The sequence below is a fragment of the Streptomyces sp. NPDC021080 genome (assembly GCF_044333225.1).
Lineage (GTDB): Bacteria > Actinomycetota > Actinomycetes > Streptomycetales > Streptomycetaceae > Streptomyces.
Genome location: NZ_JBIRQM010000003.1, coordinates 522736 through 579540 on the forward strand (window position 1 = coordinate 522736; position 56805 = coordinate 579540).

General features: G+C 69.8%; 51 protein-coding genes and 2 pseudogenes (2 of these 53 cut by a window edge). 30 read left to right on the forward strand and 23 right to left on the reverse strand.

Annotated features, from left to right (window positions below):
- Positions 1–675, forward strand: the 3' portion of a protein-coding gene (locus ACH4S8_RS09585) for an acyl-CoA thioesterase (RefSeq protein WP_398392134.1). It extends 192 nt beyond the left edge of the window; only the last 675 of its 867 coding nucleotides appear in the window; its start codon lies off the left edge, out of view; it ends in the stop codon at positions 673–675.
- Here ACH4S8_RS09585 and ACH4S8_RS09590 read toward each other — a convergent pair.
- From ACH4S8_RS09590 to ACH4S8_RS09620, 7 genes are all read right to left on the reverse strand, one after another.
- Positions 612–1661: a DUF6397 family protein gene (locus ACH4S8_RS09590; protein WP_398392135.1), complete on the reverse strand. Its 1050-nt coding sequence runs from the start codon at positions 1659–1661 to the stop codon at positions 612–614. The two genes, ACH4S8_RS09585 and ACH4S8_RS09590, sit on opposite strands and share 64 nt — an antisense overlap.
- Before the next feature lie 127 nt (positions 1662–1788).
- Positions 1789–2202 (reverse strand): roadblock/LC7 domain-containing protein, encoded by a 414-nt coding sequence (locus ACH4S8_RS09595; RefSeq protein ID WP_398392136.1) that lies wholly within the window; start codon positions 2200–2202, stop codon positions 1789–1791.
- Positions 2203–2415: 213 nt separating this feature from the next.
- Entirely contained in the window at positions 2416–3021 is a 606-nt protein-coding gene (locus ACH4S8_RS09600; RefSeq protein ID WP_398392137.1) for a GTP-binding protein, read from the reverse strand.
- A gap of 193 nt (positions 3022–3214) precedes the next feature.
- Positions 3215–3628 carry a DUF742 domain-containing protein gene (locus ACH4S8_RS09605; RefSeq protein ID WP_398392138.1) on the reverse strand — a complete coding sequence of 138 codons (414 nt, stop codon included), beginning with the start codon at positions 3626–3628 and terminating at the stop codon, positions 3215–3217.
- Positions 3629–3648: 20 nt separating this feature from the next.
- A complete protein-coding gene (locus tag ACH4S8_RS09610; RefSeq protein ID WP_398392139.1) occupies positions 3649–4086 on the reverse strand; it encodes a roadblock/LC7 domain-containing protein in 438 nt (145 codons plus the stop codon).
- Entirely contained in the window at positions 4083–6644 is a 2562-nt protein-coding gene (locus ACH4S8_RS09615; RefSeq protein ID WP_398392140.1) for a nitrate- and nitrite sensing domain-containing protein, read from the reverse strand. Before ACH4S8_RS09615 ends, ACH4S8_RS09610 begins: the two co-directional genes overlap by 4 nt.
- Before the next feature lie 61 nt (positions 6645–6705).
- A complete protein-coding gene (locus ACH4S8_RS09620; RefSeq protein ID WP_398392141.1) occupies positions 6706–7479 on the reverse strand; it encodes an MHYT domain-containing protein in 774 nt (257 codons plus the stop codon).
- A 152-nt stretch (positions 7480–7631) separates the two neighbouring features.
- Here ACH4S8_RS09620 and ACH4S8_RS09625 point away from each other — a divergent pair, with 152 nt between their 5' ends.
- Positions 7632–8231: a class I SAM-dependent methyltransferase gene (locus ACH4S8_RS09625; protein ID WP_398392142.1), complete on the forward strand. Its 600-nt coding sequence runs from the start codon at positions 7632–7634 to the stop codon at positions 8229–8231.
- A gap of 27 nt (positions 8232–8258) precedes the next feature.
- Here the strand turns inward: ACH4S8_RS09625 and ACH4S8_RS09630 are convergent, their stop codons facing one another.
- A complete protein-coding gene (locus tag ACH4S8_RS09630; RefSeq protein WP_398392143.1) occupies positions 8259–9017 on the reverse strand; it encodes an alpha/beta fold hydrolase in 759 nt (252 codons plus the stop codon).
- 110 nt (positions 9018–9127) lie between these two features.
- Between ACH4S8_RS09630 and ACH4S8_RS09635 the strand changes: the two genes are divergently transcribed.
- The 3 genes from ACH4S8_RS09635 (at position 9128) to ACH4S8_RS09645 (ending at position 11107) form a co-directional block, all read left to right on the forward strand.
- Positions 9128–9661: a PadR family transcriptional regulator gene (locus tag ACH4S8_RS09635; protein ID WP_398392144.1), complete on the forward strand. Its 534-nt coding sequence runs from the start codon at positions 9128–9130 to the stop codon at positions 9659–9661.
- Positions 9662–9771: 110 nt separating this feature from the next.
- Positions 9772–10089, forward strand: coding sequence for a hypothetical protein (locus tag ACH4S8_RS09640; protein ID WP_398392369.1), 318 nt, complete (start codon positions 9772–9774; stop codon positions 10087–10089).
- A gap of 151 nt (positions 10090–10240) precedes the next feature.
- Complete coding sequence (locus ACH4S8_RS09645; RefSeq protein WP_398392145.1) at positions 10241–11107, forward strand: hypothetical protein; 867 nt, start codon at positions 10241–10243, stop codon at positions 11105–11107.
- A gap of 156 nt (positions 11108–11263) precedes the next feature.
- On the opposite strand, the gene ACH4S8_RS09650 is transcribed toward ACH4S8_RS09645, so the two are convergent.
- Positions 11264–11446: a hypothetical protein gene (locus tag ACH4S8_RS09650; protein WP_103553378.1), complete on the reverse strand. Its 183-nt coding sequence runs from the start codon at positions 11444–11446 to the stop codon at positions 11264–11266.
- A gap of 365 nt (positions 11447–11811) precedes the next feature.
- Here ACH4S8_RS09650 and ACH4S8_RS09655 point away from each other — a divergent pair, with 365 nt between their 5' ends.
- Entirely contained in the window at positions 11812–13155 is a 1344-nt protein-coding gene (locus tag ACH4S8_RS09655; protein WP_398392146.1) for an esterase-like activity of phytase family protein, read from the forward strand.
- A gap of 72 nt (positions 13156–13227) precedes the next feature.
- Here ACH4S8_RS09655 and ACH4S8_RS09660 read toward each other — a convergent pair whose 3' ends face one another.
- Both ACH4S8_RS09660 and xylA read right to left on the reverse strand, forming a co-directional pair.
- Positions 13228–13659, reverse strand: a complete 432-nt coding sequence (locus ACH4S8_RS09660; RefSeq protein ID WP_398392147.1) for a hypothetical protein — start codon at positions 13657–13659, stop codon at positions 13228–13230.
- Between the two features lie 759 nt (positions 13660–14418).
- Entirely contained in the window at positions 14419–15585 is a 1167-nt protein-coding gene (gene xylA / locus ACH4S8_RS09665; protein ID WP_398392148.1) for a xylose isomerase, read from the reverse strand.
- Between the two features lie 198 nt (positions 15586–15783).
- On the opposite strand from xylA, the gene xylB reads away from it, so the two are divergent.
- From xylB to adh, 7 genes are all read left to right on the forward strand, one after another.
- Complete coding sequence (gene xylB / locus ACH4S8_RS09670; RefSeq protein ID WP_398392149.1) at positions 15784–17229, forward strand: xylulokinase; 1446 nt, start codon at positions 15784–15786, stop codon at positions 17227–17229.
- Positions 17230–17393: 164 nt separating this feature from the next.
- The gene (locus ACH4S8_RS09675; RefSeq protein ID WP_398392150.1) at positions 17394–18602 is read left to right on the forward strand and encodes an ROK family protein; all 1209 of its coding nucleotides are present in this window, start codon (positions 17394–17396) and stop codon (positions 18600–18602) included.
- A 220-nt stretch (positions 18603–18822) separates the two neighbouring features.
- Positions 18823–20307 (forward strand): APC family permease, encoded by a 1485-nt coding sequence (locus tag ACH4S8_RS09680; protein ID WP_398392151.1) that lies wholly within the window; start codon positions 18823–18825, stop codon positions 20305–20307.
- Positions 20304–21317: an acetamidase/formamidase family protein gene (locus ACH4S8_RS09685; protein ID WP_398392152.1), complete on the forward strand. Its 1014-nt coding sequence runs from the start codon at positions 20304–20306 to the stop codon at positions 21315–21317. The genes ACH4S8_RS09680 and ACH4S8_RS09685 overlap by 4 nt, the downstream gene beginning before the upstream one ends.
- Positions 21318–21439: 122 nt before the next feature.
- Positions 21440–22039, forward strand: a complete 600-nt coding sequence (locus tag ACH4S8_RS09690) for an N-acetylmuramoyl-L-alanine amidase (protein WP_398392153.1) — start codon at positions 21440–21442, stop codon at positions 22037–22039.
- Positions 22040–22173: 134 nt separating this feature from the next.
- A complete protein-coding gene (locus ACH4S8_RS09695; protein WP_398392154.1) occupies positions 22174–23469 on the forward strand; it encodes a GAF domain-containing protein in 1296 nt (431 codons plus the stop codon).
- A gap of 258 nt (positions 23470–23727) precedes the next feature.
- The gene (gene adh / locus ACH4S8_RS09700) at positions 23728–25251 is read left to right on the forward strand and encodes an aldehyde dehydrogenase (protein WP_398392155.1); all 1524 of its coding nucleotides are present in this window, start codon (positions 23728–23730) and stop codon (positions 25249–25251) included.
- A 674-nt stretch (positions 25252–25925) separates the two neighbouring features.
- On the opposite strand, the gene ACH4S8_RS09705 is transcribed toward adh, so the two are convergent.
- A complete protein-coding gene (locus tag ACH4S8_RS09705; protein WP_398392156.1) occupies positions 25926–26372 on the reverse strand; it encodes a transposase in 447 nt (148 codons plus the stop codon).
- Positions 26373–26486: 114 nt separating this feature from the next.
- Between ACH4S8_RS09705 and ACH4S8_RS09710 the strand changes: the two genes are divergently transcribed.
- Positions 26487–26810, forward strand: a complete 324-nt coding sequence (locus ACH4S8_RS09710; protein ID WP_398392157.1) for a DUF2750 domain-containing protein — start codon at positions 26487–26489, stop codon at positions 26808–26810.
- Here ACH4S8_RS09710 and ACH4S8_RS09715 read toward each other — a convergent pair.
- Both ACH4S8_RS09715 and ACH4S8_RS09720 read right to left on the reverse strand, forming a co-directional pair.
- Positions 26807–27636, reverse strand: a protein-coding gene (locus ACH4S8_RS09715; RefSeq protein WP_398392158.1) for an IS5 family transposase whose coding sequence is annotated in 2 segments (ribosomal slippage) — positions 26807–27294 and positions 27294–27636 — 831 coding nt in all. Because the reading frame shifts where the segments join, the coding sequence is not laid out codon by codon here. The genes ACH4S8_RS09710 and ACH4S8_RS09715 overlap by 4 nt on opposite strands.
- 194 nt (positions 27637–27830) lie before the next feature.
- On the reverse strand, positions 27831–29324 hold the full coding sequence (locus tag ACH4S8_RS09720) for a peptidoglycan-binding protein (RefSeq protein ID WP_398392159.1): 1494 nt from the start codon (positions 29322–29324) through the stop codon (positions 27831–27833).
- 238 nt (positions 29325–29562) lie between these two features.
- Between ACH4S8_RS09720 and ACH4S8_RS09725 the strand changes: the two genes are divergently transcribed.
- Positions 29563–29919 carry a hypothetical protein gene (locus ACH4S8_RS09725; protein ID WP_398392160.1) on the forward strand — a complete coding sequence of 119 codons (357 nt, stop codon included), beginning with the start codon at positions 29563–29565 and terminating at the stop codon, positions 29917–29919.
- A gap of 269 nt (positions 29920–30188) precedes the next feature.
- On the opposite strand, the pseudogene ACH4S8_RS09730 reads toward ACH4S8_RS09725, so the two are convergent.
- Positions 30189–30413, reverse strand: a pseudogene (locus ACH4S8_RS09730) (transposase); the annotation flags it as partial.
- Between the two features lie 97 nt (positions 30414–30510).
- Positions 30511–30960, reverse strand: coding sequence for a peptidoglycan-binding domain-containing protein (locus tag ACH4S8_RS09735; RefSeq protein ID WP_398392161.1), 450 nt, complete (start codon positions 30958–30960; stop codon positions 30511–30513).
- 241 nt (positions 30961–31201) lie between these two features.
- Between ACH4S8_RS09735 and ACH4S8_RS09740 the strand changes: the two genes are divergently transcribed.
- The 3 genes and pseudogenes from ACH4S8_RS09740 to ACH4S8_RS09750 form a co-directional block, all read left to right on the forward strand.
- Positions 31202–32029 carry a peptidoglycan-binding protein gene (locus ACH4S8_RS09740; RefSeq protein ID WP_398392162.1) on the forward strand — a complete coding sequence of 276 codons (828 nt, stop codon included), beginning with the start codon at positions 31202–31204 and terminating at the stop codon, positions 32027–32029.
- Complete coding sequence (locus ACH4S8_RS09745) at positions 32026–33030, forward strand: helix-turn-helix domain-containing protein (RefSeq protein ID WP_398392163.1); 1005 nt, start codon at positions 32026–32028, stop codon at positions 33028–33030. Before ACH4S8_RS09740 ends, ACH4S8_RS09745 begins: the two co-directional genes overlap by 4 nt.
- Before the next feature lie 258 nt (positions 33031–33288).
- Positions 33289–33888: pseudogene (locus ACH4S8_RS09750) on the forward strand (metallophosphoesterase); the annotation flags it as partial.
- 343 nt (positions 33889–34231) lie between these two features.
- Here the strand turns inward: ACH4S8_RS09750 and ACH4S8_RS09755 are convergent.
- The 5 genes from ACH4S8_RS09755 to ACH4S8_RS09775 form a co-directional block, all read right to left on the reverse strand.
- Complete coding sequence (locus tag ACH4S8_RS09755; RefSeq protein ID WP_398392164.1) at positions 34232–36508, reverse strand: DUF262 domain-containing protein; 2277 nt, start codon at positions 36506–36508, stop codon at positions 34232–34234.
- Positions 36509–36953: 445 nt separating this feature from the next.
- Positions 36954–37721, reverse strand: coding sequence for an IS5 family transposase (locus ACH4S8_RS09760; protein ID WP_398392165.1), 768 nt, complete (start codon positions 37719–37721; stop codon positions 36954–36956).
- A 40-nt stretch (positions 37722–37761) separates the two neighbouring features.
- Complete coding sequence (locus ACH4S8_RS09765) at positions 37762–39381, reverse strand: endonuclease NucS domain-containing protein (RefSeq protein WP_398392166.1); 1620 nt, start codon at positions 39379–39381, stop codon at positions 37762–37764.
- Between the two features lie 106 nt (positions 39382–39487).
- Positions 39488–39619: a hypothetical protein gene (locus ACH4S8_RS09770; protein ID WP_398392167.1), complete on the reverse strand. Its 132-nt coding sequence runs from the start codon at positions 39617–39619 to the stop codon at positions 39488–39490.
- A gap of 1079 nt (positions 39620–40698) precedes the next feature.
- Entirely contained in the window at positions 40699–40995 is a 297-nt protein-coding gene (locus tag ACH4S8_RS09775) for a hypothetical protein (RefSeq protein ID WP_398392168.1), read from the reverse strand.
- A gap of 252 nt (positions 40996–41247) precedes the next feature.
- On the opposite strand from ACH4S8_RS09775, the gene ACH4S8_RS09780 reads away from it, so the two are divergent.
- The 6 genes from ACH4S8_RS09780 (at position 41248) to ACH4S8_RS09805 (ending at position 46674) form a co-directional block, all read left to right on the forward strand.
- Complete coding sequence (locus ACH4S8_RS09780) at positions 41248–41796, forward strand: transposase family protein (protein ID WP_398392169.1); 549 nt, start codon at positions 41248–41250, stop codon at positions 41794–41796.
- A 270-nt stretch (positions 41797–42066) separates the two neighbouring features.
- On the forward strand, positions 42067–42405 hold the full coding sequence (locus ACH4S8_RS09785; protein WP_398392170.1) for a hypothetical protein: 339 nt from the start codon (positions 42067–42069) through the stop codon (positions 42403–42405).
- Positions 42406–43074: 669 nt separating this feature from the next.
- Entirely contained in the window at positions 43075–44157 is a 1083-nt protein-coding gene (locus tag ACH4S8_RS09790; protein WP_398392370.1) for an IS630 family transposase, read from the forward strand.
- Positions 44158–44640: 483 nt separating this feature from the next.
- Positions 44641–44970 (forward strand): hypothetical protein, encoded by a 330-nt coding sequence (locus tag ACH4S8_RS09795; RefSeq protein ID WP_398392171.1) that lies wholly within the window; start codon positions 44641–44643, stop codon positions 44968–44970.
- On the forward strand, positions 44967–45488 hold the full coding sequence (locus ACH4S8_RS09800; RefSeq protein WP_398392172.1) for a regulator component: 522 nt from the start codon (positions 44967–44969) through the stop codon (positions 45486–45488). Before ACH4S8_RS09795 ends, ACH4S8_RS09800 begins: the two co-directional genes overlap by 4 nt.
- Entirely contained in the window at positions 45475–46674 is a 1200-nt protein-coding gene (locus tag ACH4S8_RS09805; protein WP_398392173.1) for an MAB_1171c family putative transporter, read from the forward strand. Before ACH4S8_RS09800 ends, ACH4S8_RS09805 begins: the two co-directional genes overlap by 14 nt.
- A 21-nt stretch (positions 46675–46695) precedes the next feature.
- Here ACH4S8_RS09805 and ACH4S8_RS09810 read toward each other — a convergent pair whose 3' ends face one another.
- Entirely contained in the window at positions 46696–47517 is an 822-nt protein-coding gene (locus tag ACH4S8_RS09810; RefSeq protein WP_398392174.1) for an SDR family NAD(P)-dependent oxidoreductase, read from the reverse strand.
- A gap of 158 nt (positions 47518–47675) precedes the next feature.
- Between ACH4S8_RS09810 and ACH4S8_RS09815 the strand changes: the two genes are divergently transcribed.
- The gene (locus tag ACH4S8_RS09815; RefSeq protein ID WP_398392175.1) at positions 47676–49706 is read left to right on the forward strand and encodes an SMI1/KNR4 family protein; all 2031 of its coding nucleotides are present in this window, start codon (positions 47676–47678) and stop codon (positions 49704–49706) included.
- A gap of 197 nt (positions 49707–49903) precedes the next feature.
- Here the strand turns inward: ACH4S8_RS09815 and ACH4S8_RS09820 are convergent, their stop codons facing one another.
- Positions 49904–51610, reverse strand: a complete 1707-nt coding sequence (locus ACH4S8_RS09820; RefSeq protein ID WP_398392176.1) for a subtype B tannase — start codon at positions 51608–51610, stop codon at positions 49904–49906.
- A 340-nt stretch (positions 51611–51950) separates the two neighbouring features.
- On the opposite strand from ACH4S8_RS09820, the gene ACH4S8_RS09825 reads away from it, so the two are divergent.
- From ACH4S8_RS09825 to ACH4S8_RS09845, 5 genes are all read left to right on the forward strand, one after another.
- Positions 51951–53033, forward strand: a complete 1083-nt coding sequence (locus ACH4S8_RS09825; protein ID WP_398392177.1) for a hydrogenase expression protein HypE — start codon at positions 51951–51953, stop codon at positions 53031–53033.
- 49 nt (positions 53034–53082) lie between these two features.
- Positions 53083–54864, forward strand: a complete 1782-nt coding sequence (locus tag ACH4S8_RS09830) for a nickel-dependent hydrogenase large subunit (RefSeq protein ID WP_398392178.1) — start codon at positions 53083–53085, stop codon at positions 54862–54864.
- Between the two features lie 84 nt (positions 54865–54948).
- The gene (locus tag ACH4S8_RS09835) at positions 54949–55860 is read left to right on the forward strand and encodes a NifU family protein (protein WP_398392180.1); all 912 of its coding nucleotides are present in this window, start codon (positions 54949–54951) and stop codon (positions 55858–55860) included.
- Positions 55857–56504 carry a DUF5947 family protein gene (locus ACH4S8_RS09840; RefSeq protein WP_398392181.1) on the forward strand — a complete coding sequence of 216 codons (648 nt, stop codon included), beginning with the start codon at positions 55857–55859 and terminating at the stop codon, positions 56502–56504. Before ACH4S8_RS09835 ends, ACH4S8_RS09840 begins: the two co-directional genes overlap by 4 nt.
- Positions 56501–56805 carry the 5' portion of a DUF6084 family protein gene (locus ACH4S8_RS09845; RefSeq protein WP_398392182.1) on the forward strand. The gene runs 349 nt beyond the window's last position, so only the first 305 of its 654 coding nucleotides appear in the window; it begins with the start codon at positions 56501–56503; the stop codon falls past the right edge of the window. The genes ACH4S8_RS09840 and ACH4S8_RS09845 overlap by 4 nt, the downstream gene beginning before the upstream one ends.

A 56805-nucleotide genomic window follows, 5' to 3' on the forward strand; every position in this document is an offset into this window, starting at 1 on the left:
CTGCGTCCGGGGCGGCCGGGCGTCCCGATCGTGTACCAGGTCGAACGGGTTCGGGACGGGCGGTCGTTCACCACGCGCCGGGTCACCGCGGTGCAGCAGGGCCGCACGATCTTCAACCTGACCGCCTCCTTTCACAAGCCCGAGGAAGGGAGCTTCGAGCATCAACTGCCGCCGGCCCGCGAGGTGCCGGACCCCGAGTCCCTGCCGACGGTGACGCAGGAGATCAAGGAGCATCTGGGCGCTCTGCCCGAAGCGCTGGAGCGTATGGCGCGGCGCCAGCCGTTCGACATCCGCTATGTGGACCGGCTGCGCTGGACTCCCGAGGAGACCAAGGGCGCCGAGCCGCGCAGCGCTGTGTGGATGCGTGCCGTCGGTCCGCTGGGCGACGACCCGCTGGTGCACACGTGCGCTCTCACCTACGCGAGCGACATGACGCTCCTGGACGCCGTCCGCATTCCGGTGGAGCCGCTGTGGGGACCGCGCGGTTTCGACATGGCCTCACTGGACCACGCCATGTGGTTCCACCGGCCGTTCCGCGCGGACGAGTGGTTCCTGTACGACCAGGAGTCGCCGATCGCGACGGGCGGCCGCGGTCTGGCCCGCGGGCGTATCTACGATCTCGAAGGACGCCTGCTCGTCTCGGTCGTGCAGGAGGGACTGTTCAGAGCGCTGTAGGCGGACTCGTCAGGGCTCCTTCGGCGCAGCCAGGTGAGCAGCCTTCGTGACCGCGCGGCCCCCTGTGGGGTGAGCGGGACATCCGCACCGGCAGGTCGTTCTCGCGTGGCGCACGAAGTGCCGACCGGTGTCTTCCGGGCCGCCGGTCGTACAGCCCTCGTCGGCCGGACGGCCGACGAGGCGGACGTGAGGGCCGGGGCGGTTGAGGGGGCCGGGCGGGGTGCGGGGCGGCTCTCCCTGGCTTCCAGAACGCTCTGGCCCAGGTCGGACCTGAGCCAGCCGATCTCGTCCGGGTCGTCCGCCGTGGTGATGCGTTCGGCGATCCGGGCACCGGGCGAGTCCGGCGCGGCCTGTGAAACAGGCGCGGGCCGAAGGCGGTTGAGATGGGCGCGTTCGTACGGGTCCTCGACGATCTCGGCCACGTGGACGGGGTCGAGCAGGGACGCGACCACCGCGGCACGGGCCCAGGGATCCTCGGTCTGCCTCAGCAGGAACCCCATGTGGCGGCCACGCCAGTTGCGCGGACGAAGGTCGAGGCCTTCGTGCAGCTGATCCCGGAGGCCCTCGGGTGTCCGGCCGCTCAGCAGCGGCGCGTTCTGCTCGTCGGTCGCGAACTGCCGTAGTTCCTCGGCGAGGTAGAGCCAGACGACGACCCTGTACCGGTTGAGATAGAACTTGACCGGCGCCACCAGTCCCAGGCGTGCGAGGCGGGTGAACCGGGTGGTCGTGACGCCCATGAGAGCGGCGCCCTCCGTGGTGCCGACGGCCTTCACCCGCTCACGCAACACCTCCGGGAAACCGGGCTCGGCTCGCACCCGGTCGATCTCCTCACGGGTGATCCGGCGTCCTCCGCCTCCCTCGTCGGGAACCGAGCGCACACAGCCGAGGTGCAGGGCCAGGCCGAACTCGCCTCGCCTGAGTTCCAGTTCCCGTGCGGCCCGGCTGAGCGAGAGGGCGGCGGACTGCGTGATGGTCGTCCCGGACATGACGGTCTCCCCTGTGGTGTGGAAGGCTCGCGCCGGTGTGCGCTCGCCCCGGGAAAAACCGTATCCGGCTTGTCCGACATCGTGGCGAGCCTGTGGAAAACCTCGGCCACGGCGACGTATCAGCAGGTCACAGGTCCGAAACGGGCTTGCCTTCCGGTTGCCGCGCGTCCACGCGAAGGTGTTCGCCGACACGGTTCACCAACAGCGTCATCTCGTAGGCGACCTGCCCGATGTCCGCCTCCGCCCCGCTGAGAACGGACAGACAGCTCCCCGAGCCGGCCGCGGTGACGAACAGCACCGCGTCGTCGAACTCGACCATCGTCTGCCGTACCTGCCCGGCGCCGAAATGACGGCCGGAGCCCTTGGCCAGACTGTGGAGTCCCGACGACACCGCGGCGAGGTGTTCCGCGTCCTCGCGTCGCAGTCCCGTGCTCGCGCCCGTCACCAGCCCGTCGTTGGACAGCACCAGTGCGTGCCGTACGTGCTCGACGCGCTCGGTGAGGTCGTCCAGCAGCCAGCCGAGTCCCGTGTTCTGTCCCATGATCCGCTCTCCCCGTGTGCCGTTCCCCCTGGCCGGAGGATTCGACCAGCAAGCCTTCCCCACAGCTGGCGTCCGGGCAAGGCGGACGGGTGGCATGGCAGAGAAGATGGCCGACGAGCAGGTGCGAGGGCCGCCTCGCGGGGAAGCCCTGCGACGGTGCCGGAGCTCCGGACGGTGCGGACGCGGACATCCGGCCGGAGACAGCGGACAGCGTCAGCCGACGGATTCGAGCAGCCGGGCCGTGTACACCCTCCCGGCGTACTCCACGAGCCGGATCAGCACCTCCTTCCCGGAGTCGCGGTCGCGGGCGTCGCAGAGGACGACCGGCGTACCCCGGTCGAGGTCGAGGGCGCGGGAGACGTCCTGGACCCCGTACGTGCGAGCGCCCGGGAAGCAGTTGACAGCCACCACGAAGGGAATCCGGCGGTGCTCGAAGTAGTCCACCGCCGGGAAGCAGTCCTCGAGCCGCCGGGTGTCGGCGAGGACGACAGCGCCCAGAGCACCCGTCGACAACTCGTCCCACAGGAACCAGAAGCGGTCCTGGCCGGGAGTCCCGAAGAGATAGAGCGAGAGGCCGGAACGAATGGTGATCCGTCCGAAGTCCATGGCCACGGTCGTGGTGATCTTCTGGCCCACGCCGTCGGTGTCGTCGACCGGCCGGCCGGCCTCGCTCAGCAGCTCTTCGGTGCGCAGCGGCCGGATCTCGCTGACCGCGCCCACCAGCGTGGTCTTCCCCACGCCGAACCCGCCGGCTACCAGTATCTTCAGCGCCAGGGCGGTCGGGTCGCCACCCGTGACGTCGGAGTTCTCGGAGACCATCGATCACTTCCCTCGAAAGTGCCGGCGCCTGCCGGCATCGGTGCGTCGGTACGGGTGTGCGAAGCCAGCATCATGACAACCACGGCTCCGCCGGGCGGGGTCGGACCGCACATTGCCCCTTTGCACCGGAACGCGCCCGTTCCATGCCCAGGAGTGAGCGCGAAAGGCTGTGACGCCGATCGGTGTGGATCACCTAGAGCGCCCTCAGTCCCTCGATCACCTCGCGAAGAATCCGCTCGTCCGGAAGGTGCGCGGGCGGCACCGGGCGGCTGACGACGACGCGGCCGCGTTCCAGGAGGTCGCCCAGGAGCACTCTGACGACACCCACGGGAAGGCCGGTGCCCGCGGCCAGTTCGGCGACCGACAGGGTCTCGGCACGGCACAGTTCAATCAGGTTCCGGTGCTCCGGGCCGAGCGAGCCGTCCTCGTCGGCTTCCGGCGCCGCCCTGTCGAGCGCGACCAGGGCGATCAGATCGAAATGTGTCCCGGCCGGACCGGCCTTGGTGCGGCCGCCCGTCACGGCGTAGGGGCGGACGAGCGGTCCCGCCTCCTGGTCGTACCACTGGCTGCCCGGCCGCGACGGGTTGCCCGGTGTGTCCTCGGTCATCTGTCCAGGCCGTCCTCGGGTCATCCTGCCGCGGGCGGCTGTGCGGAGGTCCGGGGCGGGGCGTGAAGGTGCTCGCCGACACGCCTGACCAGAAGCGCCATCTCGTACGCCACGAGGCCGATGTCGGCGGTGACGGCGGTCAGGAGGGCAAGGCACGAACCGTCCCCCGCCGCGGCCACGAACAGGAAGCCCTCGTCCATCTCCACCATCGTCTGGCGGACCCCGCCCGCACCGAAGTGGCGTCCCGCTCCCTTGGCCAGGCTGTGGAATCCGGAGGCCACGGCCGCGAGGTGTTCGGCGTCCTCGCGGCGCAGACCGGTGGACGCACCGACCGCCAGTCCGTCGTTCGACAGCACCACGGCGTGCCGTACCTCGGTCACGCGCAGCACCATGTCGTCCAGCAGCCAGTCGAGTTCGCCGGAGCGCTGGGCTCTGCCCGTACTCGGGTCCTGGATCATGAGGGGTCTCCTTCGCTGCTGTCACTGCCCGCGTCGGGGTCAGGGGGTGAGCCGATACCGGGTGGCCGGCCGCCGCGTGCCCAGCCGGCCCGGTACGCGGTCATGCGCGTCCGGACGAGTTCCGGTGTGCGCTCGTCGTCCGCCGGGGGCGTCCGGGGTTCCGCCGGTTCCTCGGTGCGCTGCTCCCGCAGTTGGGGGGCGAGGCTCGCCTGGCGGACCCGGCGGGGAAGTTCACCGGAGCCCGCCGAGTCCTCCTGGGGACGCTGCGGACGAAGCGGCACGGCTCCCACGGGCGCGTTCTCCCGCGGACCGCCCGCCGATGGCAGTGTCGCCCGTGGCCCGTTCACCCGTTCCTCGGCAGCCCTCGGCCGTGGCGGGACCAGTGCGGGCCGCCGGTCGACGGCTTGGATGGCTTGGACGGCTTCGCGCTCCGGAGTAACCGGCACGCGCGCGTACTCCCGATCCAGCAGCCCGTCCCCGTCGGCCTCGCGGAGGGAACGTTCCGCCGGGCCGTCGTGCAGCAGTGCCGTGGGCAGCAGTACGACCGCGGTCGTGCCCCCGTAGGGCGAGGTCTGCAGGTGCACCTTGATGCCGTGCCGAGCCGAGAGTCTGCTGACCACGAAGAGGCCCAGCCGGTCGCTGTCGTACAAGTCGAGTGCCTCGGACCGCTCGATGCGCAGGTTGGCCTCGGCGATCCGCTCCTTGCCCATGCCCAGTCCCCGGTCCTCGACCTCGATCGCGTAGCCGTTCGCGACCGGTTCTCCGGTGATCCGCACTCTGGTGTGCGGGGGCGAGAACTGGGCGGCGTTCTCGACGAGTTCCGCAAGGAGGTGGGTGAGGTCGGCGACCGCCGCGCCGACCACGGCCGTCTCGGGGAACTGCCGTACCTCCACGCGCGCGTAGTCCTCGACTTCGGAGACCGCCGCCCGGACCACGTTCGTGAGCGGGACGGGCCTTCGCCACGCCCGCCCGGGCGCGGCTCCGGAAAGGATGATGAGACTCTCCGCGTGACGTCTCATCCGCGTGGTGAGGTGGTCGAGCCGGAACAGGTCGCTCAGCTCGTCCGGGTCTTCGGACCTGCGCTCCATGGCGTCCAGGAGGTTCAGCTGGCGGTGCACCAGTACCTGGCTGCGGCGAGCGAGATTCACGAAGACCCCGGAGATGCCACCGGCCAGCTCCGCGCGCTCGACCGCGGCGTGCAGGGCGGCTCGGTGCACGGTGTTCAGCGCCTGGGCGACCTGTCCGGTCTCGTCCTCCGACGGCCGTCCCGGCGGGGCCTCGTCGTCCACGTCGACCGCCTCGCCCGCGCGCAGTCGGCGCATGGCCGCGGGAAGCTTCCGACGGGCGATGTCCAGGGCGCCGTCGCGCAGTGCCACGAGTTCCACGACGAGGTCGCGTCCGATGCGCACGGAGATGATCAGTGAGGCGATGACGGCGGCGAGACCGAAGAGGACCGCGGCACCGGCCGGGGTGAGCAGGGCGTGCCCGAGCGGGTCCGTGGCATCCGCGGCACCACGGCCCGCGTCCGCCTCGACCGTGCGCATTCCGTCACTCACCCGCTCGTGAGCGATGCTCCAGGCGGCCTCCGGCGCGGCATCGAGGGCCTTGGTGCCGGGGCGCGAGGCGAGCACCCTGTCCTCGACGGCGCGCACGTCGTCGTACGCGCTTCCCTCCACGAGGTCGTTCCAGGCGGTTCGTTCGGGCCCGCCCAGATCCGGAGTCGCCACGTCCGTCAGAGTGCGGCGGGTGTCCACGGCCCCCGTGAACAGCCGCAGCCGCTCGCCGTCGAGGGTTCCGGCCAGCCGGGCCCCGCCGAGCACGGCGTCCTCCTGGGCGAGCGCCTCCCCCGCCCGGGAGAACTCGAGCAGGACACGAACGTCGGAGCGCAGATCCGCTCCGGAGACGCCCGTGAGCGCTCCGTCGACACCGAACGCCGTCGAAATGGTCCTGGTGTACTCGCCGTAGGCCTCGTCCCATCCGGTACGGCGGTCCAGTACGCCGGTGCGCAGCGACCGCAGTCGCTCCGCGTCGGCGACGAAGGCGGAGAGGCGTCCGGCGACCCCGGCGGGCAGGTCCGCGCCGTCGGCGACGGTGTTGTGGTTCCCCACGCGGAGCTTCGCCACGGCGCGGTCGGTGAGCCGCGAGAGGTCCTTGTAGTCGCTCGGTGGCACCGTGGCGGGGTCGGTCGCGTAACGGACCGCTTCCGCGCGTTCCGCCTGGAGCGCCGTGACCGCGGCGTCGACGGGGGCCCGGACCGTCAAGTCCACGCGCTGCGACTGCCGGAGCCGCGCGATGTCCTGCGCCGTGCTCACGGTGGCGTAGGCCCACAGGGCGAGCAGGGAGACGATGGGCACCATCAGCAGGCTGACGATCTTGGCCCGGACTGTACGGGGCCGGAGGCGCCACCGTCCCGTGCTCGTGAGCGCTTCCGGCAGAGGTCCGGCGAGGGGATCGTCGATGTCCGCGCGCTCGTCGGCCGGAGGGCCCGCGTGCGCGCGACGACCGCGCAGCGGCGGTGGCGGGGAGCCGGCTGTGGTGGTCCTGCGGGGTGTACGCATGGCCTCCTCGATCGGAGAGGTTCGGGGCGTGCGTCCGGGCCGCGCGGCTGCGGCAGCGGCTTCAGCTGGCGACGCCCTCGGCCGGCCGCCGGGACGGCGCGGACGCTTCGTTCCGCCCGGACATCGGGGACAGCGCGACGAACGCCGCCGTGAGGAAGAGGTAGGACCCGAGTCCGACGGCGAGGGGGAAGATGAACTGCATCGCCATGGCACCGGAGAGTGCGTCGGCCGAGGGTCTGACGCGGACACTCACGGCCGTCATTCCGGTGTAGTGCATGCTGCTCACCGCGCCGCCCATGACGAGGGAGGCGACGGCGACCGCCACGGGGGATCTGATGGAGAGTGCGGCCCACAGGGCGGCGGTCGCAGCGATCACGGCGATCACGACGGAGAGGGCGACGAGTGCCGGGACGTAGCGCACCTGGCCGTGCAGCCGCAGCGCCGCCATGCCGATGTAGTGCATGCTCGCCACGCCGACCCCGGTGGTGAGCCCACCGAGCGCGAGCGAGCGGCGCCGGTCACGGCCGTAGCCGACGGCGAAGAGGCCCGCGCCGACGACGGACATGGCGACCAGCAGGCTGAGGATCGTCAGGGGCACGTCGTAGCGGATCTCCGTGCCGGTGACACCGAAGCCGAGCATCGCCACGAAGTGCATCGTCCAGATTCCCGTGCCGATCGCGGAGGCCGCGGTGAGCAGCCAGTTGCGACGCGACCGTCCGGTGGCGTCGAGTCCGCGGACCGTGCAGCGCAGCCCCAGGGCGGAGCCCGTGCAGGCCATCGCGTACGACAGTACGGGGGTCAGCCAGCCGAAGGCGGCGTGGTCCAGGTGTCCCATGGCCCTGGGACGCTAGTGCGCGCTGGGGCGCACAACTGGGGCGCATTTCGAAAGCTGTTGCAAAGTGGCGAAGAGGTGCTCCCGAGCGATCGCACCGGGCTCGAACGTGTGCGCCGCGTCATCCTTCATGTCGGTGAGAGATCATGCGGCACATGAGCGACGACCACACACACGTCCAGGAGTTCTTCGGCGCGCGCGCCGCCGACTGGGACAGCCGTTTCCCCGACGACGGGCCCGCGTACGCGGCCGCGGTGGCGCTGATGCGGTTGCACACGGGTGACCGTGTGCTCGACGCGGGCTGCGGCACCGGGCGTGCCCTGCCGCCGCTGCGAGCGGCCGTCGGCGGCACCGGGGTGGTCGTCGGAGCCGATCTGACCCCGGCCATGCTGGAGGCCGCGGTCCGGGCCGGACGGGACCGCGACGGGCGCCTGCTGCTGGCCGATGTCACCGCGCTGCCGCTGCGTACGGAGTCGCTGGACGCGGTGTTCGCGGCCGGGCTCGTCGCGCACCTGCCGAACCCGGCCGAGAATCTGGTGGAGTTGGCCCGGGTGGTACGGCCCGGCGGCACGCTGGCCCTCTTCCACCCGATCGGCCGGGCGGCCCTGGCGGCCCGCCAGGGCCGGCAGATCACTTCGGACGACCTGCGCGCCGAGCACAATCTGGGTCCCCTGCTGGCCGGTTCGGGCTGGGACATGACCTCGTACGTGGACGAGGACGCCCGCTTCCTCGCGCTGGCCGCGCGCCGGGGATGACCGCCGCCCCCATGCGGTGAAGGGCCGTCAGGCCATGCCGGCGACGGCTGCCGCGAACGCGTCGGGGTTGTCGAACATGATGTTGTGTCCGGCACCCGGCACGGTCACGACACGCACCCCTGCCGCTTCCAGGCCTTCCGCGCCCGGCAGTTCGCCGCTGAGCCCGCCCTGAAGGTAGGCACGCTCCATCGTCAGCCCGAGGAGCATCTGGCGCATCGTCGGGGTGGTGCCATGGACCAGTCCCGTCGCCGAGCGGTGCAGGGCGCGTGGATCGGCGAGCCTCATGGTCGCGGCCCAGAGGTGGCCGACCTTTTCGAGCACGCGCGCGTGACCGCCGTTCTCGACGTAGTCGTCCTCGTCGTAGGAGGCGATGCCGCTGCTGCCCGCGGTGACCGTGGGGTGCGGATCGAGGTTGGCCTCCACGAGGACGAGCCGGGAGACGAGTTCGGGGCGGCGATGGGCGAGCACGATCGCGACCGAGCCGCCCATGCTGTGTGCGACGAGTTCCGCCCCGGTGACCTCGGCCGCGTCCAGGGCTGCCGCCAGAGCCGTGGCGTGGTCCTCCAGGGTATAGCCGAAGCCGGCGGGCCGGTCGCTGATGCCGTGGCCGGGCAGGTCGACGAACAGGGTGCGCCGACCCGCCAGTTCGGGCCGGGCCGCGATGTGGGCGTTGTAGACCGTCGAGGCCGACCCCAGACCGTGGACGTACACGCGCGCGGGCCCGTCGCCCGCCGCCTCCGTCCAGCGGATCATGCTTCCCCTGCCGTCGAACTCGGTCTGCCGCACAGCGCTCTCCCCCTGTTGCCGTTCTCGCGTTTTCCACAGCCAGAAGAGAATACATCGGTTTCGAGGTATAGCAGAGGCGATGTACAGCGCGGATGCGACAGAATGTGGACATGCTGGAGCTGGCCATCCTCGGATTTCTGTACGACACCCCGCTGCACGGCTATGAGCTGCGCAAACGCATCACCGCACTGACGGGGCACGTGAAGCCGGTGGCGGAGAGCACGCTGTATCCCGCGATCAAGCGGCTGGAGAGCGCGCAGCTGCTGGAACGGGCCACACAGCCCGGCTCGGTGGCCGCCCCGCGTCACGTCCTGACGCTCACCGAGGAGGGCGGGCACGAACTGCGCCGACGGCTCGCGGAACCGTCACGGCGGGACATCACGGACGAGAACCGCTGGTTCACGGTGCTCGCCTTCCTGAGGCATCTGCAGGACCCCGAGACCCAGGCCGCCGTGCTGCGCCGCAGGCTGGCCTTCCTGGAGGAACCCGCGAGCTTCTTCTACGACGGCGACCGGCCACTGCGGGCCGAGGAGCTGGACGACCCCTTCCGGCGCGGCATCCTCACCATCGCGCGGGCCACCAGCCAGGCCGAACTGGCCTGGCTGCGGAGCACTCTCGAAGGACTCGCCACGGCCGGTCGGTGAGACGGAGGTTCCGCTTCACCGGGCCGCCCCTCTTCTGTTGCCGCGCCTCCATCTCTACGTTGAGTAGCAGCAACCGCACGATCGGCGACCACGCAGGGGATGGTGACCGGATGTCCGGCATGTTCGGCAGGCTCCGCTCGATCGGGCGCAGGACCACGGCGGCGCGGCCCGGGGAGTCCCCGCGGGAGGCGGCTCTGAAGGAGAGAAAGCGCACATACAACCTCTTCGAGGCGGCCGCGGTGTACGTGGCCGCGTGCGCGGTCGACGACCAGGAGCGGATCGACGAGGCAGCCGCCTGGGTGTCGCCCGAGGCCTTGTCGTTCGGGGTGAACGAGCTGGCCTGCCGGGCAGTTGTCGCTCTCGCCCGGGAGCGCGACGAGTCGCCGCAGGCGGTCGCCCGGACCCTGCTCGGGTTGCCCGCGGCCTGACCGGGTGGGCCCGCGGCCTCGCCGGGGGCGCGCGAGGGCGATTCGTCCTTTCCAGCCGGATAGCTGCAGCTCCGCACGGGTTTCGGGCCCGTGACAAGCGCCTTCCCGTCGCTTAGGGTGCGCCGACAGATGGAGCGATCGGGAGGCTGGAATGGCCGGGACGGACGAAGACGCCGTCGCCACCGGGGACGACGACGCGCTGTATGTGCTGACGGCGGTGCTGCTGACGCCGGCGAAGTTTCCCAGCGTGCTCGGTGACGACTACCCAGAGGCCTGCGCGACGCTCGACCTCGCGCCTCTCTCGGAGGGGTACGGGCTGGTGCTCGGCCAGGACGGGGAGGGCGCGCGCTGGACCGTCGTCATCGACGACGTCTCCCTGGTCGCGGTCGCCATCGCGTCCTGGGACTGCGGGATGGAGCACGAGCTGTCGCCCCCCGAGCGGACGGTCGTCGCCGCGCTGCCCGGCTGGCCTCTCGAGGTCGCCGTCTCGGCTCCCGGCGTGCCCGCTCCGCACGATCCGGCGGCCGAGCTCACGGAGCGGCCTCCGCTCAGTCCGCCGGACACGACCACCTGGGGACCCGCCCAGCGGCGCCTCGGCGCGGACGAGATCGCGCTCCAGTGGGCGACGTGGCGCGAGCAGATCGACGACAGCGACTTCGCACCCTCGGAGGGCGCCGACGGCACCTCCGGCGACGTCGAGGACTCTCAGGGCCAGGACGAGAAGGAGGGCAAGGACGGGAAGGCCGTGAACCGTGCCGGCATCCGCCGCGTTCTCGCCGAGGCCCGCTCGTACGTGGACACACCGCCCCCGCTGGGCCGTGTCCGCTCGTCCTTCGCCACGGGCGACGCACGCACCCTGCGGGCCGACGGCCCCGGCTGGTCACTCGTCGCCAGGACCGACGACATCGCGTTCGTCCTGCTCGACGAGGAACCCGGCGAGGTCCTGCCCGTCGGTCGCGGACCGGAGCTGCCCGACCTCCTGGAGGCCCTGGACAAGATGGCGGTCCGTCCCAGCTGAGTGACCGCGTCACGCGGAATCCCGGTGACCGGCCCTCGGCCGGTCCCTTGCTTCAGTTGCGTCGGTCCCTCCGGCTCTCACCAGCACCGGTGAGAGCCGGAGGGACCGACAACGGACGGATCGCCGTCGGACGGCTCACCGTCGGGCAGTCACTCCTCAGCGACCGAGTTCCTTGCGGGTGACACGGCGCAGCCTGCGCCGCTGCGAGGGGTCCAGCGCCAGATACGCGGCCGCCGGAACTCCCAGCACGATCAGGAAGGCGGCCCACCAGGGCAGCCAGATCCACAGAATCAGGCCGACCGCCACACCTCCTGCGGCGATCTTCGCGTTCTTCGACATGTGTCGCCTCCTCCGCGGCTGCTGCCGCTCTCTGTCCTGAGAACGGGTCCCCGTGTCCCACAGTTCCGGACCGTGACCCTGATACGTCCCTGACCCGCGCCCCCTAGTCAACCCTGAGAGGCCCCGACGACGGAGCCCACCGGGCACAGGAACCGGGGCACCGGACAGACCCGCCTCCCAGCAGTGCGCGAACAGGGGCCGCCGGGCCCGTGGAGCCGACGGTGAGAACCCGTCAACCGCCCGCGCCACGGCCGAGGGAGACCCGATGATTGGTTGACGCACGGCGTTCACCCCCACGTCGCGATCCGTTCGGCGTCAGGGCCAACTCTGTCCGCTGTCAACGTACTTGTGACTCAGGAGGCCTGATGTCCCCGCATGTCGCCGGCAAGCGCCGCATCCCCCGCTCCGTCGCCCTGGGCGTGCCGCTGGCCGTGCTGGCCGCCTTCGTGACGACCGGCACCGCGGGCGCGACGTCCGGACCCGCGCAGCTGCGGGTGACGCTCACCGCGACGCTCGGAGACATCCCTCTCGGCGCCTTCAGCAACGCGCTGCTGCCCGGCACGGTGGACAACGACCGTGGTGTCGATCTCGGCGGCATCGGCAGCGACATCTACCCTGCCGGACGCAAGGGCGAGTTCTGGACGGTCACCGACCGGGGGCCCAACGGCCAGATCAAGGTGGACGGCAAGAAGCGGCGGACGTTCCCGGTTCCGGGCTTCGACCCGGCGATCGTGAAGATCCGGGTCTGCGGTGACACCGTGAAGGTGATCGGCTCGATCCCGATCACCACGACGTCGGGCAAGCCGGTCACCGGACTGTCCGACCAGGCGGGACGCGACGAGGCGCCCTACTCCTACGACGCGCAGACGCCCCTCGCGTACAACCCGAACGGCCTGGACACCGAGGGCATCGTGCGGGCGAAGGACGGCTCGTTCTGGCTCGTCGACGAGTACGGCCCGTCGCTGGTCCATGTCTCCGCGCGCGGGAAGGTCCTCGCGCGTTATGTTCCCGAAGGTCTCGACCTGACCGGCGCGGACTACCCGGTCGTCGAGGCACTGCCCGCCGTTCTGCTCCACCGCAAGACCAACCGCGGGCTCGAAGGGCTCGCCCAGCTCCCCGACGGGGACCTGGTGATGGCGTTGCAGAGCCCGCTCTCTCTGCCCGACGCGAACGCGGGCGACGCGTCGCGGAACACGCGGCTGCTGCGCTTCTCCCCCGAGAAGCGCGCCGTGACCGCCGAGTACGCGTACCGCTTCGACCCGGTGAACGTGGTCGACCCGAGCGAGGACGACACGTCCGAGCTGAAGATCTCCTCCGTGGTGGCCGTCGGCGGCGACCGGCTGCTCGTCGAGGAGCGCACCGACAAGACGGCCCGTCTGCAGTCGGTACGGCTCACGCGGGGCGCGGACATCCTCGGCGGCCCGTGGGACAGCGACACCACGTCGCCCTCGCTGGAGCAGCTGGACGACCCGGCGTCGGCCGGCGTTCCGGTGCTGGCGAAGCGTCTGGTCGTCGACCTGGGGACCGTCACGGGGGTGCCCGGCAAGATCGAGGGTGTCGCGCGCGTGGACCACGGCACTCTCGCCCTCATCAACGACAACGACTTCGGGATGACCGACGGGGCGAGTGCCTTCGACGCGCAGGGGCGGCTCGTGGACAGCGGCATCGAGACGACCGTCACCTATGTGCGGCTGCCGCGCGGGATCTGATTCCGGAACCCCTTCGGCTTCAGCGCGGCACGCGTGCGTGGACGGTGGACAGCGGCCACGCACGCGTGCGGCTCACTTCAGCGGCCCGGTGAGCTTGTGCGCGTCCTCGCCGACGCCCGCGGCCAGGCTGCACGCGACCTTGTCGATCCCGGTCCCGTAGGTCCCGGTGTCCGGGTACTGCACGAGGGTGTCGCGCACCGTGCCGGCGGCCTGGCCGGCCGCTCTGCGCTCCAGGGGAGCCTTGCACAGCGCGGACGCGGCCTTCTTGAGGGCCGCGTCCGTCGTGTAGGTGCCGTTGAGTTCGGTGACCTTCACGACCTCGGCGTCGTGCGGCTGGGTGCACTTGCGCTTGGCGGCCTGCCCGGGCCGGGCATCGTCCGCGTCGAAACAATCGCCCTCCCGGAGCAGGTAGTAGGGCACCTCGTCGTCGGCGAGGGACGGGAAGAGAGACCGCAGGTCACTGGGAAACAGCCCGCTGGGCAGGTCCGAGGGGAGCGACGGCACGACCGTGGGCAGGCTTGAGGGAAGCGACGGAAATCCGGACGGGAGGCTCGGCGACGGACTCGGCGACCGCCCCGTGCTCCCGGTCCCGGGGGACTTCTCGCCGTTGCCGCCGCCACCCGTGCCCGCCACGGCAACGGCGACGATGACGCCTGCACCGACGATCACCGCGATGGCGAGGAGCAGGCCGACGCGGCGCCGCCCTCCGCGGTGACCGTCGGGCCCGTCGGGCGGCCCGGACGGTGGTCCCGGCGGCGGTCCGGACGGCGGCGGTGGCGGCCACCCCCCGGCGCCCTGCCAGGGGGGCCGGCCGCCCCCCTGCGCCGGTGAACTGTAGTCCCCGGAGGGAAAGCCGTCACCACCCGGAGGAGGGCCGTAACCACCGGAGGACGGAGGGCCATAGCCCCCCGACGGCGGCGGACCATAACCGCCCGAGGAGGGAGGACCGTAGCCGCCCGAGGACACAGGGCCGTACCCGCCGGACGACGGAGGACCGTAGCCCCCCGGGCGCGGGCCTTGGGCATCACCCTCGGGAGGGTGCGTTTCTCCCCGCGAACGCGGGGGCTGAGACGGTTCCGGCGGCATGGCCATACCGCCAAGAGTCGCCTCGAATCCGGTCATCGCGCGACCCCTGTGCGGAAGTTGATACGCACTCATGCCATGGATCGCGTGATTCCGCGAATTCCCACGCGAAGACCGGCTACGGCGAAGCGTGGGCCGGACCCGCCGACGGGCGGGTCCGTTCCCTCGGGAGCGGTCCGGTCAGCCGCGCGCACCCAGGAGGTGGTCCATCGCCAGCTGGTCCAGCTGCTCGAAGGCCATACCGCGCGCGGCCGCGGCCTCGACGTCGAAGTCCTCGAAAGCGGACCGGTCGGCGAGCAGCGCCGCGAGGCCGTCCTCGGCGGTGGGCTGCGCCAGCTCGTGCAGACGCGAGGCACGCAGGGCCGCCTGGACCTCCGGATCGGCCCGGAACGCCACCGCGCGCTCGCGCAGGATCAGGTAGTTGCGCATGCAGCCCTCCGCCGACGCCCACACGCCGTCGAAGTCCTCGGTCCGCGGCGGCTTGAAGTCGAAGTGCTTCGGACCCGCGTAACCGGCGCTCTCCAGGAGGTCGACCAGCCAGAACGCGGAACGCAGGTCGCCCGCACCGAACCGCAGGTCCTGGTCGTACTTGATGCCGGACTGGCCGTTGAGGTCGATGTGGAAGAGCTTGCCCGCCCACAGTGCCTGCGCGATGCCGTGCGGGAAGTTCAGTCCGGCCATCTGCTCGTGGCCGACCTCCGGGTTGACGCCGTACAGCTCAGGGCGCTCCAGGCGCTCGATGAAGGCGAGGGCGTGGCCGACGGTGGGGAGCAGGATGTCGCCGCGGGGCTCGTTCGGCTTGGGCTCGATCGCGAACTTCAGGTCGTAGCCCTGCGAGGTCACGTACTCGCCGAGGAGGTCGAAGGCCTCCTTCATGCGGTCGAGGGCGACGCGTACGTCCTTGGCGGCCCCGGACTCGGCTCCCTCGCGGCCGCCCCAGGCGACGTACGTCTCGGCGCCGAGCTCGACCGCCAGGTCGATGTTGCGGACGGTCTTGCGCAGCGCGTAGCGGCGCACGTCACGGTCGTTCGAGGTGAACGCGCCGTCCTTGAAGACGGGGTGCGTGAACAGGTTGGTGGTCGCCATCGGCACCTTGAGACCGGTGGCGTCCAGGGTCTGCCTGAACCGCTTGATGTGCGACTCGCGCTCACTGTCCGAGGACCCGAAGGGGATCAGGTCGTCGTCGTGGAAGGTCACTCCGTAGGCGCCGAGCTCGGCCAGGCGCTGGACCGTCTCGACCGGGTCCAGGGCGCGCCGGGTGGCGTCGCCGAACGGGTCCCTTCCCTGCCAGCCGACGGTCCACAGGCCGAAGGTGAACCTGTCCTCGGGGGTGGGCTGGTAGTTCATGTCGCGGCTCCTTGCTAGCTCCGACTATTTCGTCATGGCGGTTTACAAATTAGTATGCGGACGCGTCTCTGGGAAGAGACGAAGTAGGAAACCTGGTCACATCGGTCCAGGGACGAACTGCGGGACCCGGGCCGTGGCGGTCCGGAAACGCCCGTGACCAGCACAGATCCCGCGGAGCCGCGGAAGAGGGAGAGCCCGATGTCAGCAGCCGAGGGTCCGCTCGTCGTCGGGGTGGACTCGTCCACCCAGTCCACCAAGGCCTTGGTCGTCGACGCGTCGACGGGAGAGGTGGTGGCCAGCGGACAGGCGCCGCACACCGTCTCCACCGGGGCGGGCCGCGAGAGCGACCCCCGCCAGTGGTGGGACGCGCTCTGCGAAGCCCTGCGCCAGTGCGGTGACGCCGCCCACGAGGCGGCGGCGGTGTCGATCGGCGGGCAGCAGCACGGGCTCGTGACGCTCGACGCCCACGGCGAACCCGTACGACCGGCCCTGCTGTGGAACGACGTGCGCTCGGCGCCGCAGGCCCGTCGGCTGGTCGAGGAGCTCGGCGGCCCGAAGTCCTGGGCCGAGCGGACCGGCAGTGTGCCGGGCGCGTCCTTCACGGCCGCCAAATGGGCCTGGCTGGCCGAGCACGAGCCCGACGCCGTCCGGGCGACGGCGGCGGTCCGGCTGCCCCACGACTACCTCACCGAACGGCTCACCGGACAGGGCACCACCGACCGCGGCGACGCCTCGGGCACCGGGTGGTGGGCCTCCGGGAGCGAGGCCTACGACGAGGAGGTGCTCGCGCACATCGGTCTCGACCCCGCCCTGCTCCCCCGCGTCGCCCGGCCGGGCGAGGTGGCCGGAACGGTGCACGCCCGGGGTGAGCTGCCGTTCTCCAGGGGCACCCTGGTGGCCGCCGGAACCGGCGACAACGCGGCCGCCGCGCTCGGACTCGGGCTGCGCCCCGGCACTCCCGTGCTCAGCCTCGGCACCTCGGGGACCGTGTACGCGGTCTCGACGCACCGCCCGGCCGACCCGACCGGCACGGTGGCGGGGTTCGCGGACGCGCGCGGCGACTGGCTCCCGCTCGCGTGCACGCTGAACTGCACGCTGGCCGTCGACCGGTTCGCCGCGCTGCTCGGCCTCGACCGCGAGTCCGTCGAGCCCGGCTCCTCGGTGACGGTCCTCCCCTACCTGGACGGCGAACGCACACCGAACCTGCCGCACGCCGCGGGACTGCTGCACGGGCTCAGGCACGACACGACCGGCGGGCAACTGCTGCAGGCCGCGTACGACGGCGCCGTGCACTCCCTGCTGGGCGCCCTCGACCTCGTACTGGACGCGGACGCGGACCGTTCTGCGCCGTTGCTGCTGATCGGCGGCGGAGCGCGGGGCAAGGCCTGGCAGCAGACCGTACGCCGTCTCTCGGGCCGGCCCGTCCAGGTGCCCGAGGCCAGGGAACTGGTCGCGCTCGGCGCCGCCGCCCAGGCGGCCGGCCTGCTGACGGGCGAGGACCCGGCGGCGGTCGCCCGGCGCTGGGGAACCGCCCGCGGGCCGGTGTTCGAGGCCGTGGAACGGGACGAGGAGACACTCGCACGGATCACCGGGGTACTCTCCGACGCGGCCCCGCTGCTCGAACGGGAGCCGAACAGGAACTGACCGGGACCAGGTGTGCCGCCCCGGCTCACACGCGGGGGAACCGGATCCCGTGTGAGTGGTACCGGCCGGGGCGGGCCGGTGGGCCCGCCCGACGCGGGACCGCCCCGTGGGAACGGGCACCGAGACAGGCCGACGGGACCGGCCGGACGAGGATCGACGGAAGCATGACCGCACCGCTGCACGAGGCCCACCCGACCGGTTCCGGCCGGCGACTGCCCGACACCCAGCAGGGCATGCGCCGCCGCAACCTCGCCCGGGTCATGCACACCGTCGGCGACGAGGGACCGTTGTCCCGCGCCGCCGTCGCCTCCCACATCGGTCTGACCAGGGCGGCCGTGTCCACCCTGGTCGACGAACTGATCCGCGCGGGGCTCCTCGAAGAACTCGGGCCCGAACGGCCGGGCAGAGTGGGACGGCCCGGCTCGGCGCTCGCCGTCAGCGGGCACGGTCCCGCCGGGATCGGCGCGGAGGTGGGCGTCGACCATCTCGCGGTGTGCGCGGTGGACCTCCGGGGAGCCGTGCGGGCCCGCGCCGTGCGCCACGGCACGAACCGCGGCCGACCCGCCGGGCCCGTGATCCGGGAACTGACGGCGCTGGTGCGTCAGGTCGTCGCCGAGGCCGACCGGGAAGGGCTGTGGCCCGCCGGCCTCGCCGTCGCCGTCCCCGGACTCGTGGCACGTGACGCCCGGACCGTGGTCCAGGCCCCGAACCTCGACTGGCACGACACGGACCTCGGCGAGCTGCTGCCCGCCGAGTGGCCGTTGACCGTGGACAACGAGGCGAACTTCGGCGGACTCGCGGAACTCTGGCTCGGCGACGCGACGCCTCGTGACTTCCTGCACGTGTCCGCGGAGATCGGCATCGGTGCCGCGGTGCTCGTGGACGGGCAACTGCTGCGCGGCACCCGCGGTTTCGCCGGCGAGCTGGGGCACGTCCCGGTGCGCCCGGAGGGACCGGAGTGCCCGTGCGGCGGACGCGGGTGCCTCGAACAGTACGCGGGCGAGGAGGCCGTTCTGCGCGCCGCCGGGCTCGAACCGGGCAAGGACCGGGTCGGGCTGCTGTCCCGGCGCGCCGCCGACGGCGATCCGGACGTACGCCGTGCCCTGCACGACGCCGGAACCGCGCTGGGCATCGCCCTGACCGGGGCGGTCAACCTGCTGGACCCGCAAACGGTCGTGCTGGGAGGCGCCCTCGCCGGGCTCGCGCCCTGGCTGCTCCCCTCCCTGGAGGACGAGTTGGCGCGGCGCACGGCGGGTCCCGCCTGCCCCGTGTCCGTCTCCCGTCTGGGATCCGAAGGGCCTCTGCTCGGTGCGGCGCATTCGGTGGTGCGCGCGGTGCTCGACGACCCGGCGGCGGTCGCCGGGCGGGCTTAGGCGCAACGCCAGGCCTGTGCCGGGCGAAGCGACACGCCGGACACGGACCATCACCCGCAGGACATCCCCCTTGAGGGTGATCGCGTTGTCCACATTCCGCGGGCCGTCCACGGACTCGCGCCTGGCCCTTCCTGCCCAACCGGCAAGCGCCGTACCGTAATTCACGCGAGGCGCAGCCGTCCTGCCGGTGGCTGTGTTCCGGTCGGATCGGGGGGTTCAGATGTCGGAGGAGGCGGTACCGGGTCTGCGGCGTGAGGCGATCGGCCTGCGCGAGGTCCTGTTCCAGAGCATCACGGCGATGGCGCCGGCGGCGGCGGTCGCCGCGTCCATCCCGTCCGGAGCGGCGTTCGCGGGCGGAAGTCTGCCGCTGTCCGTGCTGATCGCCCTGGTGGCCTGTCTGTTCACCGCGTCGTGCGTCGCGGAGCTGGCTCGCGAGATGCCCTCCGCGGGCTCGGTGGCCACCTACACCGCGCAAGGCCTGCACCCGTCCGTCGGGTTCCTCGTGGGCTGGGGCTATGTGTTCGTCGAAGCCCTGGTGCCGCCCCTGCTCCTCCTTCAACTCGGGTTCACCACGGCGGGCACGCTGCACCAGGAGTGGTCGTCGTACCCGGACGATCTCTGGTGGCCCTGGTCGCTCGCGGGCGCGGTGGTCATCGCGGTGGCGGGCTATTGGGGAGTACGCGCCTCGGCCCGGTTCGGAACCGTCCTCGGCGTCTTCGAAGTCCTGGTCTTCCTCGTCTTCGCGGTGTGGCTCATCGCCAAGGCCGGCAGCGACAACACGCTGTCGGTGTTCGGGACCTCCCACACGGCCGCTGGCTACGGCGGCATCAGTGGCGTGTTCGCCGGATCGGTGTACACCGTGCTCGCCTTCGCCGGTTTCGAGGCGGCGGCCCCGCTGGCGGAGGAGACCAGGGACCCGCGCCGCACGATGCACCGGGCCGTCCTCGGCGCGGCACTGGCCATCGGTCTGGTCTACGTGCTGACGACGTACGCCATGTCGGTGTACTTCGGTCCCGACCGGTTCGCCGGGTTCGGGGCCTCCGGCACGGCCTCGTGGGAAGGGGTGGCGCGCGCTTCGTTCGGGCTGTTCTGGGTGCTCGTGTTCCTCGCGGTGGTCAACTCGACGATCGCCAACGCCAACGCGTGCGCCACGGTATCCACCCGAACGGCCTTCGCCCTGGCCCGGATCCGGGTGCTCCCCGCGCTCTTCGCGCGCGTGCACCCGAGACACCGCTCCCCCGCGGCCGGGGTGGCCGTGCAGTGTGCCGTGGCCGTGGCGGCCATGCTGGGACTCGGTCTCGCGTACGACCCGGTGACCGCGTTCCTGCTCCTCGCGACAGTGATCGTCACCGTGGTGATCGGCGTGTACATCGTGGTCAATCTCGCCTGTGCGGGCTACTTCCTGCGCCGCAGACGCGCGTCGTTCCATCCCGTCCGCCATCTGGTGTTCCCGCTGCTCGGCATCGTCGCCTTCGTTCCCGCGCTGCTGACGGCCGCGGGTCTGCCGGTCTTCGACTTCGTGACCGAACTGACCGCGCCGGTGTCCTACGCCGGGCCGGTCGTGGGTGTCTGGATGGCGGCCGGTGCCGTGATATTGATCTTCCTGCTGCGCCGCCATCCCGGGCGCATAGCCGAGACCGCCCGTGTCCACCTCGACGAGACCTCGACCCCCGCCCCTTCGCAGAGCGGAGCCGTGCAGCCATGAGCGACCCCCGGATCCTGACCGTGCGCCCCTCACCGGACGAGTTCGCCTGGACGTTCGGCGGCGCGCCACCCGTCGCACGGATCGCGCCGGGCACCGTGCTCGACCTCTACACCGAGGACTGCTTCGCCGGACGGGTGCGCTCCGAGAAGGACCTGGTTTCCGAGGTCTGCGAGTTTCCGTTCCTCAATCCGCAGACAGGTCCGTTCCATGTCGAGGGAGCGGAGCCGGGTGACACGGTCGCGGCCCACTTCGTCTCGATCGAGCCGGCCCGTGACTGGGCGGCGTCGACGACCGTCCCCCTCTTCGGCGCTCTGACCTCCACGCACACCACGGCGTCCCTGCAGCCGCCGCTGCCGGAGACGGTGTGGATCTGGCAGCTCGACCGGGAGCGGCGGACAGCTCTGTTCACCGCGCGGGACAGCGACATCCGGATCGAACTGCCGATGGACCCGATGCACGGCACCGTGGGAGTCGCGCCGGCGAACCTGGAGGTGCGCTCCGCCCTGGTGCCCGACGCGCACGGCGGGAACATGGACACGCCGGAGATGCGCGCCGGGGTGACCTGCTACCTCGGGGTGAACGTCGAAGGCGCCCTGCTCAGCCTGGGCGACGGCCACGCGCGCCAGGGAGAGGGCGAGACCTGCGGAGTCGCGGTCGAATGCGCCATGAACACGGTGGTGATCGTCGAGCTGCTCAAGGGAGTCGTCACTCCCTGGCCACGCATCGAGTCCGACACCCACATCATCTCGACGGGTTCGGCGCGCCCGCTCGAGGACGCCTTCCGGATATCCCAGCTCGACCTCGTGCAGTGGCTGGTGCGCGACTACGGGTTCAGCGAGCTGGACGCCTACCAGTTCGCGACGCAGACGGTCGAGTCTCCCGTCGCGAACGTCTGCGACACGAACTACACGTGCGTCGCCAAGCTGCGCAAGGAATGGTTGCCCGCGCGTGAGACCCATCGCGGACTGCACGCCCGGCTGCGCGAGACGGCCGCGGCTCTGCGGCGCTGATCACGCGGCCCCCGCGCGACAGAGCCCGGACCGGCCCTCCCCCTCAGGCATCCGCCCCGGCATGCCCGAGTCCGGGCTGTGCGTCCACGGACCACCCCCCACCGACGAAAGGCCCACCCTCCATGGAGCGAGCACAGTCGTTCCCGAGCCGACGGCGGCTGCTCAAGGGCGCAGCCCTCGCGGCCCTCCCCTACGCGTTGCTCCCCGACGCCAAGGCGGCCGCGCAGCCGGCGGCCGTCGACTATCCGGGCGCCGACTGGTACCCGGCGACCGACTCCAACTACACGGCCTCCGACCGCCCCTACAGCTACGAGCTCGACTACGTGGTCATCCACGTCACCCAGGCCACGTATGCCACGACCCTGTCCATCTTCCAGAATCCGGCGAAGAAGGTGTCCGCGCACTACCTCGTGCGCTCGGCGGACGGTCATGTCACCCAGTGCGTACGGGAGCGCGACGTCGCCTGGCACGCCGGCAACTGGGACTACAACACCAGGAGCATCGGCATCGAGCACGAGGGCTGGGTGGACCGGCCCGCCTACTTCACCGACGCCCTCTACGAGGAGTCGGCCAGACTCACCGCCGCGATCTGTGACCAGTACGGGATCCCCAAGGACCGTGCCCACATCCTCGGTCACTACGAGGTGCCGGGCACCGATCACACCGATCCCGGGCCGAACTGGGACTGGACGCGCTACATCAGACTCGTCAACTTCGCCTGACCGGGGGCGGCCTCGCGGCTGCCCTGGCGGGCACGCCGCGAGGCACCTGGCGGAAGGGGAGCGTCACACGGGTTGTCCAGGCCCGCACCGGGAGTGACGATGGACCCAGCCGCATCGCCTTCCTGGAGGCCGAGTTGACCGATCCTTGGGTGGCCCTGGAACCGGGGACCGATCCCGCCGAGCGGAGTCGGCTGCTGCGCCGCGCGTACGAGTCGTTCACCGAGGCGGGCACCGTGCCGCGGCCGGTGCGTGCCGTGGTGGCGGAATCGTGGCGGCGGTCGGCGCGCGCGGGCGTCGTTCCGGAGGGCACCGCGAGGGTGGAACTCATGGACGGGGAACTCGGCTCCTACCGGGCGGAGCATCCGCTCGCCCTGGTGATGCCGCTGTTCCGGGAGCTCATGGGGACGTTCGCGGCGGACGGGAAGCATCTTCTGGCCGTGTGCGACGCCCAGGGCAGGCTCCTGTGGGTCGAGGGCCATCCGGGAACACGGCGGCAGGCCGGACGGATGAACTTCGTTCCGGGCGCGCGGTGGTCGGAGTCGGCGGTCGGAACGAACGCGCCGGGGACGGCGGTCGCCGTCGACCGTCCGGTGCAGGTGTTCGCGGCCGAGCACTTCATCCGGCGTGTGCAGCCCTGGACCTGCGCGGCAGCCCCGGTGCACGATCCGCGCACCGGGCGGGTGCTCGGTGCGGTGGACATCACCGGCGGGGACGGGCTCGCGCATCCGCACAGTCTCGGTTTCGTCCAGGCGGTGGCGCGGGCGGCCGAGGCCCAGCTGGCGCTGCTCGCACCGCCTCGGGCCATGGCCGACTCCCTCGAACTGACGGCCCTGGGGCGCGACGAGGCCCAGCTGGTCGTCGACGGGCGGAAGATCAGGCTCAGCCGCAGACACAGCGAGATCCTCGTGCTGCTGGCCCGGCATCCGGAGGGTCTGACGGGCGACGAGTTGCAGTGCGCGCTGTACGAGGACGAGTCGGTGACGCCGGTGACCCTGCGGGCCGAGCTGGCGCGGCTGCGCAGGATCCTCGGTCCGGGGCTGCTGGGTTCGCGTCCCTACCGGCTCACCCGGCCGGTCGAGTCCGATGTGGCGGTGGTGGAGCGGCGGCTCGGGACCGGCGCGGTGACGGCAGCCGCGGCGGTGTACGCCGGTCCGCTGCTGCCGGGTTCGACGGCGCCGGCGGTGGTGCGGCTGCGGCGAAGGCTCGCCGACGGTCTGCGGACGGCGGTCATCGCGCGGCGGGACCCCGATCTGCTGGCCGACTGGGCCCGTGCCCCGTGGGGCGAGGACGATCTCGACGTCTGGCGGGCGCTGTCCGCGCTGCGCCCGGCGGCAGCCGTCCACGCGCGCGTGGCGGAGCTGGAGTCCGAACTGGGCGCACCGGCCGGATGGGCGCACTCGGCACGCGAGGGCCGGACGCGACCGCACTGACGCCACGGATGTTGCCCCCGTCCTCGGGGACGCCGCGGGGCGTTGCCCCGTCCTCGGGACCCCGTGAGGTGTCGCCCCATCGTCGGGCCCCTATGGGGTGTTACCCCTGTCCTCGGAGCACCGTGCGGTTGTTGGCCCGTCCTCTCTGGGCGGGCCGGCGGTTCCGGGTCCGCGCAACGTCGTTGCAACGTCCGGGTTCCTAGCCTCGCGGCGAGAGCTGCCCGACGGCGGGCAGCGCTTCTCCGGGAGGCAACCAGCATGACCCGTTACACGGCGCCCGGCAGCGAAGGCGCGATCGTCTCCTACCAGGCGCGGTACGACCACTTCATCGGCGGCGAGTACGTGGCGCCGGCTCGCGGGCAGTACTTCGAGAACCCGAGCCCGGTGAACGGGCAGCCGTTCACCGAGGTCGCGCGCGGCACCGCCGAGGACGTGGAGCGCGCGCTGGACGCGGCACACGCGGCGGCGCCCGCGTGGGGGCGCACCTCCGTGGCCGCCCGAGCCGACATCCTGCTCAAGATCGCCGACCGGATGGAGGCGAACCTGGAGAAGCTGGCGGTCGCGGAGACCTGGGAGAACGGCAAGCCGGTCCGCGAGACGCTGGCGGCCGACATCCCGCTCGCGATCGACCACTTCCGCTACTTCGCGGGGGCGATCCGTGCTCAGGAAGGCTCGCTCAGCGAGGTCGACGACGACACCGTCGCGTACCACTTCCACGAGCCGCTGGGCGTGGTCGCGCAGATCATCCCGTGGAACTTCCCCATTCTGATGGCGGTGTGGAAGCTCGCTCCGGCACTGGCCGCGGGCAACGCGGTCGTCATCAAGCCCGCCGAACAGACGCCGGCGTCCATCCACTACTGGATGAGCCTGATCGCGGACCTGATCCCGCCGGGTGTGGTGAACATCGTCAACGGCTTCGGCGTGGAGGCGGGCAAGCCCCTGGCCTCCAGCGCGCGGGTGGCGAAGGTCGCGTTCACGGGGGAGACCACCACCGGGCGGCTGATCATGCAGTACGCCTCGGAGAACATCAAGCCGGTCACGCTGGAGCTCGGCGGCAAGTCCCCGAACATCTTCTTCGACGACGTGTGGGCGCAGAACGACGACTTCCGCGACAAGGCGCTCGAAGGCTTCACGATGTTCGCGCTCAACCAGGGCGAGGTGTGCACGTGTCCCTCGCGCGCCCTCGTCCAGCGCGGCCACTACCGCGAGTTCATGGAGGCGGCGGTCGCCCGCACCGAGCTCATCAAGCCCGGCAACCCGCTCGACACGGACACGATGATCGGCGCCCAGGCGTCCAACGACCAGTTGGAGAAGATCCTCTCCTACCTGGACATCGGCCGGCAGGAGGGCGCCAAGGTGCTCACCGGCGGTGAACGCATCGAGCACGACGGGGAGTTGAAGGGCGGTTACTACGTCCAGCCGACGATCTTCGAGGGCGACAACCGGATGCGGATCTTCCAGGAGGAGATCTTCGGCCCGGTCGTCTCGGTGACGTCGTTCGACGACTTCGACGACGCCATCAAGATCGCGAACGACACGCTGTACGGCCTCGGAGCCGGTGTGTGGACGCGCGACATCAACACCGCCTACCGGGCGGGCCGTTCCATCCAGGCCGGCCGCGTCTGGACGAACTGCTACCACGCGTATCCGGCACATGCCGCGTTCGGCGGATACAAGCAGTCCGGCATCGGCCGCGAGAACCACAAGATGATGCTGGAGCACTACCAGCAGACGAAAAACCTGCTGGTGAGCTACTCACCGAAGAAGCTGGGGTTCTTCTAGAGACAGAAGAAGGGCGCCTGAACAGGTACTTCACCTGTCAGGTGCCCTTCCTGGCCCACGTCCGGGCCGTGGAGTGAGATACAAGGTTCCTCCCGATATCTCCCACTTCTATCCCCCCTGACCAGCTGTTCCGGGGCATTTCCGGGCCAAGGCGCGGTTCACACGTCCTGCGGTGGGACATCAAGCCCCTCCCACCGTCGTATCGAGTCCTCTATGTTCGACGGTGTTGCGGTCCTTGTGCAGGTCGGGATCATGCCCGACCGGGCGGCCACCGCGCGAGCCTTTCTTCTTGCGGTTGGCTGCCTGGTCGACCTTCTCCGGGATGACACTGCGGATGCGGCGTCGCCGCAGGTAGGCGCGGTTCGCACGGGAGGAGTACGCCTAATGGGAAGCGAACGTCGGCGGTAGCTGCCGTTCTGGGGCGCGGGCGGCCGACCGGTCCGCGAACCCTGACGCCCTCCAGCACCGGGATGAAGCGGGGACTGTCGGCGGCCTGACCCGGGGTGACGACGAACGACAGCGGCCGGCACCGGCGGTCGGCCGCGAGGTGGGTCTGGTGGTCAGACCACCGCGCGAGCGACCCAGTTCGGCCGCGCGGAGCCGGGCTTTGTGACGTCGGCGTGTTCGGCGGCGTTCCTCGCGCGCTGCCTGGTCGTCCTCCTCTCCAAGCGGGGCTATCGGGGCGCTTTGCCCCTTTCGAGGAGCCCCTTTTCCTCGGCGACGGCCTTCTCCAGGCCCTCGAGGAGTTCGGGGTCGACCACCATCCCGGCCGCGTGATGATGAGCGCGCGAAACCATGGAATCCACACTGACCAGATCGAGATCCGCCTGCCCGCGGGCCGCGGCTTCGGCGATCATCCCGTCTATCAGCATCCGGAAGGTCCCGGCCACCGCCCAGCGCTGGAACGCGCCGTAGACGGTCGACCAGGAGCCGTACTGCTCCGGCACGTCACGCCGGGGGCTCCCGGCCCTGAACCGCCACATCGCACCGTTGAACTGCCGCCGCAGGTAAGGGATCGGGCCACGCACCCACCGGCAAGAACGGCTCGACCAACTCCCACTCGGCATCCGAGAGATCACCACGCGCCATCCTCGACAACCACCAGGCCCAGGCTGCCGCACATCGGCAAATCCAGAAACCGATGATCTGAACCTGGAACAGGCTCTTAGAACTCCTAACGAAATGAGCAGTGGGGAACGCTAGGATCGGTGGCTATGAGTCGGAGTGGTTCGCAAGTGGCAGCGTTCTTCCGGGACGTCAGCCAGAGCGGAGTGGTCTGGCTTGTCCGGGATGACGACGGAAGCCCGGCTCCCCTCTCCGCGGACGGCACGCGAAGTCTTCCCTTCTGGTCGACCTCGGCCCGCGCCCAGAGGGCAGCGAAGATCTGGGGGCATGGGCTACGGGTCGAATCCACGCCCCTGGAAGGCTGGCGCGACCGCGAACTGCCCGATGCCGCCCAGGAGGGACTCATGATCGGCATCAACTGGAGCGGGCCACGCCTCGTTGGCTGGAGCTTCACCCCGATGGAAGTCCTCAACCGGCTGGCGGCGGCTGACTAGCTCACGGCATCGCTCGCCAGAGCACGCAGGCGTCGCCAGCAGATGAGTGCGCATCCGAGGGTGAGGAATGCTTCGTGGATGTCGTCGCGGATCTCCCAGCGGATCCGCAGGCGGCGAAACCAGTGCAGGTGGGCGAACGCGCGCTCCACGACCCAGCGTTGAGTCCCCAAGCCGGAGCCGTGCTCGGTGCCGCGGCGGGCTATCGGGGGCTTCACTCCGAGATCCCGGACCAGCCGGCGGTACTTGTCGTGGTCGTAGCCGCGGTCGCCCAGCACCGTGTCCGGGCGGCGCCGGGGCCGTCCGCGCTTGCCCCGCACCGGCGGCACGGCCTGGAGCAGTGGGATCAGCTGCGTGACGTCGTTGCGGTTGCCGCCGGTCAGCGTGGCGGCCAGCGGGATGCCGGTGGCGTCGGTGATCAAGTGGTGCTTGCTGCCCGTCCTGCCCCGGTCGACAGGGCTTCGTCCTGTCTTGGGGCCCCCTTTAACGCCCGGATGTGGGAGCCGTCGACGGCCGCCCGAGTGAAGTCCAGGGCGTTCGCGCCGCGCAGTTTCGCGAGGAGGACCTCGTGCAGCCGGCGCCACACACCGGCTTCTGTCCACTCGGCCAGGCGGCGCCAGCAGGTCATGCCCGAGCCGAAGCCGAGTTCCTGCGGCAGGTGTTCCCAGGCGATCCCGGTGTGCAGCACGAACAGGATGCCCTGGAACACCAGCCGGTCCGGATGCCGCTTGCGCCCCGGATGCCGACTTCGACGCTCGACCCTGGGCAACAGCGGCTCGACCACCGCCCACAACTCGTCGTCAACTTCCCACGGCTTCGGCCGAGCCACCCCGCACCCCCGGATCAATGGTCCCGGAGCGATCCAACCACTTCGAAGATCATTTCGTTAGGAGCTCTAAGGCCGTGATCCGTCCGGTCGTGCCGGACGGATCACGGGCGGGCGTCGTGTCGACGGGGCGACCGTCTGCCGGTGCCACGGGATCAGGGTGCCCGGAGGAAACGGCGCCTCGGTCCGGTACCCGGTCAGCGGACGCGGATGAAGACCACGTCGTAGGTCGAAGCCGTGGTGCGGTTCTTGATGTAGACACCGTCCGGCCCGTTGCCGTTGGGATCACTGGTGTTGCCCTCGACGGCGGTGAAGCTGGAGCCGCCGCTCACCGTGCGCACGATGCCGATGTGCTCGTTCCCGTCGTTGAAGTTACTGCCGCCGTTCCAGTCATAGGCCACGATGTCGCCGGGCTGCGGGTCGGTCGTCACCGAGAGGTGCCGCTGGCCGGCCCGTGCCTTGTTGACCCAGCCCGAGACGTAGGTGTCGTTGAAGGTGGTGGCCCCCGTCTGCTTGGCCACCCAGCTCACGAAGGTCGCGCACCAGGCATAGTCGTTGGTGGACTTGGACATGCCCACGGCGGAGCCGTAGCTGTTCGCCCGGGCGCTGCCCTGGAGCGTGCCGACCTCGGCCGCGGCCACGTCGAGCATCTTGCTGTAGCCGCCGCCGGGCGGGGTCGTGGCCGGCGGGGTGACCGCCCCGTACAGGGCCGACTTGGTGCCCGGCCCGACCCTGCCGTCGACCGTGAGGCCTTTCTCGGACTGGAAGTCCCGCACCGCGGCGTCGGTCATCGCCCCGAACTCGCCGTCCACGGCGAGGTCGGCGCCATGGTGGTTGAGCAGGCTCTGCAGTTCGGTGACACAGCCGCTCTTCTGGCCCTTGATGATCTCGTTCGGGCAGGACGCCGAGGTCAGGTTGATCGGCGACGGGGCGCCGTTGCCGCCGCCACCGCTGATGTTGGCGTACAGGGCGGCCTTGGTGTTCGGGCCGACGTCGCCGTCGGGCTCCAGGCCGTGCGCGGTCTGGAACGCCTGCACGGCCACGAAGGTCTCGGCGCCGAACTGGCCGTCGACGGCCACGTGTTGTCCCTGACCGTTGAGCAGGGCCTGCAGGGTCAGGACGCAACCGCCGCTCTGGTCCTCCGTGATGGTCGTCGGGCAGGCCGCCGAGCGCAGGTCCAGAGCCGTCGACCCGGACTCGTCGGTGTTGTAGAGCTCGGCCTTGGTGCTCGGCCCGACCTGACCGTCGGCCGTCAGGCCGTGCCCGGACTGGAAGGACTTCACCGCCGCCAGGGTGCCCGCCCCGAACTCACCGTCCGCGTCGACGCTGTAGCCGAAGTGGCGGAGCAGCCGCTGCAGTTCGGTGACGCAGCCGCTCTTGTTGCCCTGGACGACGTTCGCCGGGCACGAGGAGGACAGGAGGTTGATCGGCGCGGGCGCCGAGCCGCCGGTGGCGTAGAGCTTGACCTTGGTGCCGGGGCCCACCCGTCCGTCCACGGCGATCGCGACGGAGGCCTGGTACTCGCGGACCGCGTACAAGGTGGCGGCGCCGAAGCTGCCGTCCACCGTCAGCCCGGCGCCGTGGGCGTTGAGCAGGTTCTGCAACTCGGTGACGCAGCCGCTCGACTGACCCTGCAGGATCTCGGTGGGACAGGAGGCGGAGGTCAGCTTGATCGCCGCCGGCGCGGCCACCGCCGGACCGGCACCGAGCAGAGTGGCCGTCGAAAGGACCGCCGCAGTAGCGAGGAAAACCCCGATCCTGTGGCGATTCCGGACATGGAATGTATTGGCAGGTGAAATAACTGTGTTTCTCATGGGTACGAAATATCCTCTTCAATGGATCTACGGATTGTCAGTGGCGCCGGATTTTCCGGTCATGGAAGATTTCACACGCCGGCGGACGCCCCCTTCGGGCCGGGGTCGGTAAATCATGGCGAAGTTGGCGTTTCGTTCCGTAGGGCGCATTTGCGAGCCGACGTCTACCGCGCTCGACAACGGAGTCGAGGCAGTCGAATATCATGATCGAATTTCCATTCCTCGCACGACGGTGACAGCCCGCCCCCATACACACAATGCCGTGCGACATAAATGGCCGAATTCTGCTGTCTTGGAAACAGGAAAATCGGCGGCGGGCCTTGACCCCGGATTTGAACACGTCTATGCGGCTCGGGTCAGGGTAGAAGTTCGAGCGGGCGATGCCCAGGATGTCGCAGAGCCGCTTGCCGCCGAACCGGTGCTAGTGGTCCTCAACGAACTGGCAGCAGTTCACCAGCGCGTCGCCGAGTAGCCGAGGGGGATTTCGCCCCTCGGCCCTCACAGAACCTTGCTCAACAGTCTCCCGTTACATAGCTCTTGTCGTCCTGATCAGCAAACCAGTACGGCTCTCACTGTTGGGGCAAGGCGCCAGTGCGCGAACATGCGAGGATATCGCCGGGCGATTTCCTGCAGCTTCACAAGTGCCTTCCATTGGCCGCGAGCCGTTTCCTCACCGCATCCAAGGCGGACCGTCCGGGCCGGTATCCGAACCGGAGTCGAAAGAACACCCCGGTTTTAATGTCATCTGATTTCGTTTCGACACGTCAGCAGCGATTCACTCTGAACCGTGTCATCACCAGGCCGCGGCGCCACCGCAGGTGTGGAGTGGGCGCAGGACCTGCGTCCGTCGGCGGCCCGGATCCAGTTCCGCAGCGTCTCGGTGTTCACTCCGAGATCAGCGGCGACCGACTTGACCGTCGCTCCAGGACGAGACCGGTACAACGCGACCGCATCTGCTTTGAACTCGGCGGGGTAGTGTGCTTCATCCGGACGCCCGAACGTCCCTGAGACGACAGGCTGCGGCCCGTCCGCCCGGAAGGGAGGACGGGCCGCAGCCGCTCAGTCAGCCGCCGTTGGCGAACCGCGCGAACGCGTCCTGGGTCCCGGATCCGGCGATGCCGTCGATGTCGCCGGTGTAGCCCCAGCTGTTCGCCAGTTGGCGCTGAAGGGCCTTGATCGTGTTGGTGCCGACGATGCCGTCGATGTCGCCGGTGTAGCCCCAGTACTGCTTGAGTTCGCGCTGGAACGCCTTCCAGCTGTTGGTGCCGAGCTTTCCGTCGATGTCGTCGGTGTAGCCCCAGTACTGCTTCAGCCAGGTCTGGACCTTCTTGGCCTCCGCGGTGGACAGGCCGAGGTTGGTCGTCGTGGCGGCAGCGGACTGAGAGGTCACCGCCGACTGGGCGGCCGGCGCGGACGCCGCGTAGCTGGTGCCCGCGGCCGCCAGGCTCCCGGCCGCGATGCCGGCGACGGTGGTGAGGCTGACGATGGTCCTGGCCAGGACGTGCGATCGCATGTGTTCCTCTTTCGGATCGTGGGTGAGCACCTGGCCCGACGGAGGAGCAGGTGACGACTCGATAGTGCGGGGCGGTCGGCGACGGCCGCCACAGCCTCTGCCCAAGTGACGGTCACCTGGGACACATCACCCGCTGACCTGCGCGAACGCCGTCCACGGGGACGGTTCGGCGGGACGGCTGTGGCAGACGTCGTACTGCTCATGCAGAATGCGACGAAGCGGGAGACCGCTGATCATGGTCATGACCGCATCTGGGGGGAACATGCCGCGCCGCAAAGCGCTGCCCGCCGAACTGGACCCGCGTGTGAGGCAGTTGGTGACGCAGCTACGCCGGCTGAAGGATCACAGCGAGCTGAACATGCTCCAACTGGCGGCGAAGACGGGGTACAGCCAGAAGTCGTGGGAGCGGTATCTGGGCGGCAGGTCGCTCCCGCCCCGGGAAGCCGTGGAGGCGCTCGCCCGGATCGGCGGCGTCGATCCGGTCCGGCTGCTCGCGCTGCACGAGGTCGCCGCCGACACCTGGAACGGCGGCCGTGCACCCACGCCGACTCCAGCGCCTTCGCCTTCGCCGGAGGAGCCGGCGCAACCCGGGTTTCCGGTGGTGTCGGACACCTTGGCGACAAGAGCCGGACCCGAGCCTTCCCTCGGTCGTTCGCTGCGCATCGCGCTCGTGGCGGGAGCGGTCGCCCTGGTACTGGCCGTCACCTCGACCGTCCTGCTCGTCCTGCGTCTCAACGCCCACGAGAACGGACCGACGGTGACTTCCCCCGTCCCGGCCGCCGCCTCGGCGTCCGCACCGCTCGTGTACACGTGCAGGATCCAGCAGATCGACGGTCTCTGGTACGCGGGCATCAGCCGCACCCGGGACGCCGAACTCGCCTACGGCGGCGCCGGTTCCGACGTGGCCGAGGCGCAGTGCCTGCTGCGCCGGGCGGGCATCTCACCGGGCGGCATCGACGGGATGTTCGGTCCGCTGACACAGCGAGCGGTCAAGGCCATGCAGAAGCGCGCCGGTCTGGACGTGGACGGCATGGTCGGACCGCGCACCTGGCAGGCCCTGCGCGGATGACCAGGCCCGAGCCGTCACCGGAGAGTGCCAGACTGGCCGCCGGACTCAGGGAATTGAAGGACCGCACCGGCCTGAGTCTGGCGGGGCTCGCGGCGAAGACCACGTTCAGCAAGTCGTCCTGGGAGCGTTACCTCAAGGGCAGGACGCTGCCACCGCGCCCGGCGATACAGGAGCTGTGCCGCCTCGCCGGGGAACCGAACGGCCGGTGTCTGGCGCTGTGGGAGATCGCGAGGTCGGAGAACAGCGGGCCGAAGGAGCCGGCACAACCACAGCTCACCGCCCCGCCCCCGACTCCTGGTCCCACCCCTGCGCCCACGCCTACGCCTACGCCTGAAGCATCCCCGTCCTCCGGCCAACGGGAGGCGATGGCCGCGGCGGTCCTCGCGGCGGTTTCCGCCCTGGTGTTCGGGGCGGTCCTGCTCAGCCTTCTCCTCGTCCCCCACCGGAGCGATCCGGCACGGCCGTCGGCGTCGGCGTCCCCGTCCGCCACCGGCCCGAGCTGCCGGGACACCGACTGCGAGGGCAGAGATCCGGCGGTCACGAAGTGCGGCGCCGAGCCCGAGACCCTGACCGAGCACCTCACCTCCACGGGAGCCTCGGTGCAACTGCGGTACAGCAGGGTGTGCGGGACCAGTTGGGCACGGATGTGGGGTACGCGGATCGGCGACGGGGTCGAACTGCGGGGCCGCGTCGCCCGGGTGAACAACCGTGCCGAGGCGGACACCTACGTCCACACCCCCATGACCGCGACCCGCCCGGGAACCGTAGTCCAGGCCTGCTTCCTGCCCGCGACGGGCGGCGGGAGGGAATGCTTCGAAAGCGAGGTGGACCAGAGTCCGCTGTCAGTGCCTGCCCCTACAGTCACCGATATGGCGACTCTTCCCAATCCGCTGCCCACACCGGCGACCGACCCGAGCGGCCGTTCCCTGGGCCTGCGGCTCCCGCCCGGGAGACTGATCGAGGCCTCGGCGGACGACCCGTCGGACAAGCCCCGGCTGTGACACTCCGGCAAGTCCGCCGCGCCCGGAAACTGGAGCGCTCTGGGCGGACAGGCCGCCCGGGCCGGGCTGCTGCCGGTCCTCGTGGACGTCGGTGGCAGTCAAGGCGGCCCGGCGGACTGAGAGTTGCAACCGCAGGAGACGTCCTACCCCGGTGACCACGACGCCGACGAGGTGCTCGCGGAGTTCTGGGAGGAGAACGCGGAGGACGAACTGGGCGAGGGGACCGAGCCCTTCGGACCCGACTGGCCCGGTCCGGCCCCCGCGGCGCCCGCCGGGTTGGACGGCCTCCGTGTCGCCCTGATCACCGATACCCACTACGGCCCACTCGATCGCGCCGGCTGGTCGGCACGGGTGTGCGAGACGGTGAACACCCTGGAGGCCGACCTCGTCTGCCACACCGGCGACATCGCGGACGGCACGGCCGAACGCCGCCGCGCCCAGGCCACCCCGCTCGGCACCGTGCGGGCCACCCGGGCCCGTGTCTACGTCACCGGCAACCACGAGTACTACAGCGAGGCCCAGGGCTGGGTCGACCTGATGGACGAGCTCGGCTGGGAGCCACTGCGCAACCGCCACCTGCTGCTCGAACGCGGAGGCGACACCCTCGTGGTCGCCGGCGTGGACGACGTCACCGCCGAGTCCTCCGGCCTGGCGGGCCACCGCGCCCACCTCGACGGAGCCCTGAACGGCGCCGACCCCGACCTGCCCGTCCTGCTCCTGGCACACCAGCCCAAGTTCGTCGACCGGGCCGCGGCAGCGGGCGTCGACCTCCAGCTCTCCGGCCACACCCACGGCGGCCAGATCTGGCCCTTCCACCACCTGGTCCGCATCGACCAGCCCGCCTTTACGCAGGTCAGCGACGCGTGCCACCTGTACCGGCCAGCAGACGAAGAACGTTCTTGTTTCATACAGTCCGAAGAAACTTGGGTTCTTCTAGAGCCTCAAGTTGGGTGCCTGGCGAGGGCTTTACCCTTTCAGGCACCCATAGGCTGAAGCGACCATCCGTGACCGTTCAGCAACTTTCCGAACTCGTCCACCGCGAATCGGTGCCCGTCCCGGACCAGCCACGGACCGGCTGAGGTGCTACCTTGCGTCGTCCGCGGCGGTGCGAAGTGTACGAAGAAGTGCGGACGACGTCGGGCGCCGGACGTGGTCACACGGCGGCATGCTCGCGGGTTGTTTCAAGGTAGGTCCTCTTCGATCACCCCCAGTGCTCCTCCCGGTACCGCAGGAGACCCTCACCATGCAGCTGCTTGGTGGCGTTACCGACCCGGACCCAGAAGTCGGTGGCCGCACTGCCGCCTTTGGCGGGCCTGGCGAACACGGCCTTGCCGGCCGCGGCCACGCTGACCCGGCAGACGACACGGTCGGCCACCTCGGGAAAACTGATCCGCACGGTGGTCGCGGTCGGGGCCGACAGGTTGTCATCGAGGACTTGGCGTACGAACAGTTCGTAGCCATCGGGGTCAGCCTGCTTCGGCAGGGTGGACAGATCGTTCTCGATCCCTAGTACGGTCCCGTCGTCACCGACGCCGACGAACAGGTTGCCGCCCTCCCCGTTGAGGAAACCGCAGACCGTCTTGACGAGATTGTTCTGCAGGGACTTGTCGTACTCCCCGGTGTGAACGTTCCAGCGGGCACTCGCCTTGAACTCGGTGCTCTGGGACTCACCGGCGGCGATCAGATCGGCCGCAGCGGTGGGCACGTACGCGGGTCGGTCCGTGCTGAGCGTCTCGAACGCCTCCCGTACCACTTGGGCGATCAGCTGGCGGCGTCGTTCCAGGAAGGCCGCGTAGTCGAGCTGCTCCCAGCCGACCGGCAGCGCGTGCCACAGGGCCTGCCGCCTGACCACCTCCGGGTCCATCGCCTCGGTGACCCTGGGCCAGTAGACGTGAGGTGCGTCGGTGTTGCCCTTCTCGCTTGCCGGCCACGTCACATATGCCATGTTGGCGATGGCGTTGACCTGGCGTTTGTCGGTGATACCAAGACCCGCGAGGGTCTCGGAGTAGAACAGACGGTCCCGGGGAACCTTCCGGGCGGGCCTGGCCGCCGGATCCATCAGGTCGCGGATGTGCTGGTCACCGCAGAGCAACTCGGCGTCCAGGATGTTCAACGCAGCCTGGTAGGCGAACACCACCGGGGAGTACGACGATGAGCTGTCGAGCCTGTTCGGCAGGGAGATGTCCCAGTAGTCACCGGTGAAGTGCGCGGAGATGATCCGGGCGAGTTCTGCGGCGAACGCCTGGCCGTCACCCTGCGGCAGGCCGCCGATCCGACCCAGATCAAACTCCATCTGCGACTCGGGGGAGTTGGAGTAACGGCCGGTAGTGTGCACCATGAAGAACCAGCGCGCGACGACCGGACGGAGTTCTTCCGCCGACAGCCCGAAGTCGTGCAGTCCGATCAGCCACAGCGCGTAGCTGTACAGCAGGGCGGTGTCAGAGGTGATCATCTTGCGGCTACGGAAGCCGGCCGCGGTGATGCACTGGAAGAACTCGTGCCAGCTGGTCAGATCGAGGACCTGCGTGTGCGCCTGCGCCAGCCGTTCGAACTGTTCCTGGCGCCGCTCGGCGGAGACCTTTCCGGTCTCAAAGTCCTTGCCTCGCAGCACGTTGTAGACGTGCTGGAGCCGGGCACGCCGGAAGGCCACGGCGACAGCGACGCGCAGGAGCTGGTCCGGGCTGGGGTCCAGGAACGGGTTGCGCGGGTTCGGTCCGGGAAGTCCCGCGACCACCGCGGCCCGGCAGAAGTCCTCCAGTTGACGTCGGCCCTTCTCCCAGTGCACCGACATCAAGGTGAGGATGAAGTCGGACTGGTTGAGCTTCACTCCCTGGAAGTTGATACGGACGAAGATCTCCGCGACCTGCTCCTCGTCGGCTGCGGCGTCCAACTCCACTACCTGGAAACGGAAGTCGTGCAGGCCCCGGACGCGGTCAATTCGCTCTTCCAGCTCGTCCCTCGTCGTGGTCGGCAGGGGCTCGCCTGCGGCCTGTTCGAGCCGGTGGAAGAACTCCCGGACGGCGCCACGGTGGCCGCCCGGGGCCCAGAGCTTGGTGATGTCCGGGATGTAGGCGGTGTCTCGCTCGATTGCCGCGTCCGTGACCTCGAACGTCTGGTCCTGCGGGTGGAAGGCGATCCGCAGCGTGACCTCGTCGAAGGACTTGTTGACGACCTTGCGCCCGGTGAGTACGGCGAACAATGCGGTGAGTCGCTGCTGCCCGTCCACGACCAGCCGTTGGGGCGCCCGGTCGCCCGTTCCCGTCCCGATCTGTCGGGTCCCCACCTCGGCTCCGGTCTCCCAGAACATTAGGGTGCCGATCGGGTAGCCGCGGTACATCGAGTCGAAGAGATCGCGGGTCTTCGTCGCGGACCAGACGAACGGCCGCTGAATGTCGGGAAGCCCGATCCTTCCACCCTCGATGTCCTCTATCAGGTGCCGAAGGGTGTAACCCGTGTCGCGGTAGAGGGTGGGTGGCACGGTGCGGGCTCCTCACGTCAGCGGGTCAGTCAGGGCGGATGCTTCGGTTGCTTCAGCGACTGAGACAAACAGAGAAAGAGAACAACATCAGAGACTTACCACGTGAGTTGCTCTTGTAGCAGCAAAGTTGAGGTGCCGATGGCTGACCGCTGGCTGCCGGTCAAGCAGAGCGAGGTCGTCGTCGATGGTCATCGGGCTGATCTCTGCGGTCGTGCAAGCCACGGCGCTACGCCGGGCCGACGGATCATCGGCAGCAGCCCTGCCGCATAGTGGGACCGGCCCAGAGCGCCCCGGAGCAGGCGAGAATGGTGCACTCGATCCCGCGGGCCTGGATCCAGGAAGACCTACAGCATCAACTGGGTGCCCTCCCGATCAACTCTGACCCGCCGCGGGACTCAGACGTCGTTTCACATGGCGAGTCGGCGGTGGGCGATGAGGGCTGCGGCTATGCCGACGAAGGCGAGGAAGTGTTCGGCCTTGCGTTCGTAGCGGCGCTGCAGGCGGCGGCAGCCGACCAGGACACCGTCCGTTCGACGACCCAGCGGTGCTGGCCGAGCCGGGTGGAGGACTCGATGCCCTTGCGTGCGATGCAGTGACGGATGCGACGCTCGCGAAGCCATTTCCGCAGTTCATCGTAGTCGTAACCCTTGTCGGCATGGAGCTTGGCGGGGCGCCGACGGCGCGGTCCGCGGCGGGAGCGGACGGGTGGGATCCCGCGCACGAGTGGCTGCAGGCCGAGACTGTCATGCATATTCGCGCCGGAGATGCCCAGCGACAGCGGCACGCCGTTCCGGTCGGGGTGAGGTGGATTTTCGATCCGCTCTTGCCGCGGTCGGTCGGATTCGGTCCGGTCAAGGGCCCCCCTTTGCCGCCCGGACGCTGACCGAATCGATCCCGCGCACCGCGACCAGTCCAGCTCGTCCCGCGCACCGAGTTCGTCGAGGACGACCCGGTGGAGCCTGGCCCACACCCGGGCCTGGCTCCACCGGGCGAAGCGCTGGTAGACGGTGGGCCAGGCCGGCCCGAACACCGGCGGCAGCTGCCGCCAGGTGCAGCCCGAGGTGGCCACGAAGATGACCGCCGCCAGGCATTCGCGGTCACCAGCCCGACGCCGCCCGCCACCCTGCGGACGTATGACCTCCGTCGGCTGGACCACCCGCCGGAACAACACCCACAACTCGCCCGGAACCAACCGCTCAACCAGACCCGCCATGCACTGCTCAACGAACGATCACGCCATCAGAAACGGCGCCTTAGACGACATGAGTGAAGGCGCGGTACTCCCGAGCCACCAGCTCCACCTCATGGGAATGCCTGTTGAGGTACTGCCCGATCGAGACGATCTCGCCATCAGCCGCAATGGTTGCGTACGCCTGTGCGTACCCGCGAGGATCCGTGTCCGAGGAGTAGACGCGAGCACCCTGATCTTGATGTATCCAGATGCGGTGCTCTTCGGCCACCGTCGCCTCGGACCCAACGGGTCCGATCTTCTCCAGGAGCACGTAGTGCAGCCCCAGGAGATCCAAGAGCTCTCGGTCACGTTCCCACACGGCCCCCGCGTACATGTTGCTCATCAGGAACAGCGGATCGCGGTACACGAGCCGTACCGCATCGGGCAACGGCATGCCTCGGCCGTTCCAACACAGGGCGCCACGTACCGAGTGGCGTAGGCCGTGGCGGGGTACGGCTTCGCCCACGACCATGGGCAGGAGATTCTCCAGGCCGTCTGGCCACCCATGGGTGATTGTTTGCAGGAGGTCACAGGGGTTGTAGAAGTGCAGTCCGACGTCTCCCTCACCAACCTTCGGGCCCACTTCGTCGAGCCAACCGGCCACCAGCGAATCCCACTCGTGGTTGCCGGCCAGGCTCTGCCGAGCCTCCTGCCGGAACGCCTTCCAACGGCTGGCTACCTGCGGGCTGGCGGTGCCCGTATACAGGATCTGACTGTCTCCTCGTTCGTCCCCGGTAAGGAAGCGGAACAGGTCCTGCTCTTCGAAGGCGGCTGTGACGTCGTAGGCGCCGGTACCTCGGAAGCCTTGAATGGCCCAGTTGGGGTCGTCACGGAGATTCTTCAACAGCCCTGGCCGTGCGGACTCCATGTTCATTCCGTGCAGCTTGCTGCGCGCAAGACGGTTGCAGATCTCGCAGAGGGCCAGGTACTCCGCCTGGTGCTCGTCAGCGAACGGCTCAGGCCCGTCGTAACCAGCCAGGAGATCCACTGCGGCGAGTTCCTCGTTCACTCGGCCGATCGCCAGGTACAGGCCGAAAGGCGCAGGGATGTAGTGCTTCTCCGCTACGCGGTCCAGATCCGCCGCCAGCAGGTCGAGCGCCCCCAGCTCGTCCGCGACCTTGCTGATGATCCTCCAGCCCTGCTCCCGTTGTTCCTCCGTGGCGAAGAAGAACAGGTTGTGGATGGGGGTGATGCGGGGTTCAAACGCCCGGGGCAGGAGCTCCACCCGCTCAGTCCCGATGGGGGTGCCGTTGTTGTCCAAGAGCAGTCGGTATCCGCGAAGATCATGACTCCAGTCACGCGCGGCATGACTGACGGCGATCAGGAGTTCCTCCCAGTCATCCGGCATTGCGACGATCACCGCACGAATGCGGTCCGGCGCGAGGTTCTTCTCCCGGCAGAGAAGCTCGGTGTACTTGTTGACCTCGTGCAGGGCTTGCCGCGCGCTGGACCGGGACCGCTTCAGCTCGATGACCACCCACATCTGATGGCGATCACGGGCCAGGATGTCGATGCTGCCCCTGGTGCCGTGTGCGTTGGGCAGCGGGTACTCCTCGAACTGAACCGGCCGGAGCCCCGGCTCGATCAGCTCCAGGTTCTGTACGAGCGCATTGCGGAGAACGTTTTCGAGAGGCGGTCGCATGGCCGAAGGCTAGACCGAAGCACTGACAAGGGCCCTGGGGTGGGGCACAGTTGGCAAGTCCCCTGCACCCTTTCGGTCCCCGTGCCGAGCACGACCGCATCTCGGGCTACTCGTTCTCTTCGCTCTCCGACCCGAGTGCGCCATAAGGCTGGCGATCAGCCTCGGCCTGCTCCAGCGTCTCGGCAATCGCAGCGAACTCCGAGAGAGCAAACTGGAGGTCCTCGACGATCTCAGCCACCAGAACCTCAGGAGCGGGAAGACTGTCGACATCGTCGAGGCTCGGGTTACACAGTCAGGTGATGTCGAGGTTCGCCTGGCCACGACCATCGTCGTCACTGGCGGCCTGACCACTCCGTCCCTGGAGGCCGGGCTGCGGGCGCTGTGGCCGAGCGTGCTGCCCGACGCCCGCCTTCGGTACGCCGCGCTCGTCCACGACACCGGCGCTCAGGGACTGCTGTACATCGTCGAGCCTCTGCTCATAGCCGTCCTCGCCTCCCAGTGCACCCCACCATCGCGCTCACCGTCACCGCCCTCCTCGGCCTGGCCAGCACCACCGCGGTCGTGCTCGCTCCGCCATCGCGGCGTTGGCGACCGACACCGTTCAGCCGGTCCCCAGCACGGTGCCGCTGCCCGGTTCGAAACTGCCTAGCTAAGTCACATGCGCTCAAGTGCGGTCCGCAGAGCCTCGGTGTCCGTGCGCTCGGCAATCATGCGGAGCTCGGCATCCGTGCTTTCGGCACCGGGTGTCTTCGGCGGTGAGGTGGACTGCCTGATCGACGAGCCACGTGCCCTGGTCGCCAGGAACGAGCCGCAGGGTGCGGGCCGAAGGATGGAACCTCAACCGCTTCACCAATACTCACCTGCACGTCCGAGTAAGTGCGGAGCGGGGGCACACCATAAATCTCGATGCACTTGGCCACACTGTCCACCTCCAGGCTCTGCAACAGGCGTTCGGTCATGGCTCCGCAGGCGGCCTCCCAATCTCGAGCAACTGGGCCTGTTCATAGGACAGGGCTGATTCATAGTTGTCGTGTCCACAGGTTGTTGCTGGTCGGGGCAGCCTGACCAGGTCGAGGGGGGTGTGGGGCGCGTAGGAGACCTCGCGCAGGCCAGCCGCGATGCTGCGGTCCCGGCTCGACGGAGGGTGTCGGTGCGCGAGCCGCGCGCGGTCTGCGGTGTCCCCGGTGCGACCCGCGTCCGGTCGGCGTGCCTTCGGGCCTTCGGGCCTTCGGGCGAGCCGAGTGCCTGGTACAGGGCCGTGAGGTGGTCGCGGGCGGCGAGGGCGTGCCGGACGGTGCGGCAGAGCTGTTCGCTCCGCTACTCCGACCGCTCCGGCCAGCGCCTACCCCACTCCTTGCCCACCCGGTTGCCGACGGCGAGCGACCGATACGTCCGGCCGTTCACCTCGATGCTGAGCTCCCGCCCCTCGTCGGTGCGAATGTGCATCATGTAGTAGCCCGTCGGGCCGTAGGTACCGGTCGAACTGCTCACCCCCCGGCCGGTGACCTCCCCGATGTAGGCGTCCTTGCTCTCGCCCAACCCGTGCGCGGCGATCATCGCCAGGACCATGGCGAGCGGGCCGAAGGAGAGGAGCAGGACCATGGTGTTCGACATGTGCGCCCCCTGCATCGACGACGGCACAGGCCGTCCACGGCAGCGTACCGGTCTTGTAGGCACCGGCCCAGAAGGCATATCCAGAGGGGCTGTTCGGCCCCGGTCCGGGGTCAGGGCTGACTCATCGTCCGGGTGGTGGGCGTCGTGCAGGTCAACCGGAGGGTGACGGGACCGGCGAGGCCGTCACGAACGCAAGGAGGCTCCGGTTGACGGGGTGACCGACCGAAGTCGCCTTGCGTCACCGGAGCTTCGATGTGCCGCCAGTCTGCCACCGTCTGCCTGATCAAGTCGCTCAGCCCCGCCACACGCGAACTGTCCGTGTTGACGGATCGGTTGACGGCTATGCCCGACCCGCGCGACCGTCGCGGACGACGACACTCGCTGGTCGCGGTTCTCCTCACCGCCGCCTGCGCGGTCCTGGCCGGCGTCCGCTCCTGCCTGGCGATCGGGCAATGGGCCCGCCACGCTCCCCAGCACACCCTCGCTCGGCTCGGCATCCGCGTCCACGGACCGCTCGGGGTCCGCACTCCGCACTCCGCCGTCCGCCTTCCCCCTTCGCCGCGTCCTGGCCGCGGTCTGCCCCGGCGGCCTGGCCGACCTGCTCGGCATCAACCCTGCCGGGACCTGCACGGTGGCCGTGGACGGCAAGACCGCGCGCGGCTCGCGCACCGACACGCAGGCCCGCCGCCCACCTCCTCGCAGCAGTCACCGGAACCGGGCACGCTGTCACCCAGCTGCGGGTCCCGACCAAGACCAACGAGGTCACCGGCTTCGCCCACCTGCTCGCGCCCTTCGATCTGACCGGCGTCGCCGTCACCGCGGATGCCCTGCACACCCAGCACGACCACGCCCGCCACCTCGTCGAGGACAAGAACGCTCCCTGCCTCCTGCTGGTCAAGGGCAACCAGCCCCGCCTGCGCGCCGCCTTCGGTCCCTGCTCTGGAGCCAGGTGCGGGCCCAGCGCTACGACCGCGAACGCGGGCACGAGCGGCGCGAGACCCGCTCCACCCGCGTGCTCACCGTCACCGACCTCCACCTGGACTTCCCCACGGGGTCCAGGCCGCGAAGATCGTGCGGCACCGCACGGTCGTCCGCACGGGCAAGGTCACCCGCCAGACCGTCTACGTCATCACCGACCTGACGGCCCAACAGGCATCCCCGCAGAAGGTCGCGTACCTCGCCCGCTCACAGTGGAGCATCGAGAACCGGCTCCATTTCGTGCGCGACACCACCTTCGCCGAGGACGCCTCCAAGATCCGAGCGAAGTATGGCCCGGAGAACATGGCCACCCTGCGCAACCTCGCCATCGACACCCTCCGTCGGGCCGGGAACCGCAGCATCGCGGCTGGCCCGCGCGGGGTCTCCTACGCGCTCCACACCCGCCCCCTCGACCTGCTCAGGCTGCCCTGACCAGCAACAACCTGTGGACACGGCAACTATGAATCAGCCCTGCGCACTCATATGGCCCGGTTGCGCCGGGAGGGACAGGCACCCCTCATACGGACGCATGAGCGGGTGCGATCGCAAATCAGACACCTGAGAGTGTCACAGACCCACGGACCGCACGAGTCATCGATCGCATCGTGCGCGCCAGCGCATTCGATCTCACAGCGAAGCCGCACCGGAGTGCTCCGGCGCGGCTTCGCCGTCTCACGGACCCGCGCAAAGATCCCGTCAGCACGGGACCTCGGTGGGGTCTCGCCGTATAACCCGCGTATCACACAGCCATCACCAACTGGGCAGACTCTCCCGAACCAAGAGGCTCTGACCTGCAATTCCATGCCCGCACTGAACTGGCATAGACGCCCCTGGACGGCCTCTACAACCTGTGCCATGTCGTACCGCAGGACTCGCACGCCAACACCACAGATCACGCATCAAGATCCGGACCAGGTGCGGACCAAATCAGCTCAGAAGCAGACGGTTCCACCCTTTGCCGCAGGTCAGAGGCGACGGTGAGCGTGTACCACCAGCAGACGAAGAACCTGCTGGTGAGCTACTCGGCGAAGAAACTGGGCTTCTTCTAGTGTTCTGAGTCGGGAATTCTGTTCAGATGTATAGGCTTGCTCTATGGCGCGGATGGGGCGGCCGAAGGCCGAGTTGACGCTGTCGGATGCTGAACGGGCCGCGCTCGAGGAGTGGGTGCGGCGTCGTTCCACGCCGCAGGCGTGGGCCTTGCGGTGTCGGATCATCCTGGCCTGTGCGACCGGTGCGTCGAACAAGGACGTTGCGGAACAGTTGGGTTCGACGCCTCATGCGGTGGGCCGCTGGCGGGCCCGGTTCGTGCAGGACCGGATCTCCGGCCTGGGTGACATGCCACGTCCGGGCGGTCCCAGGACCGTGACGGACGAACAGGTCGCCGCGGTGGTCACCAGGACGCTGGAATCCACTCCGAAGAACGCGACGCACTGGTCGACGCGGTCGATGGCGAAGGAGATGGGCCTGTCGCAGTCGTCGGTGTCACGGATCTGGCGGGCGTTCGGCCTGCAGCCGCACCGGTCGCAGACCTTCAAGCTGTCGACCGATCCGTACTTCGTCGACAAGGTCCACGATGTCGTGGGCCTGTATCTGGACCCGCCCGAGCGGGCCCTGGTGTTCTGCGTCGACGAGAAGTCGCAGATCCAGGCGCTGGACCGGTCCCAGCCGGTGCTGCCGATGATGCCCGGGGTTCCCGAGCGGGCGACCCACGACTACGTCCGTGCCGGCACCACCACCCTGTTCGCCGCCCTCGAGGTCGCCACCGGCAAAGTGATCGGTTCCCTGCACCACAGACATCGGGCCGAGGAGTTCAAGAAGTTCCTGGTCAAGCTCGACAAAGAGGTGCCCGCCGACCTGGACGTCCACCTCGTCTATGACAACTACGCCACCCACAAGACCCCCGCGATCAAGAAGTGGCTGCTGGCCCACCCCCGGTTCCATCTGCACTTCACACCGACCGGCTCGTCCTGGCTGAACCTCGTCGAGCGATGGTTCGCCGAACTGACCAACAAGCAGATACGGCGAGGCGTCCACAGGTCCGTCCAGGCCCTGGAGAAGGACATCCGCAACTGGATCGCCGCCTGGAACACCGACCCCAAGCCCTACGTCTGGACCAAGACCGCGGACGAGATCCTCGAACGCCTCGCCAGTTATCTGAACAGAATTCCCGACTCAGAACACTAGAGTCTCGAGTCGGTTGCCTGGAGGCTTCGTCGAGCTCCAGGCAACCGGCAGGGGAGCCGCTCTCCGCGGCCGACGCGATACCTCGCGCCACAGTCCGCGCATGTTCCCGGACGCAGGAACGGGACGTCGCCGGTCCTGCGCACCCGCCGCCATCCGTCTCCCCCGCGGCCCGGTCTCCTCTTGTCTCCCAGGCCCATCCGGGTACCGCGCTCACGGTGCCGGCCGCCGCCGCGCCGTGCACCCGTGGTTTCGGTTGGAACGCGGCAAAACCGTGCTGCCGCCACCTCTACGACCTGCCGCACCCCAGCACGGTCCGAATCGTCGGCCTGTAGTCCTCCCGGCTGGCCGACGGGACCTGTTTGAGCCAAAAGAAGTTCGGAAGCCGATCGCCCTTGGTCACGGCTGCGGACAGTTGGTTAGCTTTGGGGCAAACTCTGTCCACTGGACCCAAGAACGGTTCCTTCGCCCGGGGGGGGGCGAGTCATGCCCAAGAACGACGGTGCCGACGGCGGCACCAGAGACCCGTCCTCCTCGAGCAGACGGCTGGAAGACGTGATCAACGCCTATTACCGGGGCGACCGCCCCCCTCACAACGAGATCGGCGAGATCAGCGAGGAGATCCACGGGACCACGGGCTCTACGTCCTCCGTGACTCGCCTCCGTGAACTCGCGACGGTCCGCAAGCGTGATGTGTCGCGTGATCAACTTCGTTTCCTGGCGAGACACTTCGGCGTCACGCCGGACCAGCCCCGTAGGCACGGCGACGCGGGTGCCTTCCGTCGTGCCGGCGCAAGGGGGTGGGGCAGCGGATGAGGACGACCGGCGAATACGTCGAGTTGCAGCGCCGCTGCATGGGCGTTCTGCAAGACCTCGGCATGCAGGGATCGCTTTCCTTCGAGGAGATACGCGAGCGGGTGGAGGCTTTCAGAGGCCGCCCGCTCGTCATCCGGGAACTGCCCGAGCAGATCGCGGAGACCGGGGTCTGCGGACTCTGGCTGGACACCGACGACGCCGACTACGTCTTCTACGAAGCCCGGACCGCCCCGCTGCACCGAAGACACATCATCCTTCATGAGTTGGGCCATGTGCTCTGCGAACACCACCGGGACATCACCACCGAGGCCGATGACCCGGCCGGTTCATTGCTCGGTGACCCGCAGCCGCACATCGTCAAGCGCCTCATGGCCCGGACCAGTTACACGACACGCGAGGAACGCGAAGCCGAGATGATCGCCAGTCTTCTGCAGAGCGCCGGGAAGCCCGGTCGTCCCACCGGTCCTTTGGGGAGACTCGGCACCTACCTCGGGGTGAGCGCCGATGACCGCGCCTGAACTGGCGGACCAGGTCGGAACGTGCAGTGTCGTCACCCTGTGGATCGCCCTCGTATGGCGGGCCGTTCCCGCCCTGCGGCTGCCGAACCAGCGGGGCCTGTGGGTCACGGTCTTCACCGCGACCACTGCCGTCACGCTTTTCCAGCCAAAGGTGGTGGCCTGGCTCACCGGCCTCGGCGTCGATCAGCACACGGTCTCGCTGACCCGCAACCTGGTCGGTGTCCTGAGCGCGGGCCTGGTGCTTCTCTTCATCGTCGATTCCACCCGGACACGGCACCTGCGGATCGTCGTGATCACGGGCCTGCTCGCAGCGCTGGGGGCGCTGCTCATCCTGGACACGCTCACTGCCGGCCAGGAGCCGACGCCCGTCCAGGCGCCGGCCACCTCGTCATGCCTGTACTGGTTGATCCTCGTCGGCGCCCATCTGGTCGGTGACACCGCCGCCGTGGTGGTGTGCTGGCCGTACAGCCTGCGCACGGATGATCGGGACCTCATGTGGTCACTGCGCATGTTCGCGGTGGGAAGTGTCCTCGCCGTGGTGTTCTGGTGCGGCTATCTCATCACCCTCTTCGTGCACGCCGAGGGCCTGTTGCCCTACCTGTCCATCATCATCAGCGTGCACGGGTTCTTCCGCGCGGCCTCGTTGCTGGTGCCCACCGCGACCGCCTGCGTCCGGTCGATACGGGCGCTGCGCACCGTCTGGCGACTGTGGCCCCTGTGGCACGACCTGGTGGTCGCGGTACCCCAGGTGGCCCTCGCCGGCCCGCGACGAAGCCGGGTGCAGGAGGTACTGCTCCCGCGTTCCCCATTGGCGCTGCAAGCCCATCGCCAGATCATCGAGACGTACGACGCGCTGTTGGAACTGCAGCAGTACACCCGGCCGGACGCGTATGAAAGGGCACACCGGCAGGCCGGTCACGACGGGTCGAAAGGTGATCGCCTCGTGGCGGCGGCGCTCGCCGGCGCGTTGCGCGAGACCCTGAGCGCCAAGCGCGACGGCGCAGCGCCGTCGACTCCGTGCCCGTTGCCCGGCATGGACGGTGGCAGCCCGACAACGCTCCTGGCACTCGCCCGGATGTGGGCCTCCACGACCGGCACGCATCGTGCCGCCGGCAGCCCCGGTCCGGCCCGGTCGTCCGGGTCGGTCGACGACGGCGCGAGGCAGAACCAGACGCACGGCAGCTGAGACGGCGTTCCGTGCGCGGCCTCAGAGTTCGGTGCCGTCCCGGGGCTCGATACGGAAGTCGAACGCGACGGTGCCGGGGTCGAGGGCCGTCGCCCCGCCGTCCACGGTGAGCACCGCGCCATTGACGAAGGACGCCGCCGGAGAGATCAGCCAGCTGATGGCCTCGGCGACCTCACGCGGCTCGCCCGGCCGGCCCATGGGCACGAGCCTGGTCGCCTCCTTGTAGGCGGACTCCACGCCACCGTCCCCCAGGTTCGCCTCCTGGGCGAAACGCGCCATGCGCCGGTCGGCCATCTCGGTCCTGACCCAGCTGGGACACACGACGTTGGCTCGAACTCCCTGGCGTCCGTAGTCGACGGCGACGGAACGGCACAGCTGCAGCATGGCGGCCTTGGACGCCGCGTACGGGGCGTTGCTCGTGCCGTTGCGCAGCGCGGAGACCGATGCCACGCCGACCACGGCTCCACGCGTCGCCGTCAGGTGCGGAATCGCCGCGCGCAGGAGGAGCATCGGGCCGGTGACGTTGGTACGCATCACCATGTCCCAGTCCTCCACGGAGAGGTCCCCGGCTGTTCCGCCGCGCCCGATGCCCGCGTTGAGCACCAGCCCGTCGACTCGCCCGTAGGCGTCCAGGGCCGCGCGGACCAGACCGTCGACGGCGACGGGGTCGCCCGCGTCGGAGGGGTGTGCCAGTACGCCCGTCTCCTTCTCCAGCTGTCGCAGCGGTTCGGCCCGGCGCCCCGAGGCGACCACATGGTGACCGCCCTCGCGCAGTAACCGGGCCGTGGCTTCGCCTATGCCCGAGCCCGCGCCGGTCACGATGACAACTCGCTTGTCCGTCATGTGCGTTCGCTCCTCCGTCCGAGATCAAAGCTGCTTGATCGTAAGCGGGGACACGGGGCAGAGGGCCGGCCACCGGCGATGTTCGGACAATTCCTCCCGCGACGCGGTCCCGGTGCCGTGCCGGGGCGTTGTCAGTGGCGGGTGGCAGCATCGTGTTCATGAGCGAATCCACGGCATTCGACTGGCGGCCTTTCCTGCTCAAGTGGAGCGGGGAGTGGGCGGATTCCCTGTCCGACGACGACACGCGGGGCGAGGGCGACGAGACCGCCCGGCAGGCCCGGTGGCTGGGGTTCCCGCCCGCGTCCGAGGAGCGGATCGCCGCCATGGAGGGGCGCCTGGGCCGGCGCATGCCCCCGTCGTACCGGGAGTTCCTCGAGGTCACCGACGGGTGGCGGCACGCGGGCGGGTTCGTGTGGGTTCTGGCGGGGACCGAGGACACGAGCTGGCACGACGACGCGTCGGGCCTCGCCGACGAGTTCGAGGAGTATCTGGACGAGGACGCCGGGCCCGAGGAGCGGCGGGAAGTGGACATCTGGAGGCGCGGACTGCAGCTCGACGTGGAGTCCGACGCCCTCTACGTCCTCATGGATCCCGAGGACGCCGACGAGGACGGCGAGTGGGCCGTGTACACGTGGGCGGGCTGGCATGCCGCGCCGCCCGAGCGGCACGCGAACTTCCTCGAGTTCATGCGGGAGATGTACCGGGAGTTCCACCGCCTGCGGGCGGGCCGGGACGACGATCGGCCTGCGTTCGTCAACGACACGACGCGCGAGCAGGACGCCCGGATGGAGAAGGCCCGGCTGGAGGCACTGCGCGGCGGCTGGGAGCGGGCCGTCGCGACGCTCGACGAGGCCGGAAGGTACGGCAGGCCACGGGCCGCCGGGCTGGGCGACCAGATACGGCGTCTGCTCGGGAAGACCTCCATGGTGTATTTCGAGGAGCTGGTGACGGATCCGCGGTACGCCCCCGAACTGCTGCCGCCGCTGGTCGCCGAACACGCGGCGCACTCGTACCGGGACGACTCCACGCTGAAGTTCCACCTTCGGGGTGCCGACGACGATCTGGAGTCCCTGGCCTACGCGACGCTGGAGCAGGTGAGGAGCGGCACCTACCGGTACGCACCGGCCGGACCGTTCGGGGAGGCGGTCGAGCGGGCGCGGGAACTGGCACGCTGGGGAGACGGCGACGAGGCGTGGCGGACGCTGATGAACGCCCTGCCGCTGTGGGAGCCGCTGGGACCGGACCACCTGGCGCCGCTGGGGTGGGTGGCCGACCCCGTGCTCGGACCGCTGCTGACCCCGGAGCGGGGCCGGGAGCTGCTGTCCACGCCGAGGGGCGGGCAGGCCGGTGAGCCGCCGGTTCCGACGCCGGGGCTCGACCCGGACGGCCTGGCGTGGCTCGCGGTGCCGGACCCGGGCAACAGTCCCACGTCCTACCGGTTCGTCCTGGTGGAGGGCGTGGAACCGCAGGACCTGCCGGAACGCCTCTCGGACGGGAACGGTGACGCGGACGGGGAGGAAGCCGGGGACGGAGGCGGGGACGGGGACGGAGGCGGGGAAGCAACCAGGGCTGAGGACGGCACCGGGCTGAACGAGCCCTTGACCTCTCGGGAGGCGCGCCGCAGATCGCTGCGCGGCAAGCGGGAGTTCTCCTCCTACGACGACAGGGCCCGCATGGCGGTCGGCCGGGCCGGCCGCGGCTGGAGCTTCGCCTTCGACGGCGATCCCGCCCCGTTCGGCCGACAGCGGTTCGTCTCCCCCGCCGTGGGCGCCGGCGCGGGCACCCGGGCGGTGGTGGTGTGGTGCGGCTTGAGGACGCGGCGCGGTGAGCCGTTCTTCCACCTCTCGGTGGCGCGGAACGGAGTCGAGCAGTACGCGTTCACCTACGAGGACGGAGAGGTCCGGCGGAGCGGGGAGATACCGGAGGCGCTGGACCCGAGCCGGTTCTTCGCCGACCTGTGGGACAGCTCCGAGGCCGAACGGCCACTGCTCGAAGCGGTGGCCGGGGAGTTCGGCGTCCGCCTCCCGCGTCACGCGATCCTACACGGGCGGCTGCACACGTTCACGAGCCGCTCCTGGACCCGGCCGCCCGGGGAAGGAGAGGGATACATGGTGATCCGGATGGGGCCGATCGCCTCGGGCCCGGCCGACGGCGAGCAGGAGGGAGACCGCGGCCCGGGAACCGAGTAGCGAGCAGGCAGGGCGGTGCCCGGAACCGAGGCGCGAGCTGCCGGGGCCGCCGCTGCGGCCCGTGCGGGCCCCGCCCGCAGGACGGGACCCGCACCCGGCGATCGCACCCCGATCGCACGGTCGCACCCCCGGCGCGGCCGGCCGGAGTCGTGGCAGGCGGTGGCCGCCCGGTGAGGCGAGCACCGCCTGCCGCGGCGCTAGTGTCCGGCGGTGCCGTGGTGCCGGGTGGCGAGGGGGTCGCCCGCCCTCTCGGCCACCCGGGCGATCCAGGCCATGGCCTCCGGCACGTCGTAGTTGCCGGCGTGCGGCTGGTTCCAGGCGAGCCGGTAGTCGACGTTCTTGACCTGCTTGTCCGCCTCCAGCGCCCGGTCCAGGTTGACCGAGATGATGAACGAGGTGTCCCGGTCCCGCGTGCCGTTGCGGACGTACCAGTTGGGCGCGGTGTCGGCGTTCGTGCCGATGAAGTCCATCGGGTCGATCAGACGGATCTGGTCGTCGAGGGTCGTGTTCTTCTCGGCGGTGTACTGGTCCCAGGTCAGTCCGGTGTCGTCGGTGCCGCTGCCGTCTCCGGCGACGTCGTTGTGGTTCCAGCTCCACTCGGTGTAGTTCATGTACTTCTGGGTGTACGGGCCGAAGAGGTTGGTCTCGGTCCCGCTGGTGGTGTTCCCGTGCACGCCCACGGCGTCGAAGGCGGGCGTCGTCTTGAGGGTGGCCTGGGTGGCGACGAACTTCAGGTACTTCGTCATGTCGACCGACAGCACCTTGTCCGCCGCGTTGTCGACGTCGATCCAGTCGTTCACGTACGACTTCGTGGTGGACCCGCCGGGCCCGCCGGACGTGATGTCGAAGGTGGCTCCGAGCGCCGGAACGGTGTTGGCCGGGTCGGCCTTCATGTAGGTCTCGGCGGAGCGGATCACCTCCTTCTCGATCGTGTCGAGCATGTCGTCGGCGGTGAGCCTGGAACCGTCCGGGTTGTGGAGCCCGAGGCTCTTCTCGTACGCCGGGAACCGGGCCGCGATCTCGGCGGCGTCGTCGGGAGTGGCGTTCGATCCGGTCGCGTCACGGGTGCCGAGGACGTTGTAGAGCCACTCGTAGGCGGCGTCGGCGTTGCCGAGGTCGGTGATCGGGCAGTACGCGTTGACCGCGAACACGTCGTCGCGCAGGGTGCTGCGGCCCCGGGGGTCGATGCCGGCCGCGCCGATCGCCGCGAGGTAGGAGTCGTACGCGGGGCTGTTGCCCGAGGCGCCCAGGATCGAGGACAGCGCGCCGCCGCCGCTGGTGCCGTTGACGACGATCCGCTCGGCGCTGCCGGGCATGGCGGCGTCGTTGAGGCGGAGGTAGCGGACCGCGGCCTTGGCGTCGACCGCCGCCGCGGGGGCCTTGCCCGGCGAGGAGCCGTCGGCGCCGATGAGCCCGCGGCTGCGGTTGGCGACGTCCACGAAGACGAATCCGGCCTTCAGCGCCGCGCCGACGTTGCTCGTCGCGCTGTTGTAGGACGAGCCGTCGGTGACGCTCGATCTGATGTAACTGGCCATCCATCCGCCGTTGTTCACCGCGAAGTAGATCGGCGCGCGCTGGTCGGCGAAGGCGCTCTCGGGCACGAAGACGTTCATGCTCTCGTAGCCGCAGCGGGTGTTGCTGATGGTGGTGGAGCCGAAGATGCCGGACTGCTGCGCGGCCGCAGCGACGGGGTCGGCGACGTAGCAGAGTTCGCGGTAGGCGCGGACTTCGACCGGCTGACCGTCGACCGTGACGGTCAGCGTCGTGTAGGCGCCGGCGTCGAAGGCCAGCGATGCGTCCTCCGGGTCCACGCTGTGCACCTGCGACGCGGCCTGTCCCTGGGCCGCGATCGCGGACGAGGGCACCGCGATCGCCGTCAGGGCGAGTGAGCCCGCTATCGCCATGCCCCTCACCAGACGCCCGCGGCCGGGGGCGCGTCCTGCCCGTTCACCCGCCGGACGGGCGGAGGCGACGCGATCGGAGGATTGCGAGAGCCGCTCCATGGGGTCTCCTCTTGTCGTGTAATCGAGTGATCCGCTGACGCCTCGGGCCCAAGGCGTGACGCACGCTACAAGATTGTTAACAAAATACCCAGCAATTTTGCAAACATTTCGCGCCGTCCGGCGGCCAGTGCGGGGCACCGATAAGGCCGGTTCGCACTTACCGCCGACGCTCCCCGGCGGTAACCATGGAGAAGGCTTTTTGGACAGGTATGACCTGAATGAGCTGATTCCAGGAGGGCTCATGGACGCCCCGACCGCGACGACGGCGGGCCCGGCCGCGCAGGACGACGCGCAGGAGGACCCGACCGTCCACATTCTCTGGATCAACGCGGGGCTGAGCTGCGACGGGGATTCGGTCTCGCTCACCGCCGCGACCCAGCCGAGCATCGAGGAACTGGCGCTCGGCGCCCTGCCGGGACTGCCCAAGGTGGCGGTGCACTGGCCCCTGATCGACTTCGAGTGCGGGCCCGTGGAGGGCGCCGACAATTTCGTCGAATGGTTCTTCAAGGCCGACCGGGGAGAGCTGGAGCCCTTCGTGCTGGTCGTCGAGGGGTCCATTCCGAACGAGCGGGTCAAGCCCGAGGGCTACTGGTGCGGTTTCGGGGACGATCCGGGGACCGGGCAGCCGATCACCACCAGCGAGTGGCTGGACCGGCTCACTCCCAAGGCGCTCGCCGTGGTCGCCATCGGCACCTGCGCGACGTACGGCGGTATCCACGCGATGGCCGGGAACCCGACCGGCGCGATGGGCGTGCCGGACTATCTGGGCTGGGAGTGGAAGTCCAAGGCGGGCATTCCGATCGTCTGCATCCCGGGCTGCCCCGTGCACCCGGACAACGCCTCCGAGACCCTGCTCTACCTGCTGTACCAGGCGGCGGGCGCGGCACCCATGATCCCGCTGGACGAGGAACTGCGGCCGACGTGGCTGTTCGGCGCGACGGTGCACGAGGGCTGCGACCGCGCCGGTTACTACGAGCAGGGGCAGTTCGCGAGCGAGTACGGATCTCCCGAGTGCCTGGTCAAACTCGGCTGCTGGGGCCCGGTGGTCAAGTGCAACGTGCCCAAGCGCGGCTGGATCAACGGCGTGGGCGGCTGCCCGAACGTCGGCGGGATCTGCATCGCCTGCACCATGCCGGGCTTCCCCGACAAGTTCATGCCGTTCATGGACGAGCCGCCGGGCGGCCATGTGTCCGCGACGGCGAGCGGTATCTACGGATCCGTCATACGGCGGCTGCGGAACATCACCGCGAAGACCGTCGACAAGGAACCGAAGTGGCGCGGCCGGAGCGAGGAGCTCACGACCGGCTACAAGGCCCCGTGGTGACCACGGTTGCCCGCTGATCAGACACTCGACAGGAAGGTGGCGCGGCACCATGGCGACGGCGACGAACAAGCCGGCCGGTGACGGCCTCACGGAGATGTCGTGGGACCCGATCACCCGCATCGTCGGCAGTCTCGGCATCCACACCAAGATCGACTTCAAGGCGAAGCGGGTCGCGGAGTGCTACAGCACCTCGTCCGTCTTCCGCGGGTACAGCGTGTTCATGCGCGGCAAGGACCCGCGCGACGCGCACTTCATCACCAGCCGGATCTGCGGCATCTGCGGCGACAACCACGCCACGTGCTCGGTCTACGCCCAGAACATGGCGTACGGCGTGGCTCCCCCGCACCTCGGCGAGTGGATCATCAACCTCGGTGAGGCCGCGGAGTACATGTTCGACCACAACATCTTCCAGGAGAACCTGGTCGGCGTGGACTACTGCGAGCGGATGGTCCGCGAGACCAACCCCGGAGTGCTGGAACAGGCCGAGCGTACCGAGGCCCCGCACGCGGCCGACCACGGCTACCGCACCATCGCCGACATCATGCGCTCGCTGAACCCGCTGGAGGGCGAGTTCTACCGCGAGGCGCTCCAGGTCAGCCGCTACACCCGGGAGATGTTCTGCCTGATGGAGGGCCGCCATGTGCACCCCTCCACGCTCTACCCGGGCGGTGTCGGCACGGTCGCGACCATCCAGCTCTTCACCGACTACCTGACCCGGCTCACCCGCTACGTGGAGTTCATGAAGCGGGTCGTCCCGCTCCACGACGACCTCTTCGACTTCTTCTACGAGGCCCTGCCCGGGTACGAGGACGTGGGCAGGCGCCGGGTGCTGCTGGGCTGCTGGGGCGCGTTGAACGACCCGGAGTACTGCGACTTCCAGTACGCCAACATGGAGAACTGGGGCCGGCGGATGTTCGTCACCCCGGGCGTCGTCGTGGACGGCAAGCTGGTCACCAACAGCCTCGTCGACATCAACCTCGGCATCCGCATCCTGCTCGGCAGTTCGTACTACGAGGACTGGTCGGGCATGGAGAAGTTCGTCGAACGCGACCCGCTCGGGAACCCCATCGACGAACGGCACCCGTGGAACCAGCACACCATCCCGGCCCCGCAGAAGCGGGACTTCGACGACAAGTACAGCTGGGTCATGTCGCCGCGCTGGTTCGACGGCACCGACCACCTGGCGCTGGACACCGGCGGCGGCCCGATCGCCCGGCTGTGGTCCACCGCGCTGTCCGGACTCGTCGACATCGGCTACATCAAGGCCACCGGGCACAGCGTGCAGATCAACCTGCCGCGCACGATGACCAAGCCGGAGATGGCGCTCGAGTGGAAGATCCCGCAGTGGAGCAACGCCCTCGAACGCAACCGGGCCCGCACCTACTTCCAGGCGTACGCCGCCGCGGCCGCCCTCCACTTCGCCGAACAGGCGATGGAGGAGGTCCGCGCCGGACGCACCCAGACCTGGGAGAAGTTCGACGTGCCGGACGAGTCCATCGGCTGCGGCTTCACCGAGGCGGTCCGGGGTGTGCTCTCGCACCACATGGTGATCAGGGACGGCAAGATCGCCAACTACCACCCGTATCCGCCGACCCCGTGGAACGGCAGTGTACGCGACTCCTACGGCACACCGGGCCCGTACGAGGACGCGGTGCAGAACACGCCCATCTTCGAGGAGAACCCGCCCGAGAACTTCAAGGGCATCGACATCATGCGGGCCGTCCGCAGCTTCGACCCGTGTCTGCCGTGCGGTGTGCACATGTACGTCGGCGGCGGGCGGACCGTGGAGCAGACGCACATGCCGACGGGGCTGAGCGGACTGGCCGTCTGACCTTCCCGGGATCCGACGTCCATCGCGATCCGATGTTCATCGCGATGCGACCTTCCTCAGGAGTCTCAGGAGAGGGGCTTGCCGATGGCCGGACAGGAGACGGGCGAGCGGATAGGCGCGCTGCTCGACGAGCTGGCGCAGCGGGCGGGACCGGAGGCGCGCGACGTCGCGGACGAACTGGTGCGCTGCCTCATGGAGTTCTACGGCGAGGGCCTGGCCCGGACCGTACGCCTGCTGCGCTCCGCCCCGGCGGGCGCGGATCCCCTCGCCGTCCTCACCGCCGACGAACTCGTCGGCGACCTGCTGATCCTGCACGATCTGCACCCCGAGGACACGGCGACCCGGGTGGGACGGGCCCTCGACAAGGTCCGCCCCTACCTCGGCTCGCACGCAGGCGACGTGGAGGTGGCCGGGCTCGACCTGGAGACGGCCGGCGGTCCGACGCTGCGCCTGAGGCTGCGCGGCAGCTGCGACGGCTGTCCGTCCTCGACCCAGACCGTGCGCTGGACCATCGAGGAGGCGGTCGCCCGGATCGCCCCCGAGATCGCGCACATCGAGGTCGAGGGCATGGCCGACGGGAGCCCGGAGCCGGCGCTGCTCCAGATCCTGCCGCACCGCCCGGACGACGCTCCGGGTGCCCCGCCTTCGTCCGGACGAGCCGGCGAGACGGCACGCTGGTACGAACTCGGCCCGCGCTCGCTGCCGATGGACGACGGTGCCACGCGGATCACCGAGGTCGCGGGCCGCACCCTGCTGCTGGTCCGCCTGCCGGGGCAGTTGTACGCCTATCGCGACCCCTGTCCCCTGTGCGCGGCGGGCCTCGCTCCGGCGGTCCTGGACGGTGAACTGCTGCGCTGCGCGGGCTGCGGCGCCGCGTTCGACGTGCGCCGGGCCGGCCGGGGCGACGCGGGCCACCTGGATCCCGTACCGCTGCTGGAGGAGGACGGGTCGGTGCGGGTGGCACTGCCCGGCGAGCTGCTGGGGGCGGGGCCGTGACCACCGACATCCTCCGGCAGTTCACCCGCAGGCCGCCGCCCGAGGGCGAGCGCTGCGACCTGTGCGGGGAGCCGCTGCCCGCCGAGCACCGGCACATCGTCGACACCTCCCGGCGGTCCTTGAAGTGTTCGTGCCCGCCCTGCCATCTGCTCTTCGCCCGGCCGGGCGCGGGCCAGGACCGCTTCCGGGCGGTCCCGGACCGGTATCTCACCGATCCCGGGTTCGTCCTGGACGAGGCCGGCTGGAACCGGCTGCAGATCCCGGTCGCGCTCGCCTTCTTCTTCCGCAACTCCGAGCTCGGCCGGCTCGCGGCCTTCTATCCGAGCCCGGCGGGCGCCACCGAGAGCGAACTCGACCCGGCCACCTGGGACGCGGTGCTCGGCCGCAGCCGGCTGGCGGAGCTGCTGGAGCCCGACGTGGAGGCGCTGCTGCTGCACCGCGAGCGGGAGGGCACGGTGACGTGCACCCTCGTCCCGGTCGACGTCTGCTACGAACTGGTCGGGCGGATGCGGCTGCACTGGAAGGGCTTCGACGGCGGGGCCGAGGCACGCGCGGACATCGCGGAGTTCCTGGACCGGATCACGGCGGCCGCCCGGCCGCTGGAGAAGACCGGGGACGTCGAGAACTCCGGGGGCGTCCCGTGACCGATCTCCAGTTCACCTGCACCGGGGTGCGCCCCGAGCCGTACGGGGCCGGGCCCACGCTGCTGTTCGGGCTGCGCATCGAGGAGGCGGACCACCAGCCGGTGCACGCCCTCGCGCTGCGCTGCCAGATCCGTATCGAGCCCGCCGGGCGCTCGTACGAGCCGGAGGAGGTCGACATGCTGGGCGACCTGTTCGGCGAGCCGAGCCGCTGGAACAGCACGCTGAAGCCGCTGCAGTTCGCCCACGCCTCCATCACGGTCCCGGCCTTCACCGGTTCGACCGAGGTCGATCTCCCGGTGCC

Coding starts and splice junctions, on each gene's coding strand:
- ACH4S8_RS09775 (WP_398392168.1), bottom strand. CDS start 40,995: ATGTCGAACACCATGGTCCTGCTCCTCTCCTTCGGCCCGCTCGCCATG.
- ACH4S8_RS09725 (WP_398392160.1), top strand. CDS start 29,563: ATGGCGAAGTTGGCGTTTCGTTCCGTAGGGCGCATTTGCGAGCCGACG.
- ACH4S8_RS09640 (WP_398392369.1), top strand. CDS start 9,772: ATGTCCGGCATGTTCGGCAGGCTCCGCTCGATCGGGCGCAGGACCACG.
- ACH4S8_RS09745 (WP_398392163.1), top strand. CDS start 32,026: ATGACCAGGCCCGAGCCGTCACCGGAGAGTGCCAGACTGGCCGCCGGA.
- ACH4S8_RS09635 (WP_398392144.1), top strand. CDS start 9,128: ATGCTGGAGCTGGCCATCCTCGGATTTCTGTACGACACCCCGCTGCAC.
- ACH4S8_RS09595 (WP_398392136.1), bottom strand. CDS start 2,202: ATGGGACAGAACACGGGACTCGGCTGGCTGCTGGACGACCTCACCGAG.
- adh (WP_398392155.1), top strand. CDS start 23,728: ATGACCCGTTACACGGCGCCCGGCAGCGAAGGCGCGATCGTCTCCTAC.
- ACH4S8_RS09645 (WP_398392145.1), top strand. CDS start 10,241: ATGGCCGGGACGGACGAAGACGCCGTCGCCACCGGGGACGACGACGCG.
- ACH4S8_RS09605 (WP_398392138.1), bottom strand. CDS start 3,628: ATGACCGAGGACACACCGGGCAACCCGTCGCGGCCGGGCAGCCAGTGG.
- ACH4S8_RS09655 (WP_398392146.1), top strand. CDS start 11,812: ATGTCCCCGCATGTCGCCGGCAAGCGCCGCATCCCCCGCTCCGTCGCC.
- ACH4S8_RS09780 (WP_398392169.1), top strand. CDS start 41,248: ATGTGCCGCCAGTCTGCCACCGTCTGCCTGATCAAGTCGCTCAGCCCC.
- ACH4S8_RS09820 (WP_398392176.1), bottom strand. CDS start 51,610: ATGGCGATAGCGGGCTCACTCGCCCTGACGGCGATCGCGGTGCCCTCG.
- ACH4S8_RS09810 (WP_398392174.1), bottom strand. CDS start 47,517: ATGACGGACAAGCGAGTTGTCATCGTGACCGGCGCGGGCTCGGGCATA.
- ACH4S8_RS09685 (WP_398392152.1), top strand. CDS start 20,304: ATGAGCGACCCCCGGATCCTGACCGTGCGCCCCTCACCGGACGAGTTC.
- ACH4S8_RS09675 (WP_398392150.1), top strand. CDS start 17,394: ATGACCGCACCGCTGCACGAGGCCCACCCGACCGGTTCCGGCCGGCGA.
- xylA (WP_398392148.1), bottom strand. CDS start 15,585: ATGAACTACCAGCCCACCCCCGAGGACAGGTTCACCTTCGGCCTGTGG.
- ACH4S8_RS09735 (WP_398392161.1), bottom strand. CDS start 30,960: ATGCGATCGCACGTCCTGGCCAGGACCATCGTCAGCCTCACCACCGTC.
- ACH4S8_RS09590 (WP_398392135.1), bottom strand. CDS start 1,661: ATGTCCGGGACGACCATCACGCAGTCCGCCGCCCTCTCGCTCAGCCGG.
- ACH4S8_RS09815 (WP_398392175.1), top strand. CDS start 47,676: ATGAGCGAATCCACGGCATTCGACTGGCGGCCTTTCCTGCTCAAGTGG.
- ACH4S8_RS09625 (WP_398392142.1), top strand. CDS start 7,632: ATGAGCGACGACCACACACACGTCCAGGAGTTCTTCGGCGCGCGCGCC.
- ACH4S8_RS09690 (WP_398392153.1), top strand. CDS start 21,440: ATGGAGCGAGCACAGTCGTTCCCGAGCCGACGGCGGCTGCTCAAGGGC.
- ACH4S8_RS09680 (WP_398392151.1), top strand. CDS start 18,823: ATGTCGGAGGAGGCGGTACCGGGTCTGCGGCGTGAGGCGATCGGCCTG.
- ACH4S8_RS09800 (WP_398392172.1), top strand. CDS start 44,967: ATGAGGACGACCGGCGAATACGTCGAGTTGCAGCGCCGCTGCATGGGC.
- ACH4S8_RS09805 (WP_398392173.1), top strand. CDS start 45,475: ATGACCGCGCCTGAACTGGCGGACCAGGTCGGAACGTGCAGTGTCGTC.
- ACH4S8_RS09830 (WP_398392178.1), top strand. CDS start 53,083: ATGGCGACGGCGACGAACAAGCCGGCCGGTGACGGCCTCACGGAGATG.
- ACH4S8_RS09610 (WP_398392139.1), bottom strand. CDS start 4,086: ATGATCCAGGACCCGAGTACGGGCAGAGCCCAGCGCTCCGGCGAACTC.
- ACH4S8_RS09790 (WP_398392370.1), top strand. CDS start 43,075: ATGGGGCGGCCGAAGGCCGAGTTGACGCTGTCGGATGCTGAACGGGCC.
- ACH4S8_RS09650 (WP_103553378.1), bottom strand. CDS start 11,446: ATGTCGAAGAACGCGAAGATCGCCGCAGGAGGTGTGGCGGTCGGCCTG.
- ACH4S8_RS09795 (WP_398392171.1), top strand. CDS start 44,641: ATGCCCAAGAACGACGGTGCCGACGGCGGCACCAGAGACCCGTCCTCC.
- ACH4S8_RS09825 (WP_398392177.1), top strand. CDS start 51,951: ATGGACGCCCCGACCGCGACGACGGCGGGCCCGGCCGCGCAGGACGAC.
- ACH4S8_RS09760 (WP_398392165.1), bottom strand. CDS start 37,721: ATGGCGGGTCTGGTTGAGCGGTTGGTTCCGGGCGAGTTGTGGGTGTTG.
- ACH4S8_RS09740 (WP_398392162.1), top strand. CDS start 31,202: ATGACCGCATCTGGGGGGAACATGCCGCGCCGCAAAGCGCTGCCCGCC.
- xylB (WP_398392149.1), top strand. CDS start 15,784: ATGTCAGCAGCCGAGGGTCCGCTCGTCGTCGGGGTGGACTCGTCCACC.
- ACH4S8_RS09615 (WP_398392140.1), bottom strand. CDS start 6,644: ATGCGTACACCCCGCAGGACCACCACAGCCGGCTCCCCGCCACCGCCG.
- ACH4S8_RS09620 (WP_398392141.1), bottom strand. CDS start 7,479: ATGGGACACCTGGACCACGCCGCCTTCGGCTGGCTGACCCCCGTACTG.
- ACH4S8_RS09765 (WP_398392166.1), bottom strand. CDS start 39,381: ATGCGACCGCCTCTCGAAAACGTTCTCCGCAATGCGCTCGTACAGAAC.
- ACH4S8_RS09835 (WP_398392180.1), top strand. CDS start 54,949: ATGGCCGGACAGGAGACGGGCGAGCGGATAGGCGCGCTGCTCGACGAG.
- ACH4S8_RS09600 (WP_398392137.1), bottom strand. CDS start 3,021: ATGGTCTCCGAGAACTCCGACGTCACGGGTGGCGACCCGACCGCCCTG.